Annotated in this window: 63 protein-coding genes, 2 tRNA genes and 2 pseudogenes (1 of these 67 only partly in view); 31 read left to right on the top strand and 36 right to left on the bottom strand. The window is 65.9% G+C overall.

Annotation, left to right across the window (positions count from 1 at the left end; all coding sequences use genetic code 11):
• The 3 genes from NZL82_RS17940 to NZL82_RS17930 all read right to left on the bottom strand — a co-directional run.
• Positions 1 to 574, bottom strand: partial view of an ABC transporter ATP-binding protein gene (locus NZL82_RS17940; protein ID WP_261271108.1) — the 5' portion only. The gene continues 113 nt to the left of window position 1, outside the view; the window shows 574 of its 687 coding nt (coding positions 1-574); it begins with the start codon at positions 572 to 574; the stop codon falls past the left edge of the window.
• A 58-nt stretch (positions 575 to 632) separates the two neighbouring features.
• Positions 633 to 1,616, bottom strand: a complete 984-nt coding sequence (locus NZL82_RS17935; RefSeq protein WP_261271107.1) for an alpha/beta hydrolase fold domain-containing protein — start codon at positions 1,614 to 1,616, stop codon at positions 633 to 635.
• Positions 1,617 to 2,104: 488 nt separating this feature from the next.
• Entirely contained in the window at positions 2,105 to 2,827 is a 723-nt protein-coding gene (locus NZL82_RS17930) for an SDR family NAD(P)-dependent oxidoreductase (protein WP_261271106.1), read from the bottom strand.
• Between the two features lie 90 nt (positions 2,828 to 2,917).
• Here NZL82_RS17930 and NZL82_RS17925 point away from each other — a divergent pair, with 90 nt between their 5' ends.
• Positions 2,918 to 3,292, top strand: a complete 375-nt coding sequence (locus NZL82_RS17925; RefSeq protein ID WP_261271105.1) for a helix-turn-helix domain-containing protein — start codon at positions 2,918 to 2,920, stop codon at positions 3,290 to 3,292.
• A 49-nt stretch (positions 3,293 to 3,341) separates the two neighbouring features.
• On the opposite strand, the gene NZL82_RS17920 is transcribed toward NZL82_RS17925, so the two are convergent.
• From NZL82_RS17920 to NZL82_RS17900, 5 genes are all read right to left on the bottom strand, one after another.
• Positions 3,342 to 6,302: a TonB family protein gene (locus tag NZL82_RS17920; RefSeq protein ID WP_261271104.1), complete on the bottom strand. Its 2,961-nt coding sequence runs from the start codon at positions 6,300 to 6,302 to the stop codon at positions 3,342 to 3,344.
• The gene (locus NZL82_RS17915; RefSeq protein WP_261271103.1) at positions 6,299 to 7,051 is read right to left on the bottom strand and encodes a PP2C family serine/threonine-protein phosphatase; all 753 of its coding nucleotides are present in this window, start codon (positions 7,049 to 7,051) and stop codon (positions 6,299 to 6,301) included. The genes NZL82_RS17920 and NZL82_RS17915 overlap by 4 nt, the downstream gene beginning before the upstream one ends.
• A 2-nt stretch (positions 7,052 to 7,053) precedes the next feature.
• Entirely contained in the window at positions 7,054 to 7,731 is a 678-nt protein-coding gene (locus NZL82_RS17910; protein ID WP_261271102.1) for a VWA domain-containing protein, read from the bottom strand.
• Between the two features lie 175 nt (positions 7,732 to 7,906).
• Positions 7,907 to 8,029, bottom strand: a complete 123-nt coding sequence (locus NZL82_RS17905) for a hypothetical protein (protein ID WP_261271101.1) — start codon at positions 8,027 to 8,029, stop codon at positions 7,907 to 7,909.
• A 408-nt stretch (positions 8,030 to 8,437) separates the two neighbouring features.
• Positions 8,438 to 8,719, bottom strand: coding sequence for a DUF427 domain-containing protein (locus NZL82_RS17900; RefSeq protein WP_261271100.1), 282 nt, complete (start codon positions 8,717 to 8,719; stop codon positions 8,438 to 8,440).
• A gap of 100 nt (positions 8,720 to 8,819) precedes the next feature.
• On the opposite strand from NZL82_RS17900, the gene NZL82_RS17895 reads away from it, so the two are divergent.
• A complete protein-coding gene (locus NZL82_RS17895) occupies positions 8,820 to 9,020 on the top strand; it encodes a hypothetical protein (protein ID WP_261271099.1) in 201 nt (66 codons plus the stop codon).
• Positions 9,021 to 9,076: 56 nt separating this feature from the next.
• On the opposite strand, the gene NZL82_RS17890 is transcribed toward NZL82_RS17895, so the two are convergent.
• Entirely contained in the window at positions 9,077 to 10,012 is a 936-nt protein-coding gene (locus NZL82_RS17890; protein WP_261271098.1) for a LysR substrate-binding domain-containing protein, read from the bottom strand.
• A gap of 113 nt (positions 10,013 to 10,125) precedes the next feature.
• Here NZL82_RS17890 and NZL82_RS17885 point away from each other — a divergent pair, with 113 nt between their 5' ends.
• The 7 genes from NZL82_RS17885 (at position 10,126) to NZL82_RS17855 (ending at position 14,142) form a co-directional block, all read left to right on the top strand.
• Entirely contained in the window at positions 10,126 to 10,920 is a 795-nt protein-coding gene (locus NZL82_RS17885; RefSeq protein WP_261271097.1) for a type 1 glutamine amidotransferase domain-containing protein, read from the top strand.
• A gap of 71 nt (positions 10,921 to 10,991) precedes the next feature.
• Complete coding sequence (locus NZL82_RS17880; protein ID WP_261271096.1) at positions 10,992 to 11,288, top strand: putative quinol monooxygenase; 297 nt, start codon at positions 10,992 to 10,994, stop codon at positions 11,286 to 11,288.
• 10 nt (positions 11,289 to 11,298) lie between these two features.
• The gene (locus tag NZL82_RS17875; RefSeq protein ID WP_261271095.1) at positions 11,299 to 11,439 is read left to right on the top strand and encodes a hypothetical protein; all 141 of its coding nucleotides are present in this window, start codon (positions 11,299 to 11,301) and stop codon (positions 11,437 to 11,439) included.
• 53 nt (positions 11,440 to 11,492) lie between these two features.
• On the top strand, positions 11,493 to 12,233 hold the full coding sequence (locus tag NZL82_RS17870) for an SDR family oxidoreductase (protein ID WP_261271094.1): 741 nt from the start codon (positions 11,493 to 11,495) through the stop codon (positions 12,231 to 12,233).
• Between the two features lie 95 nt (positions 12,234 to 12,328).
• Positions 12,329 to 13,039, top strand: coding sequence for a hypothetical protein (locus tag NZL82_RS17865; protein WP_261271093.1), 711 nt, complete (start codon positions 12,329 to 12,331; stop codon positions 13,037 to 13,039).
• 307 nt (positions 13,040 to 13,346) lie between these two features.
• Positions 13,347 to 13,805, top strand: coding sequence for a hypothetical protein (locus tag NZL82_RS17860; protein WP_261271092.1), 459 nt, complete (start codon positions 13,347 to 13,349; stop codon positions 13,803 to 13,805).
• On the top strand, positions 13,798 to 14,142 hold the full coding sequence (locus NZL82_RS17855; protein ID WP_261271091.1) for an HNH endonuclease: 345 nt from the start codon (positions 13,798 to 13,800) through the stop codon (positions 14,140 to 14,142). Before NZL82_RS17860 ends, NZL82_RS17855 begins: the two co-directional genes overlap by 8 nt.
• 578 nt (positions 14,143 to 14,720) lie before the next feature.
• Here the strand turns inward: NZL82_RS17855 and NZL82_RS17850 are convergent.
• The 12 genes from NZL82_RS17850 to NZL82_RS17795 all read right to left on the bottom strand — a co-directional run bounded on the left by NZL82_RS17850 (position 14,721) and on the right by NZL82_RS17795 (position 23,801).
• Positions 14,721 to 14,796 (bottom strand) — tRNA-Phe (locus tag NZL82_RS17850).
• A 31-nt stretch (positions 14,797 to 14,827) separates the two neighbouring features.
• Positions 14,828 to 14,995, bottom strand: a complete 168-nt coding sequence (locus NZL82_RS17845) for a DNA gyrase inhibitor YacG (RefSeq protein WP_261271090.1) — start codon at positions 14,993 to 14,995, stop codon at positions 14,828 to 14,830.
• Positions 14,992 to 15,945 carry a ribonuclease gene (locus NZL82_RS17840; RefSeq protein WP_261271089.1) on the bottom strand — a complete coding sequence of 318 codons (954 nt, stop codon included), beginning with the start codon at positions 15,943 to 15,945 and terminating at the stop codon, positions 14,992 to 14,994. Before NZL82_RS17840 ends, NZL82_RS17845 begins: the two co-directional genes overlap by 4 nt.
• Positions 15,938 to 16,507 carry a nucleoside triphosphate pyrophosphatase gene (locus NZL82_RS17835; protein WP_261271119.1) on the bottom strand — a complete coding sequence of 190 codons (570 nt, stop codon included), beginning with the start codon at positions 16,505 to 16,507 and terminating at the stop codon, positions 15,938 to 15,940. Before NZL82_RS17835 ends, NZL82_RS17840 begins: the two co-directional genes overlap by 8 nt.
• Positions 16,508 to 16,521: 14 nt before the next feature.
• Positions 16,522 to 16,740 (bottom strand): translation initiation factor IF-1, encoded by a 219-nt coding sequence (gene infA / locus NZL82_RS17830; RefSeq protein ID WP_007403889.1) that lies wholly within the window; start codon positions 16,738 to 16,740, stop codon positions 16,522 to 16,524.
• Positions 16,741 to 16,915: 175 nt separating this feature from the next.
• Entirely contained in the window at positions 16,916 to 18,889 is a 1,974-nt protein-coding gene (locus NZL82_RS17825) for a S9 family peptidase (protein ID WP_261271088.1), read from the bottom strand.
• A 78-nt stretch (positions 18,890 to 18,967) separates the two neighbouring features.
• Positions 18,968 to 19,873 carry a thiamine-phosphate kinase gene (gene thiL, locus NZL82_RS17820; protein ID WP_261271087.1) on the bottom strand — a complete coding sequence of 302 codons (906 nt, stop codon included), beginning with the start codon at positions 19,871 to 19,873 and terminating at the stop codon, positions 18,968 to 18,970.
• A gap of 28 nt (positions 19,874 to 19,901) precedes the next feature.
• Positions 19,902 to 20,357 (bottom strand): transcription antitermination factor NusB, encoded by a 456-nt coding sequence (gene nusB / locus NZL82_RS17815; RefSeq protein WP_261271086.1) that lies wholly within the window; start codon positions 20,355 to 20,357, stop codon positions 19,902 to 19,904.
• A 175-nt stretch (positions 20,358 to 20,532) separates the two neighbouring features.
• A complete protein-coding gene (gene aac(6'), locus NZL82_RS17810; RefSeq protein ID WP_405051390.1) occupies positions 20,533 to 20,946 on the bottom strand; it encodes an aminoglycoside 6'-N-acetyltransferase in 414 nt (137 codons plus the stop codon).
• A complete protein-coding gene (hisD, locus tag NZL82_RS17805; RefSeq protein WP_261271084.1) occupies positions 20,946 to 22,241 on the bottom strand; it encodes a histidinol dehydrogenase in 1,296 nt (431 codons plus the stop codon). Before hisD ends, aac(6') begins: the two co-directional genes overlap by 1 nt.
• Entirely contained in the window at positions 22,238 to 22,900 is a 663-nt protein-coding gene (gene hisG, locus NZL82_RS17800; protein WP_261271083.1) for an ATP phosphoribosyltransferase, read from the bottom strand. Before hisG ends, hisD begins: the two co-directional genes overlap by 4 nt.
• 181 nt (positions 22,901 to 23,081) lie before the next feature.
• A complete protein-coding gene (locus tag NZL82_RS17795; RefSeq protein ID WP_261271082.1) occupies positions 23,082 to 23,801 on the bottom strand; it encodes a murein L,D-transpeptidase catalytic domain family protein in 720 nt (239 codons plus the stop codon).
• 198 nt (positions 23,802 to 23,999) lie between these two features.
• Between NZL82_RS17795 and NZL82_RS17790 the strand changes: the two genes are divergently transcribed.
• The gene (locus NZL82_RS17790; protein WP_261271081.1) at positions 24,000 to 24,605 is read left to right on the top strand and encodes a L,D-transpeptidase family protein; all 606 of its coding nucleotides are present in this window, start codon (positions 24,000 to 24,002) and stop codon (positions 24,603 to 24,605) included.
• A 47-nt stretch (positions 24,606 to 24,652) separates the two neighbouring features.
• Here NZL82_RS17790 and NZL82_RS17785 read toward each other — a convergent pair whose 3' ends face one another.
• Entirely contained in the window at positions 24,653 to 25,309 is a 657-nt protein-coding gene (locus tag NZL82_RS17785; protein WP_261271118.1) for an HAD family phosphatase, read from the bottom strand.
• 12 nt (positions 25,310 to 25,321) lie between these two features.
• The gene (gene ykgO, locus NZL82_RS17780) at positions 25,322 to 25,447 is read right to left on the bottom strand and encodes a type B 50S ribosomal protein L36 (protein WP_003046794.1); all 126 of its coding nucleotides are present in this window, start codon (positions 25,445 to 25,447) and stop codon (positions 25,322 to 25,324) included.
• Between the two features lie 208 nt (positions 25,448 to 25,655).
• On the opposite strand from ykgO, the gene NZL82_RS17775 reads away from it, so the two are divergent.
• Positions 25,656 to 26,276 (top strand): DUF4136 domain-containing protein, encoded by a 621-nt coding sequence (locus NZL82_RS17775; protein ID WP_261271080.1) that lies wholly within the window; start codon positions 25,656 to 25,658, stop codon positions 26,274 to 26,276.
• Between the two features lie 4 nt (positions 26,277 to 26,280).
• Positions 26,281 to 27,387, top strand: coding sequence for a M14-type cytosolic carboxypeptidase (locus tag NZL82_RS17770; RefSeq protein WP_261271079.1), 1,107 nt, complete (start codon positions 26,281 to 26,283; stop codon positions 27,385 to 27,387).
• An 88-nt stretch (positions 27,388 to 27,475) separates the two neighbouring features.
• On the opposite strand, the gene pgmG is transcribed toward NZL82_RS17770, so the two are convergent.
• Genes pgmG through NZL82_RS17755 form a run of 3 tightly spaced genes read right to left on the bottom strand, consistent with a single transcriptional unit; the run spans position 27,476 to position 29,973 of the window.
• A complete protein-coding gene (gene pgmG / locus NZL82_RS17765; protein WP_261271078.1) occupies positions 27,476 to 28,849 on the bottom strand; it encodes a phosphoglucomutase/phosphomannomutase PgmG in 1,374 nt (457 codons plus the stop codon).
• Positions 28,842 to 29,111, bottom strand: a complete 270-nt coding sequence (locus tag NZL82_RS17760) for a DnaJ domain-containing protein (RefSeq protein WP_261271077.1) — start codon at positions 29,109 to 29,111, stop codon at positions 28,842 to 28,844. The genes pgmG and NZL82_RS17760 overlap by 8 nt, the downstream gene beginning before the upstream one ends.
• A gap of 28 nt (positions 29,112 to 29,139) precedes the next feature.
• Entirely contained in the window at positions 29,140 to 29,973 is an 834-nt protein-coding gene (locus NZL82_RS17755) for a division plane positioning ATPase MipZ (RefSeq protein ID WP_261271076.1), read from the bottom strand.
• Between the two features lie 75 nt (positions 29,974 to 30,048).
• On the opposite strand from NZL82_RS17755, the gene panC reads away from it, so the two are divergent.
• From panC to NZL82_RS17740, 3 genes are all read left to right on the top strand, one after another.
• Complete coding sequence (gene panC, locus NZL82_RS17750; RefSeq protein ID WP_261271075.1) at positions 30,049 to 30,891, top strand: pantoate--beta-alanine ligase; 843 nt, start codon at positions 30,049 to 30,051, stop codon at positions 30,889 to 30,891.
• Between the two features lie 75 nt (positions 30,892 to 30,966).
• Positions 30,967 to 31,272, top strand: a complete 306-nt coding sequence (locus NZL82_RS17745) for a hypothetical protein (RefSeq protein WP_261271074.1) — start codon at positions 30,967 to 30,969, stop codon at positions 31,270 to 31,272.
• A 54-nt stretch (positions 31,273 to 31,326) separates the two neighbouring features.
• On the top strand, positions 31,327 to 31,575 hold the full coding sequence (locus NZL82_RS17740) for a hypothetical protein (RefSeq protein WP_261271073.1): 249 nt from the start codon (positions 31,327 to 31,329) through the stop codon (positions 31,573 to 31,575).
• Between the two features lie 127 nt (positions 31,576 to 31,702).
• On the opposite strand, the gene topA is transcribed toward NZL82_RS17740, so the two are convergent.
• Positions 31,703 to 34,294: a type I DNA topoisomerase gene (gene topA / locus NZL82_RS17735; RefSeq protein ID WP_261271072.1), complete on the bottom strand. Its 2,592-nt coding sequence runs from the start codon at positions 34,292 to 34,294 to the stop codon at positions 31,703 to 31,705.
• Between the two features lie 141 nt (positions 34,295 to 34,435).
• On the opposite strand from topA, the gene NZL82_RS17730 reads away from it, so the two are divergent.
• Positions 34,436 to 34,957 carry a hypothetical protein gene (locus NZL82_RS17730; RefSeq protein ID WP_261271071.1) on the top strand — a complete coding sequence of 174 codons (522 nt, stop codon included), beginning with the start codon at positions 34,436 to 34,438 and terminating at the stop codon, positions 34,955 to 34,957.
• A gap of 6 nt (positions 34,958 to 34,963) precedes the next feature.
• Here the strand turns inward: NZL82_RS17730 and NZL82_RS17725 are convergent, their stop codons facing one another.
• From NZL82_RS17725 to plsY, 3 genes are read right to left on the bottom strand one after another with little or no spacing between them, the layout of a single operon-like run.
• Positions 34,964 to 35,491, bottom strand: a complete 528-nt coding sequence (locus tag NZL82_RS17725; protein ID WP_261271070.1) for a GNAT family N-acetyltransferase — start codon at positions 35,489 to 35,491, stop codon at positions 34,964 to 34,966.
• On the bottom strand, positions 35,488 to 36,567 hold the full coding sequence (gene dprA / locus NZL82_RS17720; RefSeq protein WP_261271069.1) for a DNA-processing protein DprA: 1,080 nt from the start codon (positions 36,565 to 36,567) through the stop codon (positions 35,488 to 35,490). The genes NZL82_RS17725 and dprA overlap by 4 nt, the downstream gene beginning before the upstream one ends.
• Complete coding sequence (gene plsY / locus NZL82_RS17715; RefSeq protein WP_261271068.1) at positions 36,560 to 37,165, bottom strand: glycerol-3-phosphate 1-O-acyltransferase PlsY; 606 nt, start codon at positions 37,163 to 37,165, stop codon at positions 36,560 to 36,562. Before plsY ends, dprA begins: the two co-directional genes overlap by 8 nt.
• A gap of 102 nt (positions 37,166 to 37,267) precedes the next feature.
• On the opposite strand from plsY, the gene murI reads away from it, so the two are divergent.
• Both murI and hemA read left to right on the top strand, forming a co-directional pair.
• Positions 37,268 to 38,065, top strand: a complete 798-nt coding sequence (gene murI / locus NZL82_RS17710; RefSeq protein ID WP_261271067.1) for a glutamate racemase — start codon at positions 37,268 to 37,270, stop codon at positions 38,063 to 38,065.
• Positions 38,066 to 38,252: 187 nt separating this feature from the next.
• A complete protein-coding gene (gene hemA, locus NZL82_RS17705; protein WP_405051389.1) occupies positions 38,253 to 39,494 on the top strand; it encodes a 5-aminolevulinate synthase in 1,242 nt (413 codons plus the stop codon).
• Positions 39,495 to 39,741: 247 nt separating this feature from the next.
• On the opposite strand, the gene NZL82_RS17700 is transcribed toward hemA, so the two are convergent.
• Complete coding sequence (locus tag NZL82_RS17700; RefSeq protein WP_261271066.1) at positions 39,742 to 40,179, bottom strand: hypothetical protein; 438 nt, start codon at positions 40,177 to 40,179, stop codon at positions 39,742 to 39,744.
• 129 nt (positions 40,180 to 40,308) lie between these two features.
• Here NZL82_RS17700 and rpiB point away from each other — a divergent pair, with 129 nt between their 5' ends.
• The 5 genes and pseudogenes from rpiB (at position 40,309) to NZL82_RS17670 (ending at position 43,962) form a co-directional block, all read left to right on the top strand.
• Entirely contained in the window at positions 40,309 to 40,752 is a 444-nt protein-coding gene (rpiB, locus tag NZL82_RS17695) for a ribose 5-phosphate isomerase B (protein WP_261271065.1), read from the top strand.
• 19 nt (positions 40,753 to 40,771) lie between these two features.
• Entirely contained in the window at positions 40,772 to 42,070 is a 1,299-nt protein-coding gene (gene glyA, locus NZL82_RS17690; RefSeq protein ID WP_261271064.1) for a serine hydroxymethyltransferase, read from the top strand.
• A gap of 12 nt (positions 42,071 to 42,082) precedes the next feature.
• A complete protein-coding gene (locus tag NZL82_RS17685) occupies positions 42,083 to 42,274 on the top strand; it encodes a hypothetical protein (RefSeq protein ID WP_261271063.1) in 192 nt (63 codons plus the stop codon).
• A complete protein-coding gene (nrdR, locus tag NZL82_RS17680; protein WP_261271062.1) occupies positions 42,275 to 42,742 on the top strand; it encodes a transcriptional regulator NrdR in 468 nt (155 codons plus the stop codon). It begins immediately after the preceding gene.
• A 171-nt stretch (positions 42,743 to 42,913) separates the two neighbouring features.
• A pseudogene (locus NZL82_RS17670) lies at positions 42,914 to 43,962 on the top strand (TrmH family RNA methyltransferase).
• Positions 43,963 to 44,088: 126 nt separating this feature from the next.
• Here NZL82_RS17670 and NZL82_RS17665 read toward each other — a convergent pair.
• Complete coding sequence (locus tag NZL82_RS17665; RefSeq protein WP_261271059.1) at positions 44,089 to 44,397, bottom strand: chorismate mutase; 309 nt, start codon at positions 44,395 to 44,397, stop codon at positions 44,089 to 44,091.
• Positions 44,398 to 44,503: 106 nt separating this feature from the next.
• Between NZL82_RS17665 and NZL82_RS17660 the strand changes: the two genes are divergently transcribed.
• Together NZL82_RS17660 and rpsD are read left to right on the top strand one after the other, a co-directional pair.
• A complete protein-coding gene (locus tag NZL82_RS17660) occupies positions 44,504 to 44,734 on the top strand; it encodes a hypothetical protein (RefSeq protein ID WP_261271058.1) in 231 nt (76 codons plus the stop codon).
• A gap of 158 nt (positions 44,735 to 44,892) precedes the next feature.
• Positions 44,893 to 45,507: a 30S ribosomal protein S4 gene (gene rpsD / locus NZL82_RS17655; RefSeq protein ID WP_261271057.1), complete on the top strand. Its 615-nt coding sequence runs from the start codon at positions 44,893 to 44,895 to the stop codon at positions 45,505 to 45,507.
• 64 nt (positions 45,508 to 45,571) lie between these two features.
• Here the strand turns inward: rpsD and NZL82_RS17650 are convergent, their stop codons facing one another.
• On the bottom strand, positions 45,572 to 45,973 hold the full coding sequence (locus tag NZL82_RS17650) for a hypothetical protein (protein WP_261271056.1): 402 nt from the start codon (positions 45,971 to 45,973) through the stop codon (positions 45,572 to 45,574).
• 55 nt (positions 45,974 to 46,028) lie between these two features.
• Positions 46,029 to 46,859 (bottom strand): hypothetical protein, encoded by an 831-nt coding sequence (locus NZL82_RS17645; RefSeq protein ID WP_261271055.1) that lies wholly within the window; start codon positions 46,857 to 46,859, stop codon positions 46,029 to 46,031.
• Between the two features lie 118 nt (positions 46,860 to 46,977).
• On the opposite strand from NZL82_RS17645, the gene NZL82_RS17640 reads away from it, so the two are divergent.
• The 4 genes from NZL82_RS17640 (at position 46,978) to aguB (ending at position 51,702) form a co-directional block, all read left to right on the top strand.
• Positions 46,978 to 48,615, top strand: a complete 1,638-nt coding sequence (locus NZL82_RS17640; protein ID WP_405051388.1) for a M28 family metallopeptidase — start codon at positions 46,978 to 46,980, stop codon at positions 48,613 to 48,615.
• A gap of 11 nt (positions 48,616 to 48,626) precedes the next feature.
• Positions 48,627 to 49,613 (top strand): agmatine deiminase family protein, encoded by a 987-nt coding sequence (locus tag NZL82_RS17635; RefSeq protein ID WP_261271054.1) that lies wholly within the window; start codon positions 48,627 to 48,629, stop codon positions 49,611 to 49,613.
• A gap of 201 nt (positions 49,614 to 49,814) precedes the next feature.
• Entirely contained in the window at positions 49,815 to 50,834 is a 1,020-nt protein-coding gene (locus NZL82_RS17630) for a hypothetical protein (protein ID WP_261271053.1), read from the top strand.
• A 19-nt stretch (positions 50,835 to 50,853) separates the two neighbouring features.
• Positions 50,854 to 51,702 (top strand): N-carbamoylputrescine amidase, encoded by an 849-nt coding sequence (aguB, locus tag NZL82_RS17625; protein WP_261271052.1) that lies wholly within the window; start codon positions 50,854 to 50,856, stop codon positions 51,700 to 51,702.
• A gap of 88 nt (positions 51,703 to 51,790) precedes the next feature.
• On the opposite strand, the gene NZL82_RS17620 is transcribed toward aguB, so the two are convergent.
• Positions 51,791 to 52,465 carry a uracil-DNA glycosylase gene (locus NZL82_RS17620; protein ID WP_261271115.1) on the bottom strand — a complete coding sequence of 225 codons (675 nt, stop codon included), beginning with the start codon at positions 52,463 to 52,465 and terminating at the stop codon, positions 51,791 to 51,793.
• A 22-nt stretch (positions 52,466 to 52,487) separates the two neighbouring features.
• Here NZL82_RS17620 and folK point away from each other — a divergent pair, with 22 nt between their 5' ends.
• Positions 52,488 to 52,964: a 2-amino-4-hydroxy-6-hydroxymethyldihydropteridine diphosphokinase gene (gene folK, locus NZL82_RS17615; RefSeq protein WP_261271051.1), complete on the top strand. Its 477-nt coding sequence runs from the start codon at positions 52,488 to 52,490 to the stop codon at positions 52,962 to 52,964.
• Between the two features lie 20 nt (positions 52,965 to 52,984).
• Positions 52,985 to 53,060 (top strand) — tRNA-Lys (locus tag NZL82_RS17610).
• 136 nt (positions 53,061 to 53,196) lie between these two features.
• Here the strand turns inward: NZL82_RS17610 and NZL82_RS17605 are convergent.
• Positions 53,197 to 53,304 (bottom strand): annotated as a pseudogene (locus tag NZL82_RS17605) (IS5/IS1182 family transposase); the annotation flags it as partial.

The following is a 53,304-nucleotide window of genomic DNA, read 5'->3' as shown; positions in this document are numbered from 1 at the left end:
CACCGCTCGACCGCACCGCGCGCGCGAACAGGTCGAGGATGCGCGTCGCGCTGTCGGGATCGAGATTGCCGGTCGGCTCGTCGGCGAGGATCACCGCCGGCCGGTGGACCAGCGCCCGCGCGATCGCCACCCGCTGCAACTCGCCGCCGGACAGATCGCGGGCATAGTCGCGGCCGCGGTTCGCAAGGCCAACCTCAGCCAGCATATCGCCGGCACGCGCACGCGCCGCTGCGGCGTCGGGCGAGATCAGCGCGAGCGGCAGCGCGACGTTCTGTTCGAGCGTCAGATACGGCAGGATGTGGAAGGCCTGGAAGACGAAGCCGATCCGCTCACGGCGCAGGCGCGTCCGCGGCGCCTCGCCGAGCCCGGCAAGCGCCATGCCTTCGATCCGGACCTCGCCCGCATCGGCATCGTCGAGCCCGGCGAAGATATTGAGCAACGTCGATTTGCCCACGCCCGAGTCGCCGGTGATCGCGACGAGCTCGCCCGGCGCGACCGCCATCGACAGGTCATGGAATAGGCGGCGGTCGCGCCCCACCGTCTTCGTCAGCCCCCGTGTCTCGATCGCGTGCATCTCCATAGAACTGCCCGGCGAGACCTTCGGTCCAGACGGTTCGTGCTCCGTTGAGAGATTATCGGAGGCGTGCGCCAACGAACCGGGCCACTTCACCCGAGGCTTCCCGATCCTCGGGCGCCCCGCCGAACCCGCCGTGTGGCATCGCCTCGAAGACGTGAAGCTCGGCCGGGACATGCGCGCCTAGGAGTCGGCGGTGCATGCGTACCGTGTTCGACAGGAACAGGTCACGCGTGCCGGTCAGCAGGATTGTCGGTGGGAAGCCGGCGAGGTCCCCGAAGAGCGGGGAGAGATTGGGGTGGGCTAGATCGGCGCCGCCGGCATAGAGCCTGTTGTTGGCCATCAGGGAGCCCGGCAGCATGACGTCGACGCCGGCATTGACGGCGAAGCTGTCGCCGCTCTCCGTCAGGTCGACCTCGGGTGACAGCAGAACCAGACCCGCAGGCATCGGCAGGCCCTCGTCCCTGGCGCGCAGCAGCATCGCTGCGGCGAGATTTCCGCCCGCCGAGCGTCCCCCGATGACGAGGCGATGTGCGGGGTATCGGTCGAGCGCCGCTCGATAGACCGCGAGGCAGTCGTCGAGCGCTGCCGGATAAGGATGCTTGGGGGGTAGGCGATAGTCGATGCTCCAGACCGTCATGCCGAGCTGATCGGCTTGGACGCGCGCTCCATGGCGACAGGCGTCACCGCCTCCGAAGACGAGCGCGCCACCGTGCAATTCGAGGTAGATCGCGTCCGGCACGGCCATCGCCGCCGGCGTGCCGACGTGGACCACCGCGTCTTCGAACCGCGTCGTTCCGACGGTCGCCTTCGGCTCGTCGGTCGCGCCGGCCAGCATGCGCGCGTAATTGGCGTCCACCGCCGCTTTGACGTTCTCCCACGCCTCGACGTCTTCGTGGGACGGCATGACGAACAGCGAGTTGATCGGCACGCCGTCCTGCCCGATCAGACGCTCGAGCGCTGCGCGGGCCTCGATGCTGATCGAGGAGGGTGACGGTATTGTCTTGGCTTCTACCCGGAGCAGGCGCTCGGTCGTATTCATCTCCACTCCGATCCCTCTTTGCGATACGTGCGGCTCGACGATAGCCCCCGACGGATCTGTGCTTCGATACGTGCCCGCCGGTCTTATGTTCGGCCGCGTATGGTTGTTGCAACCTGGAAGCGAGGGAGTGACAACAGTAGCATCCGCGTCGCCAGGGCGGGATGTCACCCATGACATATACGACGATCCACAAGGTGATACGCCGCATTCTTGTGCCCTTTCGGAACCATCGAGCCTCTTGGCGATGTAAGGCATGCGACGTGCGGAGGCTGATCCGTTCAATTGGATCGGACCGTGGGTGCGATTTGGTGGGCGGCATCGCCTCACCGGGAATAACCCATCAACTGCTCGCGAAGCAGATCAGCTCGCAGGCTTAGGAGACATTTTCCGCGCGAAAGTACGAACCAGAGGCCGTCCTCATCTTGGTATTTGTCATGCTGTCGCGTCTTATTGGCTGATAACGCCCGGCCATCCGAACGTCCTGATCGTCAAACCTGCCGCATGCCCCCGTCGACGCAGAGCTCGGCGCCCGTGATGAAGCTGGCCTCGTCGCTGAGCAGGAACAGGGCGGCGGCCGCGACCTCGTCGGCTCGGGCCATGCGGCCGAGCGGGATGGGGGCGATCAGCATCTCGCGCATCTCCTCCGAGACCGCAGCCATCATGTCGGTGTCGGTAGGCCCCGGCGCCACGACGTTGACGCGGATGCGACGCGGCGCGAGTTCGGCCGCCCAGCTGCGCGCATAGGACCGCAGCGCCGCCTTGGTCGCGCCGTAGGTGCTGAACGGCGTCACGCCCATGACGTCGGCGATAGAGCCGACCAGCAGGACGGACGCGCCGTCGCCGAGCGCAGGCAGGGCGGCCTGGATGCCAAAGAGTGCGGCGCGCACGTTGACCGCGAAGTGCCGGTCGAAATGCTCAGCCGTCTCCTGCGCGATCGTCGCCGGTTCCGACAGGCCTGCGTTCAGCACCAGGGCGTCGATCCGCCCATGCTGCCGCCGGACTTCGCCGATCACGCGCTCGAGGTCGGCCTGAGAGGCGGCATCGGCCACGATGCCATGCGCCGACGATCCGATGCCATGGGCTGCGACGGCGACCTCGCCCTCGCGACGACCGGTGAGGACGACGCTTGCGCCTTCCTCCGCCAGCGCCCGGGCGGTCGCGAGACCGATTCCCTTTGCGCCGCCCACCACCAGTGCGACCTTGCCTGCCATTCTCTGCATCGTCCGTCCTTCCATTCGAGACGGTGATCCAGATATACGAAGCATATCTGCTATCAAGAACGCACCCGGAGTAGCGTAGATATGGTGAAGGATACCGACCTGGAGGCTTTGTCGTGCAAGGCAATGATGGACGTACCCCGAATCCGCCCGGTCCTCGACAAGATCGCGGACAAGTGGACGATCATGATCCTGACCGTGCTGTGCCCGCAGCCGGCCCGCTTCAACGAGATCAAGCGACGCCTCGATGGCATCACCCACAAGTCGCTCGCCGATGCATTGAAGCACCTGGAGCGTCACGGCCTGGTGACCCGCACGGTCATCCCGACCACGCCGATCGGCGTCGTCTACACGATCACGCCACTCGGCCATTCGTTACGCGTGCCGTTCGAGGCGCTCTGTACGTGGGCCCTCGAGCATGAGCAGGCCTTCAGCGAGTCTACCGTAGCCCAGACTTGAGCCGGGCCTCACTTGACCGTCTCCACTGACCTAACGCGACGTCGGGTGATCATTCCCTCGGCAGTTGCCAGGTCAGCGACTGCGTGGCGACCCCATCCACGGTTCTGCCGTTCGCATCCCGAGCCGGCGCGAACCGGGCCCTCCGAATCATCAGGCGGCACGTGGCGGCGTCGAGCGTCCGGTATCCGCTCGACACGACGACCTCGCAGTCATTGGCGGAGCCCGACCTGTCGATGTGCATCCGCACCGATACGCGACCGGCTTCGGCGTTGCGGATCGAGGAAGCGGGATAGTCATCCGCGGATACCAGAGACGACATGCTGCCGAGAAGGGCCGGCGGGGTCTCCCTCGGAATGGAAGTCGGTGCAGCCGCCTCAACGGATGGCGCTTCCTGAAGTGTCTGCTCGGGCGCCTTCTCGCGTCTGACGGCTGTCTTCAATTCGAGGAGCCGGCTCCGATAGAGGTTCGACAGGCATGCTCGGGGTGCGCGCTTGGTTTCGCAGGCGGCTCTGCCTGCCAGCCATTCGCGCTGTGCATTCTCGAAGGCTGCTCTATCGGGGGGCGGGGCGGCGGAGACGGCGCGTCGGTATGCGGCATCGACGTCGCGATCCTGCCGTCTTAGCGCCGCATCGTCGCACAGCGCGCGTGAAGGCCAGGCCCCGTCGGCGCAGGCCTTCTGGCTCGTCTTCGCCGCCACCACCGGTTTGAGCAGGCTGGCCGCCACGTAGCCGAGCTTGCCCTGGGCGCGTACGAAGGCGAGCCACTCTCGACCGTCCGCGGACTTGGTCGTGCCGACGGCCGCCACGATCGCATTGGCCCGCAACCTTCCAGTCACCTCGGCCTTGTCGGACGGCTCCGCACGTACGTTGACGGTCCGTACGCCTCGGCCTGGTGCGACCCTGAACGAGCGGGGCGGGTCGAAACGGTCCAGAGCGGCCTCGGATTTCGTGGACGCAGCGGTCGTCGGCGAGGTCCAGTCGAAGGCCGGAAGGGCGTTCAGGCCGAGAGACGTACCGACGCCTGCGAGACAGACGAGGATCAAACCCTTGAGGCCGAGCCGGGCGGGCCTCTCGCGCAAGGCCACGTTGACGAGTTCGTCGTCCCTCCATGCCTGTCTCAAGTCGGTGACCGCCTGAGCGAGCGTCGGATCGATCGCCTGCTGACAGGCGAATGCCTTCCTGGCGGCGACGTCCAGTTCCTTCGGGCCTTGGGCGAGTCTGACCTTCAGCCGATCCTCGGCCCTTTTGTAGTCCTGCTTGATCCTATCCTTTTCCGCAGCATCCGTGGCGTTGGGATTCACGTCGAACCTGAAGCTTGCCACGACCTGCTGGCGCCAGGCCTCGAGCGATCTTGCTTTAGCTTGGCCGATGCCGTTGACGGCAAGGACATTCCTGGCGTTGACCTGGAGGGCGTTCCTTATGCCTGCATTCGAAAGCGCCGTCTTCAGATTGTCGCGGATCCCCTTGATCGACGCGTCACGGATGCGATGCCGCTCCAGATGGGCGCGAAGTTGTGTCTCCCGCCTTCGGGAATCATATCCCGCGAGCTCGGCGCGCAGCCGCTCCGGTGCCGACTGCAGTTCCTGAACCGCTGTGGTCAGCGAGGCTCGCAGGTTGTGTGCATCACGGCCGCTGCTTCTATTTCGCCATTCGTCGAGGCGGATGTTCCACTGCTTGTCGGCGTCCGCGCGGCGCTTCCTGAACGTCTTACCGACGCCGAGCGGTACAGCGAAGCGGAAGGCGTTGTAGAACCCGAGGAGCATCCATCCCACGGAGAAGAGCGGGGCACCGAAATAGCCGCAGATCGCGACGACCATCAGAGCGCAGTTGCGGGTCCATTGAATCCGCATCGCTCGAGCCGCGCCCTGCGCCTCCTTCGATGCGGCGGGGTTCACGTCCGGCAGTCTCGGATCGGGCGGTGTCACGGGAGGCAGCGGGACGGCCTTGATCGCATCCCAAACGGCTCGAAGATCGAAACCGCCTGCCGACGAATTGATGCCTGAAGGTTTGGTGGATCCGGACGACGGGAAGAGGACGACGCCCACCGCACTCTCTATCCGGCACCAAGGACATTCCGGTGCGCTGCGCGAATGGTGGTGTTGGGGGTCGGATGGGCAGCGACGCAGATCGCCCGCGAGCATCTCCAGGAGAGCGACCCAGTGCGCTGCGGTCGGCCGCTGCGCTCCGGGATCGAAGGCGGCCTCGAACGCTGCACGCAGCGGAGGAGGGAAGTCGCCGAGAGCGACCGTGCCGGGGGGCGGACGCATCCCGACGGCGCGCTTCGTCGAATAGGCGAAGCGGTGCTCCTCGATAGCCTTCTCCAAGGGCATCTCCCCGTGCTCGTAGGCGCCCGCGAACGGGTGGCGCCCCAAGCACAGCAGCTGGAAGACGATGACCGCCAATCCGAATGCATCGTGGTTCGCAGAGCGTCTGATACCAGTGAGGCTGCGGCCCTGCAGTTCCGGAGGCGTGTATTCCGGTACGCCGACTGCGCAGAGGAATTCGCTTACACCGTCTGTGATCTGGAAGCTGTCGGCATCGATGAGCGCCACCATCGCCGCCGTCGATACGAGGATGCCGGAATGGTTGATGTCGCCGATCACGCAGTTGCGCAGATGCACCTCGGCCACGGCACGGGCGACGTTCAGCGCCGCATGCACGAGGAAGGCGTAGGTCACTCCCGGAAAGTTCGCCTTGCGATCGGCCGGCCCGTAGAGGTGGTGGATCGGCTGATGGCCATGGACGAGCCGCATGAGGAAGCCGACCAGCCGGCCTTTCCCGTCCTCGACCACGGCGCTTGGAAAAGAGACGAGCTTCGATTTCTCGGCCAGACCCGACCGAACCATCGCCATGACCTTGCCGGCCCGGTCGCCAGGATCCGGGCTGGTATAGAACTTCAGGGCGACGTTCTTCCTGCCGTCGATGGCGTAGACCTCGCCCTCTCCGCCCTTGCCGATGCGCCTTCCCAGCTGGATTCGCCGGCCATTATGAAAGAGCGCAGGTACCGTCACCGGCGGACGGCCAGGATCAGCGTCTTGTCGTCGTCGGTGCGTTCGCAGACGGCAGGGCTGTCAAGATAGGCGGCGAGCGCAAACCCCAGGTCGCGGTCTGGACCAGACGTCGCCTTGCCATCCAGGGGTCTGATCATTCCCCGGAAGAAGGGTTGGAACGCCTCCTCCCTGCCCAGGTCGAGCGCGAGCCGTTCGATGCCGTCGGTGAATACGGCGAGCGCGTCGACCGCCGCATCGTGCCTGGAGATTCTCATGCGAGGTCCGGAATCGTCGGTGACGAAGAAGGTGGTGGAGGCGTATTCCCCCTGTTCCGGCCAGCTCACGGCCTTCCACTCGCCGTCGACGCGCGCAACGGCGGCGCCGTCTCCGACGTGCGCCACGACCGTCTGATCGCCGTCGGAGGCGATCATCACCATCGTGGCGGCGAAGTCGCGTGGCGACAGGGCTCGCTGGGCGGCCGCGAGCGCGATGCGGTCGCGCGCGTCGTCCACCCACTGCCAGATCCGCTCATCGTCCGGCATGCCGGCCCCGGTCCTGAAATGATCGCGGAGCGCTCCGGCAAGGGTCCGGCAGACGAGGGATGCTCCTTCTCCCCCATGGCTCGCGCTTCCCGCGCCGTCGGACACGATCGCGACGAGGACGCCGCCGTCGTTCGCCGAGAAGCAGGAGAGGGCATCCTGCTTGCGCGTTTCGGTCTTGGCGTGCGAGACGCCCCGGCAGGAGGCGCCCGCCCAGCTCCAGGCAGGCACCCTCAGCCCGCCACCGCCCAGCCGTCCGGTGCCGTGGGATTGGCGAGCGGCACCGGCTCGCCCGGATTGGACTTCGAGACGGAACTCAGCGAGGCCGACAGCCAGGCGAACAGCTCGCGGAAGGCGAGGCCCTTGAGCTTCAGAGGCGCACGCACGCCGATGTTCTGGAGGACCGACATGTCGGCATCCTCGACGCCGACCGAGTAGAACATGAATTCCTTGGCCGCCTCGCCGCGGTGGACGGCATCGGTGGCCGCCGTCACGGAGTCCGTCGGACCGCCGTCAGTGATCAGGAAGACCCACGGTCGGTAGTAGGCGACCCCGTTCGTCCTGTACTCCGACTTGCGCGCCCGCAGCAGTGCGATCCCGCGTTCGATCGCCTCGCCCATCGGCGTCATGCCCTCGGGTGTGAGCTCGGGCGGATAGAAGCTCGTGACCGACGTGAATTCGGACACGACGCGTACGGGGCCGAAGGTCACGACGGCGATCTCGACCCTCTTGGACGCCAGGGAGTCGGAGAGCAGTTCCTGCTTGAATGCCGACAGTCCCGCATTCAGTTCGGCGATGCGCGCGCCCGACATGGACATGGACGTGTCCAGAAGAAGAAGGCAGGCGCAACGCGGTTCGGGATTTTCCGCGAACTCCGCGGCTCCGAATGGTGTCTGTCCGAAATCCGTCAACTTCTACCCCTCCCGAAGCGGCCCGAACGGCCGATTGGTTCTTCGAAGAACTCGTGAACCAAGGCACGTACATTGCCTGAAGCCCGTGTGCAGTCCAGCATGGACATGGTGATACGGTGAAGAAACATGCTTAATATCAGAACGTTCTCGATTGCGAGCCCGAGTTCCTCTGAAGCTACGGGGATGACGCCAGGCTGGATTGCGGTGTCACCCGTTCTCCGAAGCACAGCGTGCGCAGATACTGGATCTGCTTCCGGCGGAACCGCTCCCACGCCTCGCCCGACGACTTCCCGCTCATGTATCCCTGCGGAAACGTGCTCCGCGCGTATCTCGGTTCAAAGGACCGTCGGCTACCGCTCGTGCCGCCGCAACCATTCCTTCAGCCGGGCTTCGCCCCGAGGCGACCGAGATACCCTTGTCTGGCCGGTCCATTCATCCGGGACGTCGGCGCGCTCCGCCTCCTCAGGCTCGTTCTTCGATGTGGCGCGGTGCTGATCGCCACGAAGCGGAAAGGCATTGGCTTGGCGGTCATTCGGGAACTCGTCGGCCGGTCCGGCCCACTGCAGCCGGGGTACCCCCTCCGGAAGACCATGGTCCCGATCGCAACGACTTCGATTTGGAGCAAACCGCGGCCGAGACAGGCGCCTCGACGAGCGCGAAGGTCGCGGTCCTCGGTCGACCGGCATCGTGATCGACCACGCCAGCGTCAGGTGACGGTCACGCCCTTCCAGAATGCGATGCGGTCCCGGATCTTCTCCGCTTCGGGCTTGGGATCGGAATAGTACCAGGCGGCATCGGGATTGTCGGCCCCATCGACATGGAGGCCGTAGTATCGTGCCGTGCCCTTCCATGGGCAGAACGACGTGGTTTCGCTCGGCCGCAGGACCGCCTGATCAACGGCCTCGACCGGGAAATAGTGATTACCCTCGACGATCACGGTATCGTCGCTCTTCGCGATGACCGATCCGTTCCAGCGAGCCTCGACCATTTGACGTCTCCAATGCAGGCGTGCGTCGGATCGTACCGATCCGCTCTCGAGCGCGACAACGATTGGGACACCGCTTTTTCCCGGATCTTGGTAACGGGGCATGATGCTGAAGACGAGAATGAGACGATTGGCCGCCGAGCAGCGACGTACGATGGAACGCCTCGCTGCCGTCGAAGCGGCCGTGACGGCGCTGGGGAACGAGGACCTGCTGGATCTCGCGGACATCTTCGCCAGCGGTGAGCCGACGCCGATCCGTGACATGGCGGAAGCCGAAATGCGGAGGCGGAAGATCAGCCTCTAAGAGAGCGCATCCCGAAGGGCGATGGACATCGACGCTGCCGGTTCGAAAGGCGTCCGTCAGGCCGGCGGCGCCATGGCGGTCGCCCCCGTCTTCCCCTTGAGGTCGGTGATGACCTCGCCGATCAGTGCCCTCAGCCAGCGATGCGCCGGGTCGTGCCGATAGCGGACGTGCCACGCCATCTCGACCGGGAAGCTGCCGAGGTCGACCGGGGCCGGCAGAATCCTCAGACGGGGGTCGTGCATCAGCCGCCTGCAGATGAGCGAGGGCAGGGTGGCGCAGTAGTCGGTCACCGCCACCATCTCGGCGACCGCGAAGAAGTTGGTCACGGAGATCGCGACCTCGCGCTTCAGCTGCTGCTGCGCCAGCGCCTGGAACAGTCCGGCACGCATCCGGCCCGGCGGCACGATGTTGACGTGCTTCATCGTCTCGAACTGCTCGCGCGTCATGGAATCGCCGACGTCCGGATGGTCGGCGCGGACCGCGCAGGCGAGCCCTTCGTCCATCAGGTGCTGGACGACGAGGTTGTCGGGCGGGTCGACGATGCGGCCCAGCACGAGCGCGGTCGTGCCGGACACGACGCCCGTCTCGACGAGATCGTTGCCGTAGGGCGTCAGGCGGAGCTTGATGCCGGGCGCGACCTTCTGCAGTCGCGCCACGACCGCGGGCACGAGGACGAACTCGACGTAGCCGTTCGGCGCGATGGTGAAGAGCCGTTCGGCCTGGGCGGGGTCGAATGCCTGCTGGCCTAGGACCGCGTCGTCGAGCTGCGCGAGCGCCTCGGCGATGAGCGGCGCGAGTTCGAGCGCGATCGGCGTCGGCTGGATTCCATAGCGCTCGCGGACAAACAGCTGGTCCTGAAGCATCAGTCGGAGACGCGACAGGGCGTTGGACAGGGCGGGCTGCGTCATGCCCATGCGCTCGGCGGCGCGGGTGACGCTGCGCTCCTCCATCAAGGCGACGAAGATCGGCAGCAGGTTCAGGTCGTAACGCATTCAGACATACTGTCAGCCGTATATCTGAAATCAAGAAGATAAACTTCTCGAATATGTCGGCAAAGCCCATCTTCCACCCATCGGCGACGGACGCCGCGAACATGGAGGTTCAGATGAGCAAGGGTCAGGTTCTGGTTCTCGGGTCGAATGCGACGCAGATCGAGCTGCGTGGCGGCGGTACCGCGACGATCGGTCAGTATCTCAACGAGACGGCGGTCCCCTCGCTGGCTCTGCTCGACGCGGGCTACGAAATCGTCCTCGCGACGCCGGACGGCACCAAGCCTCACATCGACGCGGTCTCCGATTCGGTGGACCACTTCGGCGGCGACGAGGCGGCCTACGACCGTGCCAGGGAGTTCTTCGCCAACCACCCGGCGATGAGCGACGTCCGCACCCTGCGCTCGGTCGTCGAGGGCGGCCTGGACGGCTTCGTCGGCGTCTTCGTACCGGGCGGTCACGCGCCCGTCGTCGATCTTATGCAGGACCGTGACGCGGGCACGATCCTCCGTCACTTCCACGCGGCGGCCAAGCCGACCGCGCTCCTCTGCCACGGACCGGTGGTCGTCGCCGCCGCGCTCGACGATGCTCCGGCCTTCCGCAAGGCGCTGATCGAAGGCGATGACGCCGGCGCGGCCGATCTGGCGCGCGACTGGATCTATGCGGGCTACCGCATGACCGTCTTCTCCGCGAACGAGGAGAAGATCGCCGAGGAGCATCTGCTGAAGGGCGAGCTCCACTTCGACATGGAGAAGGCGCTGCGGTCGGCCGGTGGCGACGTCTCGGTCACGGGCACGAACTTCGCCTCGAACGTCGTCGTGGATCGGGAGCTGATCACGGGTCAGAACCCGGCGTCGGACCGGGCCTTGGCAGACGCTCTGATCGAAGCCCTCGATCGCGCTGCGGCGTGAGTACCAGGATGACCGGCGGGGCGCTCAGGATGCGCCCCGCACCCAACCAACCCGACACAAGGAACGATGCCATGACCGCCAGCGTGAAGATCGTCGCCGTGCTTACCGCCCGTGCCGACTCCGTCGACCGCCTGCGCGCCCTGCTCGACGGCATGCTGGAGCCGAGCCGCGCCGAGCCGGGCAACCTGCGCTACGATCTCTGGCAGGACCAGAGCGACCCGAACCGCTTCGTACTCGACGAGCTGTACACGGACGCGGACGCGGTCGCCGCCCACCGCGCGACGCCGCACTTCCAGAACTATCTCTCGCGGATCGGCGATCTGGCCGAGCGCGTCGCGTTCGTCCTCGACCCCGTCTCCGCGACCTGACGGTGCGGGCATGGGTAAGCTGAAGGACTGGGTGGGTTCGGCACTGCTGGCCCAGACGTTCTACACCGAGGAGCTGCGGATGATCGGCCTGATGGCGCCTGCGCTCCGCATGAGCCTGATGGGCCTCATGCATCCACGTGGGCACGGCTGAGGCGGTGCCACGATCCGGCACGAGCCGGAATCTAAATCGAAGGGAATACAGTCATGATCAAGGGTATCGAAGACAAGGTCGTCCTCATCACCGGCGGCAGCACCGGCATCGGCGCCGAGACCGCGCGTCTTCTCGCCGAACGCGGTGCGAAGGTCGCCATCGCAGCGCGGCGCAAGGACAGGCTCGACGAGGTCGTCGCGCAGGTCGCCGCGAACGGCGGAACGGCACGCGCCTATGCGCTCGACGTCACCGACAAGGCTGCGGTCCAGGCCGTCGTCGCCGCGATCGTAGCCGACTTCGGCCGTCTCGACGTGCTGATCAACAACGCCGGTCTGATGCCGATCCGTCCGATGGCCGAGGTCAACACCGACGAGTGGGACCAGATGATCGACGTCAATCTGAAGGGCACGCTCTACGGTATCGCCGCGGCTCTTCCTGGCTTCCTGGAGCAGGGCAGCGGCCACATCATCAACCTGAGCTCGGTCGCGGGCATCAAGGTCTTCGCACCGGGCGGCACGGTCTATTCCGGCACCAAGTTCGCCGTCAGCGCGATCAGCGAGGGTCTTCGCCAGGAGGTGGGCGAGAAGATCCGCGTCACGTCGATCGAGCCCGGAGCCGTCGAGAGCGACCTGAAGTTCACGACGTCGGGTACGGCTGCCGAGACGGTCCTCGACTTCTACAAGCAGGCGATTCCGGCGGCGTCGGTTGCGCGCGCCATCGCGTTCGCCGTCGAGCAGCCCGACGACGTCGACATCAACGCGATCGTCATTCGACCGACCGCACAGCAGTTCTAACCACGGGGGGGCGGGGCCGAGCGTGCCCCGCCTCCGTCGCGTCCGCCATCGAGGAATCGGATGTGATTCGGCGTCGGGAATGCGAACGTGCGCCAATGGACGAGAACGAGATAGACACCGCAGAGGACGTCGCGCGGACTGCCCAGGCGACGCTACGGCGCTCGCGTCTGGAATGGATCGCACTGTTCCTCTCCTGGACGCTCGCGAAGGCGACATGGCGCAAGAAGGGGCTGCGAGGTGCCGAACGGACTGCCGTCATCGTCACACTGAACCGGTGGAATCTGGGAACTTCCGTGGTGCTGACCGGCGTGGTCATCGCGTGGAGCCGGAACGATCTGAGCGCGATGCAGTGGAACGCGCAGAACGACGATCCCATCTTCCTGGCTCTCACCTCCGTGCTCGCCAGCTATTGCATGTCGAGGGTGATCGAGGTGCTCTTCGCCTTCTGCCGCGATGCGTTCGCGAAGCTGGCGGATGAAGAGCCCGAGAGTGATCTGGATGGACGTCGACGAATCGGCCTCGCGCTCACCAGCTATCTCGAACTGATCCTGAATTTCGGTTTGTTGATGACGCTCGTCCCATACACGGGTTGGCAGACCGGGGCCGCGTCACCCGCTCTCGTGACCGACGTCCTCTTCTATAGCGCGTCCACGATCACGACGAGCGGTGGGGGCGGATTCGTGCCGGGCGGCATGATGGTGCAGGGGCTGACGTTGCTTGAGATCGCGTGCGGTCTCATCCTGCTTGTCGTCTGCTTTGCGGTCTACGCGGGAAACCCGCGAGCCCGGCCCACGAACGTTCCCTGATCTCGGAATCCGCTTCAGTCCGATGGGCTCGGGTCGACTGGCCTGCTGAGGCTGGACCTTGCTTTCCCCTGTCGAATGCCGGCTTGATGCTCCGATCGGCGCTTCGACCGAGTGCAGACCTCGAGCGCATCGGGAGGCTGCGGGGAGGCTTGCCGCCAAATCGGATGTTGTTCTCCGAGCGCGATTAGGGAGTTGTTGAGAAACAACTTTCTAGTTCTCCCTTTCATCAAATGGGAGGCAGGCACTGCGCATCAACGACGTGACATCGACCTGAAAGCAGGAGAGAACCCGGGAAGGTCTGTACATCGTGCGATCCACGGTGAGTGGTTACGAGGACCGGGTACGGATTGGAGCGGGTGGCAACAAGGGAGGCACGCTCGGCCTGCTGAGCCGCCTTCGTTCCCACGTGAAGCCTTGGAGGAAGGAGGCCGACTGCGAGACGCACAAGCTGCAGCCGTTTGAGGTCGTTCACGCCTGGTCGCTCGCCGACTGGACTCAGGAGCAGATCAACGACGCGGAATGGTGTCTGTGGCGCGCGTTCCTACTCCGATATCCGAAGCATCGTGGGACATCGAAGGACAAGTCCATCTTCATCGTCCCAACGGATCAGACCCTGGCGGACGTCGTCCAGCTTGTCGAAGCGAATTTGAAGGAGCTGGCGAAGGTGCACGCCGCGCCTGCGCCCGTCGTCGACATACCCTTCCAGGCCACCGCCGTGCGCCGCCGCCTCAAGGTGACCGTGCTGGAGGATGCTCGTCATGTCTAAGCCGAAGTACCGATCAAACGTTGACAATCAGATGTCGGAGTTCCGGACGAACCGCAGGAAGCACCGCGAATTGGCATCACCTTGCGTCCGCTGTCTCGAAGAGGGCCATGACGTCGATCATACCAACATCGATCATCGCGATCCCAATGGCGGAAACGGTTGGAGCAATCTCGATCCGCTGTGTCATGATCACAAGATCCTGAAGGATGACCTGGAGCAGGCTAGGAAGGTGCCCTTCCGTAAGAACGGGCGACCCAGCAATTCGAACCGCCGGCTGCAGGAGCACCTCATGATCGGATACGTAGCGCCACCCAGACTGGTCAGGGCGGCGACCTGAAAGATGCCGTATCGCTGGACCAACATCCGGACGGTCGAGCCGTCCAGCCGCCTGATCGAACACCTGGACACGAAGCTTTATGCCGTCACTGATGCTGACGGTTACCCCTCAAGCTTCATTGTGACGGCTAAGCGGGGCAGCGCTACATCAACGCTGGAGCGCTGCTGGACGACCTATCAAAAGCAACGTGGTAGTTCGACAACCGCGGCTATGACGATTGGTTCGGGGACGTTTTCCAGGCTGAAGGCATAAAGTCCTTCATCCCGGACGGTAATCACACAACCAGACGATCACACACGAGAAGCACCGCTTCCGGCTCAGGGGCCGAACCGAAATCACCTTCGCCAGCTTTTAGGATCGGCGACGGATTGCAACCGCTAGGACCGCTGCCCAACGTCCTGCTTTTCCGCTGTCACCCTCGGTAGCGCCGCCATCTTCGAGATGCGATAGGCAGGCTTTAACCCAAATAGTCGCCGCCCCGGAGCTATGCCGAAATCGAGGAGATAGTGATCTTAGTGGGTTTACAGACACGTTAGCGGGCCATGCCGACGCTTCTAACGGGTCTGATTACAGGAAAATGGTGCCCAAGGGCGGGATCGAACCACCGACACTGCGATTTTCAGTCGCATGCTCTACCAACTGAGCTACTTGGGCCCACACCGCGATTGCGATTGGAGGCGTGCCTTTAGGGGTGGTTTTCGCCCATGTCCAGCCCTTCTTCGTCACTTTCCTTGACGGGAATGCGATAACCTTCGCCCAGCCATTGTAACAGGTCGCGATCCTTGCACCCGCGCGAGCAGAAAGGAGCATGGTCGGCGGCGCTGGGTTTGTCGCAGATGGGGCAGGTGGTCATGACGCTCGTTCCAGTTTCAGCGGGCGACCGGTGCGGCGCGCGATGTCGTCGCGCCAGTCGGGATTCGCCATCAATCGATCATATAGGGAGCCGGAGAGCCGGTGCACGGGAACCGGGCCCGGCGGCTCGCGCTCCCATTGCCGCAGCAGCGCACGGGCGCGCGCGCCGATCGGATCGATGCCTAGCCGCTCGGGAATCGAGGCACGCGGGCGGGGCCGCACGATCTGGAGAAAGCCGAAACCGTTGACCGCCGTGCGTTCGAAGGGAAGGGGCAGGGCGTCGTCCAGTGCCTCCGCCACCGCCTGACGCGGGGCCTTGCCCTCCAGCGTCGGGAAGTCGATGCCGATCGACCCGCCGATGCCGTGGCGCAGGATCGCCTCCGCCACCGCCCGCGCCGCCGCAATCGACAATGGTTCGTGCGGCGGAGAGCCATCGACGTCGAACAGCGTCATCGCCGGGGTCGGCGTCATCCGCAGTACGCCGGGGCCGAAGCCGATCTCCCCCGTCACCGCTTCGTCGAGCAGTTCGGACCAGCCCGCTGCCTCCAGATCATCCGGCTGATGCGCACGAAGTTCGCGGACCGGCACGCCCGACGCCAAAATCCGCGCGTGGAGGTCGGGGCCCGGCGCTGGTGTCGCGTCTTCGGGAGCGATCACTGCCTTGGGCAGCTTCGAGCGGCCACGTTCGGGGATCGCCTCGCGGGTGACCAAGACGGTCAGGCTGGCGCCCTGCGTCATCCCCTTCGGTACCGGCGCGAGCAGCACCTCGCCACCCTGCGCCAGCGTCACCCGCCCCTGACGACCGGGAAGCAGTTCCACCAGCCGTCCTTGCGCCACCGTGCCGACGGTCAGCGTGCCGGTCAGCTCGATCGCGGCCTGGACGATGCGGCCATCCTCGACCAGCGCGGCGCGCGCTTCGCCGATCCCGGCCTCATAGAGCCATTCAGACAAGCGGCAGTCCGGCGGCTTTCAACAGGGCGCGGGTTTCGAACAGCGGCAGGCCGATCACCCCCGAATGGCTGCCCTGCAGAAAGCGCACGAACGCCTCGGCACGGCCCTGGATGGCATAGCCCCCGGCTTTGCCCAGTCCTTCGCCACACGCGATATAGGCGTCGATCTCGTCCTCGGAGAGCGGCTTGAACGCGACGATGGTGTCGGCCAGCCGGGTACGGACCTTTCCGCCCGCGTCGATCACGCACACCGCCGACAGCGCATGATGGCGTCGCCCGGACAGCAGGCGCAGCAGCTTGCGCTGCACGTCCGGCGTATCGGCGGGGGGCAGGATGCGGCGGCCGACCGCGATGGTGGTGTCGCCTGCGACGACGATCTCACCTTCGGCACGGGTGACCGCCTGCGCCTTTTCCACCGCCAGGCGCAGTGCATAGACGCGGGGAAGCTCGGCGGCGCGGGGCGCTTCGTCGATATCGGGCGAGGCGGTGCGCTCGGGCACGACTCCCAGTCGCGCCAGCAGATCGCGGCGGCGCGGCGAGGAGGATGCAAGGACGAGCGGCATGAGAGGCCGGTCGCTCACTTGAAGCGGTAGGTGATCCGGCCCTTGGTCAGGTCATACGGCGTCAGCTCGACGAGCACTTCGTCGCCGACCAGCACGCGGATGCGGTTCTTGCGCATCTTGCCCGCCGTGTGCCCCAGGATCTCGTGATCATTCTCGAGCTGGACGCGGAACATCGCATTGGGGAGCAGTTCCACCACGCGGCCGCGCATCTCGAGCAGTTCTTCCTTGGCCAAAAAATACCTCGGTTCGTCGTGTTATAGGGTATGTCGAAGAGGCGCCGCCATAGCCGCAAAGGCTCGAAAAGGAAAGGCGCGGTCGTTCGACCCCGGATATGGGGTCGGAACGGGGTTCGGACAAGATGACTGACCCTGTGATTCCTCCCCCTTTCAGGGGAGGAATGAGGGGCTTCTACGCCGGGTTATGCTCGGCGAGGAACGCCGCCATTGCCTTGAGGAATTCCAGCCGATCCTCCGAGCGAGTGAAATGGTGGTCCGCCAGCGGCTGCTCGATATAATTCACCGGCTTGCCCGCGGCCTTCAGCGCCGAGACCATCATCCGCGACTGGTTGACCGGCACGCGCTTGTCCTCCTTGCCGTGCACGATCAGTAACGGGATGGTCATGTCGGCCGCGCCGAAGCGGGGCGAGACGGCACGGTAATCGGGGGCCTGTTTGTGCAGCCAGTCGGCGCGCGTCTTGCTGAACAGGAAACGCGAGTCGTAACGCTTCATCGCCTGGAGATCGGACACGCCCGCATAGGATACCGCGCACCGGTACAGCGCCCCGTCGCGCTGCGCCGCGCGCATCGCCGCATAGCCGCCATAGGAGGCGCCGACCATGCACACCCGCTTGGGGTCCGCGATCCCCTGCTTGGCGAGCCAGGTCACCGCGTCGTTCAGGTCGTCCTGCATCTTCAGGCCCCATTCGCCCTGGCCCTTCAGCGCGAAGGCGGTGCCATAGCCGGAGGAGCCGCGATAATTGGGTTGGATCACCGCATAGCCGAGCTCGGCAAGATACTGGCTCCACCAGTCCCAGCTTTCCGAATCGCGCGCGAACGGTCCGCCATGCGGCAGCACGATCAGCGGCAGATTCTTGTCCCCCCGCCCGCGTGGCAGGGTCAGGATCGCCTCGATCTGCGTGCCGTCGCGCGCGGGATAGCGCAACGTGCGCACCGCGGACAGCCGCTGGCCCTTCAACTGCGGGTTGTTCCAGGCCAGGAACTGCATGTTCCCGTAATCCGTGTCCCAATAATATAGTGCGCCCGGCGTCGTCGGTCCGCTGACATCGATCAGGAAGCGGGTCCGGGCGCGGTTCCACGACACGATCTCCGCCCGGCGCGGCGCCACCGCCTTGTCGAGCTGCGCCTGCAATTCCTTGACGCGCGGGTCGGTCCAGGCATCGTGATAATATTGGTCGGTGTAGCGGATCGCCGAAAGATCGTCGCCCGTCTCGTTCCCGATGATCCCGTCTATGTCGTAACCCGAAACGGTGCTGAGCTTGCGGCCCAGCTTCAGGTCGGGCAGCGAGACTTCGTACAGCGCATCATAGCCATCGCTGTCATCGATCGCGAGGGCGGTGCCGTCCGCCCGGAAGATGCTGGGCACCAGTACCGATTCGTCCTTGCGGCCATCGGCGCGCGCGATGGTGCGGAAGGATTCGGCGTTGGACTGACGATAGAGAAGGCTCTTCTGTCGGGTCGAATCAGAATAGCGGACGCCCATGCGCAACTGGCCCTGGCCATCGGCATACCAGTCCCACACATCCGTTTGCCCGGCGGCGATCCGCTTGACCTTGCCGGTCGAGACATCGGCTTCGAAGACCGAGGGATAGACATCGTCCATCGAATAGATGCCGGTCTGCTTGGCGAACAGGATGCGCGGGCTGCCGTCCCTGGCGGCCCATAGTACCTCGTCGGCGCGGAAGCCCGATCGTTCCCAGTCGATCCGATTGGTCTTGGTCATGTCGGCCCGGATGCCGAGCATCCGGGTGATATAATATTCCTCTCCCTCGATCACCTGCTTCGCGCCCAGCCCGACGAGCAGCCACTCGTCATTGACCCAGCGCCACCAGTTGACATCGACCTTCTCGTTGATCGGGACGATCGCAGGCTTGCTCTGTCCTTTGACCAGGGGGACGACCATCAGATATTGCTGGCCGTTCAGCGCGCGCTTGCCCGCGATCCGGGTGCCGTCGGGCGACAGCGAGGGCTTTTCCATTTCGGGCAGCGCGGCAAAGGCCTCCACCGGTAGCGGGCCCGACTTGACCGGAGCAGCGGGCGCGGAGGTCGCTGCGGGCTTCGCCGGTTCCTGCGTCACGCCCGTCAGCGCCATCAGGGCAAACGCCGCCACCGACGCACCCAGCATCCTCGTCACACCAATCTTCATCATTCCCCCTTGGCCGGATCGTCTCCCCAGGATCCGGTCGGCCCAGAATATCACGGCCACGCGTGGGCGGAAGGGGGTTCAGCGATCGGGTTTATGCTCGAAGCCCAGGCGTAGGGGCAGGGCGACGGGGCCCCCTGCGTCGTAAAGCGACAGACCTTGGCCTGGGGCAAAGGCGCCGATCCGCGTCGCGGCGACCGGCGGGGTCGCATCGGCGGGCAGCGCGAACAGCAATTCATAATCGTCGCCGGCCGTCGCCGCAGCCAGTCGCGCCGCGCGATCCTCGCCGCCATGGACGCGCGCCTCCGACGACAGCGGCACGGCATCCAGGTCGATCGACACCGCCAATCCGCTCGCCAGCGCCATCCGCGCGGCATCGATCAGCAGCCCGTCGGACACGTCCATCATCGCATGGACCAGCGGCCCCAGCGCACGCCCCTCGGTCAGGCGGGGCAGCGGGCGGCGATAGGCGTCGCGGAGCGCGATCGGGCCATAGCCGCCCCGCGCGATCGCCAGGCCCAGCCCGGCATCGCCGATCGTGCCGGTGACCCACAGGGCATCGCCGGGCCTTGCTCCGTCGCGCGCCGGGGCGGGGGCGTCGCGTCCGAACGCGGTCAGGGTCAGGACCCGGCATCCGCGCAGCGACACCGTATCGCCGCCGATCAGCCGGACGTGAAAGCGATTCATGACCGCGCCCAGCCCGTCCAGAAAGGCCCGATCCCAGGCGGCGTCGCCCAACGGATAGTTGAGCATCACCCCCTCGACCAATGCCCCCTTGGCCGCCAGATCGGACAGGTTGGTCGCGACCAGTTTCCACGCGACATCGGCGGGCGGGTCATGGGGCAGGAAATGCACGCCTTCGACCAGCGTGTCGGTGGTGACGACCAGTGGCGCGGCATCGAGCACGGCACCGTCATCCACCAACCCGCGCGCGCCGGGGTGCAACGGCATCCGGCGAAGCGCGGCGATGAAGTCCGCCTCGTTCATCGCGGGATGCCCGTGGCGGCTCCCGAGATCAGGCCCGCGCGACCTTGGCGATCGCGTCGAGCAGGCCGTTGACGAAGCCCGATTCGCGCTTCTCGTAAAAAGCGTGGGCGACATCGACATATTCGCTGATCACCGCGCCGACCGGCACGTCATGACGCGCGAGCAGTTCGTAAGTGCCGGCGCGCAGGATCGCCTTCATCGGCTTGTCCAGCCGGTTCAGCGTCCAGCCCTTGGCCAGCTTGTCCTCGATCATCCGGTCGATCTCGCCCAGACGGGCATGGACGCCCTTGACGATGTCGTCGAAGAAATCGGTATCGGCATCGGCATATTCGACGTCTTCGATCGTCGCGCCGATCCGGTGATTGTGGAATTCGTGCAGCAGCGCGGCGAGCGGCGTCTGTTCCATGTCATGCTGGTAAAGCGCCTGAACGGCGGCAAGGCGCGCGGCGGCGCGCGCCTGGGTACGGGCAGGAGGACGAGTCATGGCGGGCCTTTACCGGGCTGTCGCCAATTCGTCACGTATTTTGGGAGAGACTGGGTGGGACGTGGTGCGGGGCGTGGCCTTCGACTTCGCTCAGGCGGAACGGGGTTTGGAATCCAGCCCCGTTTCCCACTCTCCGTTCCGCCTGAGCGAAGTCGAAGGCCAAGGGCCGAAACCCTCACAATTCCCGACGAAAATACACCACCCGCTCGGTCTCGACGAACCCCAGTGCGCGATGCATCGCATGCGAGTCGGTATTGGCCAGTTCGGCGTCTGACGCAAACTCGGCACAGCCCTGCGCCCGGCCCCAATCCGCCACCGCCGCGACCAGCGCCCCGGCCACCCCTTGGCGGCGATGGCCTGGATCGACATACAGCCCTTCGAGAAACAGTACCGGCGAGCCGTCGCATCCATTGACGTAATCATGCCGCACCGCCGCCTCGGCAAAGCCGATCACCCGGCCGTCCGCCAGCGCAACGAAATTCCCGTCACCCACGGGCAAATCCGCCGGATCGCCCGCCTCCTTGCCCCAAAGCGCCGCCCGCAACGCCAGCCATCCTTCCCGATGCCCCGGCGTGGCGGGCGCGACGATCACCGGTTCAACCGCAGCCGCAGCGCCACCGACTTGGCATGCGCCGGAAGCCCCTCGGCATGGGCGAGCGCGACCGTCGCGGGGCCGAGCTCGGCCAGCGCGGTCTCGGTCAGGCCTAGGAAGCTGGTCCGCTTCATGAAGTCGAGCACCGACAGTCCGCTGGCGAAGCGCGCGCGGCGCCCCGTGGGCAGGACATGGTTCGGCCCGGCGACATAATCGCCGATCGCTTCCGGGGTATGGCGGCCGAGGAACACCGAGCCCGCATGGCGCAGCCGGTCGAACAGGGGCTGCGGATCGTCCACCGCCAGTTCGAGATGCTCGGGCGCGAGCCGGTCGACCAGCGGCATCGCGGCCTCCAGCGAGTCGACCACGATGATCGCGCCATTCGCATCCCAGGCGGTGCGCGCGACGCTGGCGGTCGCCAGTTCGGGGATCTGCCGGTCGACGGCTTCGGCCACGCGGGTCGCAAAGTCGGCATCGTCGGTGAACAGAATCGACTGGGTGACGGTGTCGTGCTCGGCCTGGCTCAACAGGTCGGCGGCGATCCAGTCGGGGTCGTTCTTCCCGTCCGCGACCACGACGATCTCGGAGGGGCCCGCGACCATGTCGATGCCGACCATGCCGTACACCTGGCGCTTGGCCTCCGCGACCCAGGCATTGCCGGGGCCGGTGACGACATCGACCCGCTGGATGCGGCCCGCGCCATAAGCCAGCGCGCCTACGGCCTGCGCGCCCCCGACCCGCCATACCTCGTCCACGCCCGCCAGATGCGCGGCGGCGAGGACGAGATGGTTGATCTCGCCCTTGGGGGTCGGCGTGACCATCACCAGCCGCTCGACGCCTGCCACCTTGGCGGGGATCGCGTTCATCAGCAGCGAGGAGGGATAGGCGGCGCGGCCGCCGGGGACGTAGATTCCGGCCGCATCGACCGCCGTCCAGCGCGCGCCCAGCCGCACGCCCTGCGCATCGACATAGTCGGTGTCGGTCGGCTTCTGCTTTTCGTGATAGGCCCGGATGCGCGCGGCGGCGAGGTCTAGCGCGGCGCGGAGTTCGGGCTCCAGCGCGTCATAGGCGGCGCGACAGTCGGCCGGTTCGATCCGCCAGCCGGTTTCGGCCAGGTCATGGCCGTCAAACTGCCTGGTGAAGGCCTCCACCGCCGCCTCGCCATCGTCGCGGACCGCGCGCAGGATCACCTGCACGTCGCGCGCGACATCGGCATCGCTCTCACGCCGGGCGTCGACCAGTTCGTCGAACGCGGCGGCAAAGCCCGATTCTTGCGTATCCAGCCGGATCATGCCGCTTCCCTCTCGGCCACCGCGCGGCGGAACGCCTCGACCAGCGGCACCACGGCGCTGCGCGTCTTCATCGCGGCGCGGTTGACGACCAGCCGCGAGGTGACCTCCTCGATCACCTCCACCTCGACCAGCCCGTTTTCCTTCAGCGTGCGGCCCGACGACACCAGGTCGACGATGCGCGGCGCCAGGCCCAGCGTCGGGGCCAGCTCCATCGCGCCGTTCAGCTTGACGCACTCGGCCTGCACGCCCCTCGCGGCGAAGTGACGGCTGGTGATATGCGGATATTTGGTCGCGACGCGGACATGGCTCCATCCGCGCGGATCGTCGCCCTCCGCCATCGCGACGGGCTCTGCGACCGAGATGCGGCAATGGCCGATCTTCAGGTCGACGGGCGCGTATAGCTCGGAATAGCCGAATTCGGACAGCACGTCCGACCCGACAATGCCCAGCTGTGCCGCGCCATGCGCGACGAAGGTGGCGACGTCGAAGGCGCGCACGCGGATCAGCTCGATGCCGGGGACATCGGTCGCGAAGCGCAGCGCGCGGCTGTCCTTGTCGGTGAAGGCCGGTTCGGGCCGGATGCCGGCGGCGGCGAGCAGCGGCAGCGCCTCGGCCAGGATGCGTCCCTTGGGGACGGCGATGATGAGCGGCTGGACCATGAGGATCGGGGGCTTAACCCCCGCCACCGGGGATCGCAATTCTTATCCTCCCCAGAAAGGGGAGGGGGACCACCGCGCAGCGGTGGTGGAGGGGGCATGCCGCAAGGGACGTACTGCGTGGCAATCCCCCTCCGTCAGGGCTTCGCCCTGCCACCTCCCCGCGCCGGGGAGGATTTGGGATTTACACCTTCGCCGCGTAGATCATCCGGCCGGGGCCCAGGTTCGCGAACACCCGATCGAGGTCGTTTTCGCCGACCGCGAAGCAGCCTTGGCTACGCCCCAGCATGCCGTGCGTCTTGATCATGTCGCGATTGGCGTACCAGGCCGAGTGCACCACGATCGCGCGACCCAGCGCATTGTCGTTGGTCGGGTCGAGCCCGACCAGACGCTGCGACCGGCCATGCTTGCCGACATAATAATCGTCGGTCAGGAAGGCGCCCTCGCTGCTGGCGTTCGAGTTGAACGCGTTGGAGAAGCGCTGGAGATAGCCGCTATGCGACGGGTCCGAGCCGCTGCCGTGCGAGACGAGGAGCGACTGGCTCTTGCCGCTGACCAGATCGACCAGATGCAGACGGGGCTCGGACGAGCCGACCGCGAAATCGACGATCGCCATCCGGTCGCGCTGGCGGACCCGCGACCCATGCTGTTGCAGCGAGGCCATCGCCGCCCGCAGCAAGGCGGGGCGGACGACCCGCGACGAGGCGAGGATCGGTTCTGCCGGGATCGGCGAGGGCAGAGTCGGATGATGGGGAAGCGGTGGCTGACGCGTCGGGCGCAAATCGCCGGCGGTCAGACGTTCCCGGGCATTGGCCGCCCCCGGTACCGCGAGCGCTCCAGCCAGAACCAGAGCGTTCTTCAACAGCGCGCGCCGACCCGGCGCAGCGTCCAGATTATCGAGCATCGTGATCCTTCAAACCCCAGAAATCCCGCGACTCCGATGTAGCAGACAAGGGGCGATTTTTCTGCCCGTCCCGGCTCGGTTGATCGCTTGGTTCCATCGACTCGGCGGAAAGTTCCGTCCCACTGCAAAAAATATTGATCGGCACAAATTGTCTATTGACGGGTTTAACAAATTGTGAACTCGCCAAGGAAAAGGGATATGAAGGCTTTCGCTTTTGCCGCCCTGTTGGGTGCCACGACGCTGGGTTTCGCGGCGCCCGCCATCGCGGCCGATGACGGTCCGGCAACGGCCACGGTGGCGCAGGCCGCCGCCGCGCTGGCCCCCAACCGCTTCGTCTGGGCCGACCCGCAGATGACCGCGGTCGATCCGGTCGCACAGCCGGTGACGGTGGTGATCAGCCTGCCGATGCAGCGTGCCTATGTCTATCGCGGCGACGCGATGATCGCGGCCGCCTCCGTGTCGACCGGCAAGGATGGGAAGGACACGCCCACCGGCATCTTCCCGATCCTGCAGAAGCGCGAGATGCATCGCAGCAACCTGTACAACGACGCGCCGATGCCGTTCATGCAGCGGCTGACCTGGGATGGCGTCGCGCTCCACGCGGGCAATAATCCGGGCTTTCCGGATTCGCATGGCTGCATCCGTCTGCCCACCGCCTTCGCCAAGAAGCTGTTTTCGATCACCTCGGTCGGCACGACGGTGATCGTGACGGATGAAATGGTCGGAGATCATTTCGATCCGGCGCTGCTGGCGACCGAGACCTCGCAGGCGAACCAGACGCAATTGGCGTCGCTGGATCGGTAAGGCGGAGTCTTCGACGTCGGTGTTCGGCGTCGGGATTGGCGCGTGTGTTAAGCGACCAAGCCCAAGTCCCGCAATCGCGGCCGCAGGCTCGCCACATCGGTGAAGTGCAGCGCATGGATGCTCATGGCGGCCGCTGCGTCGATATTGGCCAGATTGTCGTCGATGAAAACCGCCTGCGCAGGCTCGAGCCCGAAACGGGCGAGCGCGAGGCGGTAGATGGCGGGATCGGGCTTCACCAGCTTCTCGGTTCCCGACACCACCACGTCGCGGAAACGGTCGAACAGCGCCGCTTCCCGCGCGCGAAAAGGCGGCCAGAACTCGTGGCTGAAATTGGTGATCGCAAAGAGCGGCACGCCCGCCGAGTCGAGCTCGGCGACCAGTTCGTGCATTCCCGGAATCGGATCGCCGATGCTGTCGTTGAAGCGCGGGCCCCAGGCGGCGATCAGGTCGCGATGCTGCGGATGCAGCGCGATCAGCTCCGCCGACGTGTCGGCGAAGTCGCGGCCGGCATCATGCTGGAAATGCCATTCGGTGGTGACGACGTCGCGCACAAACGCATCGAGCGCCCGATCGTCTGCGATCAGGCGCCGATACAGGATCCGGGGATCCCAGTCGTACAGGACACGGCCGACATCGAAGATGACGGCAGTCGGCCGATTGGAACGGGCCGCGGACACGCCGCCGACCTCGTCCTGTTCGATCAGCCCCAAGAGCGATTAGCCCTGGCGCGCCTTGAAACGACGGTTGGTCTTGTTGATGACATAGGTGCGGCCGCGACGGCGGATCACGCGGTTGTCCCGGTGACGATCCTTGAGCGACTTCAGGGAATTGCGGATCTTCATGATCGATTCGCTTCTTTTGAACTGGAGGGTGATCTGGAAAGCGTCGCCGCCTAGTGGCAAAGGCTGCGCAAGTCAAGGTTGGCCGGGTCGGCGGATGACATCCATCTGTTCTTCGGCATCACGATCCACGCGGGCTCTTCCGCCGCAGGATCAACCCCCATATGTCATGCGTTGCCCATCCGTAACATCCTCCAAGGTGCTGTTGTCCATGAAAGCCCGTTCGCTCCTGATCCTCGCGGCCGCCGCCGGAACGCTGGCCGCCTGTTCCACCACGGGCGGGCGGCTGCCCCCGACCGAGGTGATTCGCTATCATCTGGGTGAGCCGATCGCGCGCGGAACGGTCCGGGTCGAACCGCTGTCCAGCACCGGGCCCGCCAGCATCGAGTTCAAGACCTATGCCGCGGCGGTGGAGACCGCGCTGCTGCGCAACGGCTATTCGTTGCCGCAGGGCGATGCGCAGCCCGACTTCATCGCCACCGTCGCCTTTACCCGTGCCAACCGGCTGGGCCCGCCGCGCCCGTCGCCCTTCTCGATCGGCCTGGGCGGGGGCGGCTTTTCGGGCGGTCGCGGCGGTGGCGGCGTCGGCCTGGGCGGGGGCCTGAGCTTCCCCATCGGCAAGAGCCGCCCGCAAGAGATCATCGGCACCGAACTCTCGGTCCAGATCAAGCGTCGCGTGGACCAGTCGCCGATCTGGGAGGGCAGCGCGCGCAACATCGCGCCGGTCGAGGCGCTGGCCCGCGTCGATGCGCAGGTTCAGGCCGCCAAGCTGGCCGATGCGCTGTTCACCAAATTCCCCGGCGAGTCGGGCCGCACGGTCGAGGTGAAGTAAGAGCATGACGCTGACCATCAACGCGGCGTTCGACGGCGGCAATATCCGCGTCGTGCGTGTCGAGGGCGACCGGGTCGATCTGGAGATCGTGGCCGACACCGACTCGGACTTCTATCAGTGGTTCTATTTCCGCGTCGGCGGGGCGAAGGGGCGCGATCTGACCTTTCGCATCCTGAACGGCGCGGGTTCCGCTTTTCCGCAAGGTTGGCCCGGCTATCACGTCCGCGCTTCCACCGATCGACAGGATTGGCGGATGACGCCGACCGCCTACGCCGATGGTGTGATCGAGTGGCAATGGCGCGGTGACAGCGACCTGGTCTGGTTCGCCTATTTCGAGCCCTATACGATGGAGCGTCACCATGATCTGGTCGCGCGGATCGCGGCCAGGGGCGTGCATCACGAAGAACTGGGCCAGACGCTTGACGGTCAGGCGATCGACTATTTCCGGATCGGTTCGGGGCCGAGGCAGGTCTGGCTCTATGCCCGGCAGCATCCGGGCGAGTCGATGGCCGAATGGTGGATGGAGGGCGCGCTCGACTGGCTGACCAGCTCGGCCGCCGGGCCGCTGCTGGCCAAGGGGACCGTCCATGTCGTCCCCAACATGAATCCGGACGGCACGCGTCGCGGGCATTTGCGCACCAATGCGGTGGGCGTGAACCTCAACCGCGAATGGCACGCGCCCACCCCCGAACGCAGCCCCGAAGTGCTGTGCGTGCGCAACCGGATGGACCAGACGGGCGTCGATTTCGCGATCGACGTGCATGGCGACGAGGCGATTCCGGCCAACTTCATCGCCGGGTTTGAGGGCATTCCGAGCTGGACCGAAGAGCATGGCGCCAAATTCTACGAATATGGCCGTCGCCTGGCCGGGCACACGCCCGATTTCCAGACCCAGATGGGCTATGAAAAGGCGAGCGCGGGCAATGCCAATCTCGCCATGTCGACCAATCAGGTCGCCGAGCGCTTCGGCGCGGTGTCGGTGACGCTGGAAATGCCGTTCAAGGACCATGATCCCAACCCGGATGCGCTGCATGGCTGGTCGGGCGAACGGTCCGCGAAGCTGGGCGTGTCGTGCCTGGAGGTTCTGTCGGAGATGATCGGGGAAATCTGATCCGGCTGTCGGGGGAGGCCTTGGGATAGGGCTTCCCTTGGCCTTCGACTATGCTCAGCCTGAACGAGGTCGAAGGGCACGCCCGACACTATCGCCGCACGCCCTCCGCCGTCAGATAGCGGTCCAGCTCGGCCAGCACCCGCTCCAGCCCCGCCGCATCGGCCGACTCGGCGCGCACCGTCAGCGCGGCCTGCGTGTTGGAGGCGCGGAGCAGCCACCAGCCATCCGCTGTCCGCACCCGGACGCCATCGGTGTCGTTGACCGTGGCCCCTTCACGCCGCAGCGCCGCCTCCACCCGGTCGACGATGGCGAACTTTTCCGATTCGGGCACGACGATTCGCGTTTCGGGAATGTCGACCATGGCGGGCATCGCCCCGCGCAGCTCGGTCATCGAGCGGCCCGCCAGATGCACCGCGCGGATCAGGCGGATCGCGGCGTAATGGGCATCGTCGAACCCGTACCATTCGCCCGCGAAGAACATATGGCCCGACATCTCGCCGCCCAGCGGCGCGCCGGTTTCGACCATCTTGGTCTTCATCAGGCTGTGGCCGGTCTTCCACATCACCGCCTGCCCGCCCAGCCGCTCGACATGATCGAACAGCGCCTGGCTGGCCTTCACATCCGCGACGATCGGCGCACCGGGATGTTCGGCGAGCATAGGGGCCGCCAGCAGCATCAATATCTGGTCGCCCCAGATCACCCGCCCCTGTCCATCGACCGCGCCGATCCGGTCACCATCGCCATCGAAAGCGAATCCGAAATCGAGCTTCCTGTCCGCGACCAGTCGCTTGAGCGCGTCCAGATTGCGCTCGACCGTCGGATCGGGGTGATGATGCGGGAAATGACCGTCCACATCGGTGAACAGCGTGTGATGCTCACCCGGCAGGCGCTGGACCAGCTTCTCGATCACGGGGCCCGCCGCGCCGCTGCCGCAGTCCCAGCCGATGCGGTAGCTGCCCCCGGCATAGCCCGCCATCAGCCGGTCGACATAGGCATCCAGAATGTCGTGGGATTCGACCCGGCCCGCCCCTTGCGTCCAGTCGCGCGCGGCGGCCATCCGCGCCAGATCCTGCACATCCTCGCCGAAAAAGGGGCGGTGGTGCAGCACCATCTTGAAGCCATTGTCGTCGCGGGGATTATGGCTGCCCGTTACCTGTACGGCACCGTCCACTTCCAGGGTCGCCTCGGCGAAATAGACCATCGGCGTGGGGCCCAGGCCCAGGCGGACGACGTCGACGCCGCTGTCGGTCAGCCCCTCGACCAGCGCCGCCTCCAGCGCGGGGGAACTCAGCCGCCCGTCGCGGCCGACCGCGACCCGCGTGCCACCCGCCCGCCGCACCCGCGTGGCGAAGCCCCGCCCGACGGCATAGGCGGCCGCTTCGTCGAGCGTTTCGGGAACCGTGCCGCGCACATCATATTCGCGGCATGCGCTGGGGTGGATCGCGGCGGGGCGCTCAGCCATGGCGGCGCTCCAGCAACAGGTCGCGCGCGGCATTCACCCGCCGCGTCAGATCCGCCGAGCCGCCGCGATCGGGATGAACCTGTGCCACCAGCCGCCTATGCGCCTGCCGGATCGCCTCCGCATCGGCATGCGGCGGCAGGTCCAGGATCGCCAGCGCCTCCGCCTCGTCACGGGGCAGGCGGGGCTTGGGGGCGGGCCTGGTCGGGCGGGGCATATAGCGCCACACCAGCCAGATCACCGCCAGGGCGATCAGCCATTTCACGGCAAACGGGCTCCCGGCGCGGATGGGCTCATGCGGCGGTCGGGGTCTTCTTGCCGTCGCCGCCGGGCTTGGCGGCGTCTTCCGCCCAGGCCTCGGGCAGTTGCAGCGCGGCCATCATCTCGCGCAGTTCCTGTCGCGCGGCGACATGGCCCAGCCCCATCGCACCGAATTCCTTGGCGTCGATCATGGTCAGACCGTTGGGGAACATCTCGCGATAGATGACGCGTTCGCCCAGCCCCGGAATGACCCGGAAGCCCACCCGGCGCGACAGGTCGGTCAGCGCATCCGACACGCGGCGCATGTTGCGCGCCTCGATATGCTGAAGCCGGTTGCGCAGCACGACCCAGTCGATGGTGGTGCCGTCCGCGCGCGCGCGCTGCTTGCGCGCATCCCAGATCAGTTCGGAATAGAAGCTGGGGCGGGTGACCTGGAAGCTTTCGGGATCGACCTGGCCGATCAGGTCGAAGTCGACGAAGCTGTCGTTCATCGGCGTGACCAGCGTGTTGGACAGCGCCGCCGCGGTACGCGCGAAATGATCGTCGCGGCCGGGCGTGTCGACGATCAGGAAGTCGGCATCCTGCGATAGGCGGAACCAGAGTTCTTCGAACCCGTCCTCGGTCTGGCTGCTATGGGTGGCGTGGACCGGCATGGGCAAGGCATGGCCGGTGCGACGAATCGTCTCCGCCCGATTGTCGAGATACCGCCCCACGGTACGCTGCCTATGATCCAGATCAAGACATGCGACGCGTGCGCCCTTTGCCGCCAGCGCAATGGCGACATGGACGGCCGTCGTCGATTTGCCCGTTCCGCCCTTTTCATTGGCAAATACGATCACATGGGTTGAAGATAGCCGTTCCGGCAACTCGTCGCTTCCTTATTGATCCCCGTTGCCACCCTTCATAGAAGCCCCGGGCGTGGGGAACGAGGGGTAAAATCAGTGCAAGTTATTCGGGATCGCGAAGCCCTGGCTGCGGCGCTCGCCACGATGCGGGTCGAGGGCGCGCGCGTGGCGCTGGTGCCCACTATGGGTGCGCTCCATGCCGGCCATATCGCCTTGATCGAGGCAGCGAAACGCCCCGGTACCAAGGTCGTCGCGTCCATCTTCGTGAATCCCAAGCAGTTCGGCGCGGGCGAGGATCTGGGCCGCTATCCTCGGCGCGAAGCCTCCGACCTGCGGATGCTGACCGAGGCGGGATGCGATCTGGTGTGGATGCCGGGTGTCGAGGCCATGTATCCGGAGGGACATGCGACCAATATCCGTGTCGCGGGCGTCAGCGAAGGATTTGACGGCGAGTCGCGGCCCGGTCACTTCGACGGCGTCGCCACCGTCGTCGCCAAGCTGTTCAACCAGGTGGGCCCTGACGCGGCCTATTTCGGCGAGAAGGATTTTCAGCAACTGGCGGTGATCCGCCGGATGGTCCTCGATCTCGATTTCCCGATCGAGGTGGTGGGCGTGCCGACCCAGCGCGACGATGACGGCCTCGCCCTGTCGTCGCGCAACATCTATCTGGACGAGGAACAGCGGGCCAAGGCCGTGGCGCTGCCCCGCGCACTGGGCGTTGCTGCACGGGCGATCGGGCGGGGCGAGGATGTCGCGACGGTCCTTGCCGACGCACGGGCCATGCTGACCGCCGCCGGCTTCGAGGTGGACTATGTCGCATTGGCGGATGCGGAGACCCTGAACCCCGATCCCGCCGCCGATCGCCCCCGTCGCCTGCTGGCCGCGGCGCGCATGGGATCGGCCAGACTGATCGACAATATCGCTATATCGGATGGTTAACGAGTTAACGAATTTGTGACCGTTTTGGTCATAGATCTATCCTCGGACACAGGATGTCCGGAAACGGGGTAGGACATGGCCAATAGCAGCAAGTCCGCGCTTTTCCTGATGGAGAGCCGGTATGCCGATCAGGTCGCAACCGATGATGGCGCGACCTTGTACGATCTGGGGGTCGCCTATTCGACGGGGTCGGGCGGCACGCGAATCGACCTGATCGAGGCGCATAAGTGGTTCAACCTAGCGGCGGTCGCAGGCTTTTTGCCCGGGCAGATCGCGCGGGCCGAAGTCGCCGAAGACATGACCGCCCGCGAAATCGCCGAGGCGCAGCGTCAGGCGCGGACCTTCCTCCAGGGCGGAATGCAGCAGATGCGCGCGGCTTGAGGTCCTGACACCCCGCTGATAGATTGCCTAGATCGTTTTCGATTTCGGGGGGCGATGGCAGACAAGAGTGACGGCCAAGTGACCCTCAGTCTTGGGCGCGTCGCTGTTCATGTCGGGGTCGCGATATTGGTCTGCGTGTCGGTCACGATCATGCTGGAGCGATACGGCCATTTACCGCACTGGATGGTGGTCAATAACGCAAGAGGCAGGTCGTTCGTCTGGCTGATCGGGCTGTCGCTCGGTCTTCTCGCACGGCGAATGCTAAATAAGGTGTTCCCGGTGCAGGGGAAAGGCGGAGCGTAGAGGCCGTCATGTCCGCGACATGAGGGATTCGGAATCGCAGGCGCGGTAACGGCTCCGTCATCGGCCGACGGGAATGATCGACGAGGCGTAATTCCCGCCGACCATTTCCGACGTCATGCAATCGCGATCAGTCCGCGACCTTTTTCGCAGCCGTCTTTTTGGGCGCGGCCTTTTTGGCCGGGGCCTTCTTCTCCGTCGCGGATTTGGCCGCCGTCTTGGCAGGCGCCTTCTTGGCCGCGGCCTTCTTCGCGGGTTTCTTGCGGGCCGGAGCCGCCGCCGCCCGCGCATCGATCAACTGCGCGGCTTCTTCCAGCGTCAGCTGGTCCTTGTCGACCGTCTTGGGGATGGTCGCGTTGGTCTCCCCGTCCGTGACGTAAGCGCCATAGCGCCCCTCCATCAGCTTGATCTCCGCCTCCGTGCGCGGATGCTTGCCCAGCACCTTCAGCGGTTCGCGAGAGGCCGTGCCGCGTGCGGCGCGCCCGCCGCCCGCCGCCGCTTCGGCCAGCTTGACCACGGCGGCGTTCATGCCCGTCTCGAACACTTCGGCGGTCGAGGTCAGTCGGGCATATTTGCCGCTATGCGCCAGATACGGCCCATAGCGCCCGATCGACGCGGTGATCGGCTCGCCCGTCTCGGGATGGTTGCCGATGGTGCGCGGCAGGCTGAGCAGCTTGAGCGCCCATTCCAGGTCGAGATCGACATCCTTGGGGATGGAGGCGCGCTTGGCGTCCTTGCCCTCGCCCAGCTGGATATAGGGGCCGAAACGCCCCGATTTGCGCTCGACCGGCAGCCCGGTCTCGGGATCCTGGCCCAGCGTTTCCGGCCCTGAATCCTCGCCCGCACCCTCGCCCCCTTGAGCGAAGCGGCGGGTATATTTGCACTCCGGATAGTTGGAGCAGGCGATGAACGCGCCGAACCGGCCGCCGCGCAGCGCCAGCTTGCCTTCGCCGCAATTCGGGCACAGGCGCGGGTCCGAGCCATCGGCTTTTTCAGGGAAGAGATAGGGCGCCAGGAACTGGTCCAGCTCGGCGGTGATCGCCGAGGGTTGCTGCTCCATGACCTCGGACGTGCGCGGCTTGAAGTCGCGCCAGAAGGCGTCGAGCACCGCCTGCCACTGGGCACGGCCGCCGGACACGTCGTCCAGCTCCTCTTCCAGTTCGGCGGTATAGTCATAGCCGACATATTTCTCGAAGAAGCGCTCGAGGAACGCCGTCACCAGCCGCCCGCTCTCCTCGGCGAAGAAGCGATTCTTCTCGACGCGGACATAGGCGCGGTCCTTCAACGTCTTGATGATCGACGCATAGGTGGACGGACGCCCGATGCCGAGTTCCTCCATCCGCTTGACCAGCGACGCCTCGGAGAAGCGCGGCGGCGGCTGGGTGAAGTGCTGCTCGGCCTTCACTTCCTTCTTCGCGGGCGCATCGCCCTCGCGCAGGCGGGGGAGGCGGCGGGCTTCCTCGTCCTGGCTGTCGTCCTGGCCTTCCTCATAGAGCGCCAGATAGCCGGGGAAGAGCACGACCTGGCCAGTCGCGCGCAGGACATGGCGGCCGGTGCCGTCGGCCATGTCGATGGTGGTCCGCTCCATCCGCGCCGAGGCCATTTGCGACGCCAGCGCGCGCTTCCAGATCAGGTCGTAGAGGCGGCCATGATCGCCCGAACCCGCACGATCGCGCGAGAAGTCGGTCGGGCGGATCGCCTCGTGCGCTTCCTGGGCGTTCTTCGCCTTGGACTGATACATGCGCGGCTTGTCGGGGACATAGGAGGCGTCATAGCGATCGGCCACGGCTTTCCGCGCCGCCGAGATGGCCGACCCGTCCATCTGGACGCCATCGGTACGCATGTACGTGATCGCACCGTCCTCATAGAGCTGCTGCGCGATCCGCATGGTGTGATCGGCCGAGAAGCCCAGCTTGCGCGCGGCCTCCTGTTGCAGCGTGGAGGTGGTGAAGGGCGGCGGCGGATTGCGCGTCGCGGGCTTGGTCTCGACCGACTGGACCTGGAAACGGCCCGCCTCGACATCCGCCTTGGCGCGGGTGGCATCGCCCTCATTGCCGATCGACAGGCGGTCGAGCTTCTTGCCCTCCCACTGGACCAGCCGCGCGACGAAGGGCGTGCCGTCCTGCTCCATATCGGCCGTCACCGACCAATATTCCTGGGGCTTGAACGCCTCGATCTCGCGCTCCCGCCCGACGATCAGGCGCAGCGCCACCGACTGGACGCGCCCCGCCGACTTGGCGCCGGGCAGCTTGCGCCACAGCACCGGCGACAAGGTGAAGCCGACCAGATAGTCGAGCGCCCGGCGCGCGCGATATGCGTCGATCAGGTCGGTATCCAGCTCGCGCGGATTCTGCATCGCGTGCAGGATGGCGGGCTTGGTGATCGCGTTGAACGTCACCCGCTCGACCTTGTCGGGCAGCGCCTTGCGGTTCTTCAGCACCTCCTGCACATGCCAGGAAATCGCCTCGCCCTCGCGATCAGGGTCGGTGGCCAGGATCAGGCGGTCGGCCTTCTTGGCCTCGTCGGCGATCGCCTTGAGCTGGCGCGCCTTGTCCGCGTAATTCTCCCACTCCATCGTGAAATTCTGGTCGGGATCGACCGAGCCGTCCTTGGGCGGCAGGTCGCGGACGTGGCCATAGCTCGCCAGGACGCGATAGTCCGAACCCAAATATTTCTCGATGGTCTTCGCCTTGGCGGGCGATTCGACGATGACAAGCTGCATGAGTGGTAAAGAACGTCCCTTACGTGTGTACGCGAGGATGGGGAGGGGGCGGGGGGTCGTCAAGCCGCATGGCTTGTGCTGTCTTGTCGGCGTAACGATCGAAGCGCACTCGTGATCTGCGGATGGCAAGGAGGGGGGATTATGATTCTTGCTCTGTTGATGGGTCTGGCCGATGCCGTCCGCGTGGCCGAACATATCGCGCCGCCCGCCGAGCCGGGTTTCGTCCTCGGCTTTGCCGGGCAGGGGGGCGCACCGATCCGCGAATATGTGCCGCGCGGCGAGACCGTCCAACGCTGGACCCGAATGGTGACGATCCTTCAACTCGGCTGGAAGCCAGGCATGGGGCCGCGCCGCTATGCCATGGTCTGGGCCCAGTTGATGCAGCGCGCCTGTCCCGGTGCGACGGTCGGCGAAATGCGCGATACGCCGCTGGCCGGGCATGAGTCGGTGACGTTACGCATCGACTGCCCGCGCAACCCGCAGACCGGCCTGGCCGAACTGGTCGTCGGCCGTTACGTCACCGGAAGCGAACAGCTTCACAACATCCAGGCCGCAATTCGGGGACCCGCGACGCCACAGGCGATCGGCCGGGTCGAGGCGCTGGTCGCCGGGGCGACGCTCTGCGCCACCGGGGACAGCCGGACGGTTTGTAGCGCGGGCTGATCGACGTCAGGGACCGGTGCGGACCAGACGGGAAACCCTATGGTCCCGATATTCCGGCTCGTCGTGCGGGCGATAGCCCAGCCGGTTCGCCAATCGGATCGATTCCAGATTAGCGGGCGAAATGATGCACTGGGTCGCGGTGGGGGCGTGTGTTTCCCCCATCCACCGGTGCGTGGCGGTGGCAGCTTCGTACGCATAGCCCTTGCCATGCGCGGCGCTGGTGAAGACCCAGGCCGCCTCGGGCAGCGGCACCGCCAGACTGGGCGTCACCTCTCGGCGATATTCCATGAAGCCCGTTTCGCCCAGATAGCGGCCGCTCGACCGGTCCAGTACCGCGAACAGCCCATACCCGAATGCCGACCAATGGCCGATATAGCGCAGTAGCCGCATCCAGGCTTCCTCGCCCGTCATGGGTTGACCGGCATGACGAACCACGACGGGATCGGCCACCATCGCGGCATAGGAGTCGAAATCCGCAACCTCATAGGGCCGCAAGATCAAACGCTCGGTGTGGAGCAGGCGCAGATCCTTCATGCCAAAGCCACCCGCCCCCCGGCATGTCGTTCCAGCCGTCCGGCCAGTTCCAGTTCCAAGAGGATCGTCTGGACGATGGCGGGCGGGCGGCCGCTTTGGCGGATGATTTCGTCCACGCTGACCGCCACCGGGCCGAGCAGGTCGGTGACGCGGGCGCGGTCGGCGCTGTTCGCCTCTTGTGGGGGCGGGGGCGCATAGGGGTGGTCGGGCGCGCGGACCATACGCGGATCGATCGGCCGAATCTGCTCCAATATGTCGCCGGCCGACTGGATCAGCGTCGCGCCTTCGCGAATCAGCATGTTGCAGCCTTGCGCTCGGGGGTCGGCGGGGTGGCCGGGCACCGCCATCACCTCGCGTCCCGCTTCCCCCGCCAGTCGCGCGGTGATGAGCGAGCCGGAACGTGGCGCGGCTTCCACCACCACGGTTCCCTGTGCCAGCCCGGCGATGATCCGGTTGCGCGAGGGGAAGTGGCGCGCCAATGGCTGGGTCCCCGGCGGCTGCTCGGCGATCAGCAGGCCGCGTGTCGCCACCTCTTCCTGCAACCGGGCATTTTCGGGCGGGAACGCGATGTCGATCCCGCAGGCGATGACGCCGATCGTGCCGCCGTCGAGCGCACCGATATGCGCCGCCGTGTCGATCCCGCGCGCCAGTCCTGAGGTGACCGGCACCCGATGGCTCGCCAGATCCTGCGCCAGCCCGCGTGCGAAGCGGCACGACGCGGCCGAGGCATTGCGCGCACCGACCAGCGCCACGCCGCCGCGATGCGCCAGCCTGATGTCTCCGCGCACGATCAGCGCGGGTGGCGCGGTGTCGCATTCGGCCAGCAGCGGTGGATAGTCCGCCTCGCCCAGCATCACATGGCGCGCGCCCAGCCGGGCCACGGCCTCCATCTCGCGCGCGATCAGGGCGGGATCGGCGGCGCGCGGGGCGTCGCCGCCGCCGCGTCGGGCCAGCATCGGCACCGCCTCCAGCGCGGCCCCCGCCTCGCCGAACCGCGCCATCAACTGTCGCCAGGTGACCGGGCCGATGCCATGCGTCCGCAGCAGCCGAAGCTGCGCGAACCGGGCGTCAGTCACGCTTCTTGCCGATGCGGGGCTCGGTCCCCGCCAGCAGCCGTTCGATGTTGGAGCCGTGTTTCCACACCACGATCAGCGCCAGCGCGATCAGCAGCAGGACGAGATCGAACCGCCCCATGATGGCGGCGGCCAGCGGGGCGCTGATCGCTGCCGCCATTCCCGCCACCGCCGAAATGCGGATGGTGGCGAGCAGCCCCAGCCACACGACCGCATAGACCAGGCCGAGCGGCCAATGGAGCGCGACGACCACGCCCATCAGCGTGGCGACACCCTTTCCGCCGCGAAACTTCAACCAGATAGGATAGCAGTGGCCGACAAATGCGGCCGCCGCCGCCAGCGCCTCTTCGCCGGGCATCCAGTGGCGGACCAGCAGGACGGCAGCCACCCCCTTCAGCAGGTCGAGAATCAGAGTCGCGGCGGCCAGCCCCTTGCGCCCCGTACGCAGGACGTTGGTCGCGCCGATATTGCCCGACCCGATGCTCCGCAGATCACCCGCACCGGCCAGGCGCGTCAGGATGATGCCGAACGGAATCGACCCCAGCAGATAGCCGATCAGCAAGGCCAGAGTGGGCGGCCCCCAGATGATTTCGGTCGGCAATAGTCTTCCCCTGTGCTCCAGGACAGACATAGAACATCGGCTCCGGCCTGTCCAATCCGGGGCATGCTGGTTTCGCATCCGCAAACCCCCTAAGAGGCAGGAATGAGCGATTTGCGCCCGATCCTGTTCTTTGATTCCGGCGTCGGCGGGTTGTCGATCGCGGGGCCCGCGCGCGCCGCCTTGCCGACCGCGCCTTTCGTCTATGTCGCGGACAGTGCCGGCTACCCTTATGGCGAAAAGACCGAGGCCGAGATTGCGGGCCGCGTACCCGCCCTGCTGGGGCGGCTGGCGGAGCGGTATCGGCCACGCCTGATCGTGATCGCGTGCAACACCGCCTCGACCATCGCGCTGCCCGCCGTGCGCGCGGCGCTGGACCTGCCGGTCGTCGGCACGGTGCCTGCGATCAAGCCCGCCGCCGCGATGAGCCAGACCCGCACCATCGGCGTGCTCGGCACCCGTGCGACGGTGCGTCAGGCCTATGTGGACGATCTGGCGGCGCGGTTCGCGGGGGATTGCCGGGTGATCCGGCATGGCTCGGCCGAACTGGTCGAACTGGCCGAGGCGAAGCTGCGCGGCGAGGCGCTGGCCTCCGATTCCTTCGCGGCGGTGCTGGCCGGTCTGTTCGGGCAGGAAGGCGGCGAGGCGATCGACGTGATCGTCAATGCCTGCACCCATTTCCCGCTGGTCGAGGCGGAACTGGCGGCGGCCGCGCCTCACGCGGTGCGCTTCGTCGATGGCGGACCGGGGATCGCGCGTCGGATCGCGTATCTCACGGACGGGCAGGACTGGCCCGCCGATCCGGGGGAGGGCGTCGCGGTGTTCACCCGTCTGGGCGACCGCGAACGCGCGCTGGCCCCGGGCCTGGCGGCACGCGGTTTCACGACGATCGAGGCGCTCTGACCTTCGCTCGACCGGAATGATGATGGGGCAGGGGCGATGGGGCAGGGGCGGAGTGGCGCGCGGGCCTTGCGAAACACCCGCATCAGGAACACTTCCGGCGTTGGGACAATATGTCCACCATGATCGATCACAGTAAGCGCGGTTATCGACTCGATTCATCCGCCATATCGTCGTACGTTCCCAACCCATGAGCATCGACGGTACGGACGCGCGCGTGGATTATTCCCGCGTCTTCACCCAGGCGATCGACCGCCTGCACGCCGAGGGACGTTACCGCGTCTTCATCGACATTTTGCGCAACAAGGGCATGTTCCCCAATGCGCGCTGCTTCGCCGGTCATAACGGACCCAAGCCGATCACGGTCTGGTGCTCCAATGACTATCTGGCGATGGGACAGCATCCGAAGGTCATCGCCGCGATGGAGGAAGCGCTCCATGACGTCGGTGCGGGCTCGGGCGGTACGCGCAATATCGGCGGCAACACGCATTATCATGTCGATCTGGAAGGCGAGCTGGCCGACCTGCATGGCAAGGAAGCGGCGCTCCTCTTCACCAGTGGCTATGTCTCCAACGAGGCGACGCTGGCGACGCTGGCGAAGATCCTGCCCGGCTGCGTGATCTTCTCGGACGAACTCAACCATGCCTCGATGATCGCGGGGATTCGCAATTCGGGATGCGAGAAGCAGGTCTTCCGCCACAACGACCTCGCGCATCTTGAGGAACTGCTGGCAGCAGCGGACCCGAGCCTGCCCAAGCTGATTGCCTTCGAAAGCGTCTATTCGATGGAGGGCGATGTTGCCCCGATCGCGGCGATCTGCGACTTGGCGGACAAGTATAATGCGCTGACCTATCTCGACGAGGTCCATGCGGTCGGCATGTACGGCGCACGCGGCGGCGGCATTTCGGAGCGCGATGGCGTCGCCCATCGGCTGACCGTGATCGAGGGGACGCTGGGCAAGGCGTTCGGCGTGATGGGCGGCTATATCGCGGCTGATCGGATGATCGTCGACGTGATCCGCTCCTATGCCCCTGGCTTCATCTTCACCACCTCGCTGTCGCCGGTGCTGGTCGCGGGCGTGCTGGCAAGCGTGCGCCACCTGAAGCAAAGCTCGGTCGAGCGCGAAGGACAGCAGGCCGCCGCCGCCAAGCTGAAGGCGATGATGCGCGACGCCGGGCTGCCCGTCATGCTGGGCGAGACGCATATCGTGCCGGTCATGGTCGGCGATCCGGTCAAGGCGAAGAAGATCAGCGACATCCTGCTCGCCGAGTATGGCGTCTACGTCCAGCCGATCAATTACCCGACCGTCCCGCGCGGCACCGAACGGCTGCGCTTCACCCCCGGCCCCGCGCATGACGAGGCGATGATGGCGGAACTTGTCTCGGCGCTGGTCGAAATCTGGGAGCGGCTCGACCTCAAGATGGCGGCGTAAGGCCTCTCCGTAATTCCATGTTCTCCGGCGAAGGCCGGGGCCCAGTTGCGGCAAAGGCAATGGAACGCAGAGCGGTGCGTGGGAGGCATGCGCCAAGGCATCGCTTTGGCCTCTTACGCTTGACCAGTCCGCTTCAAGGTCGTGGCAACTGGGCCCCGGCCTTCGCCGGGGAACAGGGGGTGATAGGGCTTTCGGACGTCGCAATTTCGCGGGGAGGCCAGTCCGTGATCGCTGGCCCGGCGGCGCCTTATTTCCGGCAGTAACCCTCGCCCGTCTTCACCGTCAGGCACTCCGTTTTTCCCGCCAGATATTTCAGCCCGGTCGCATCGCCATTTGTCGGGCGTAGCGTCTCGCGCACGCCGTTGCGCTCGAACACGATCGTGTCGCCCACCGCATCGCCCTTGAACTCGCCCTTGTGGTCGAGGTCCCATTGCATCTCCAGCCGGTAGCGGCCGGGTGTCGCGGCATGCTTCACGTTCAGCACCATGCCCTCCACCCCGATCCAGCGGCCGACATAGTCCGGGGCCTTGGCCTTGGGCATGCCGGTGAAGGTGGCGCCATCGCCGGCCGGGCCTGCCGTGGCCGGGGCACTCGGCCCACCGATCGAGGCGGCGGCGCTGTTGTTCACCACCTCAGGCGTTTCGCGCGAGCAGGCGGCAAGGGGCAGAAGGGCGGCGAGGATCATGATTGGCTTCATCTCGCGCAAAACCGGCCGGGACGGACACATGTTCCCTCTCCAAGGGGTAGCCATCCGCCCCGCGCGCGCGTAAAGGCGCACCCATTCCATTCCCACCCCGTCAGGAGCGCCCGTCCCATGCGCATCGCGATCGCATCCGATCATGCCGCCGTCTCGTTGAAGGCCGTGCTGGCGGACTGGCTGCGTGGCGAGGGGCATGAGGTGATCGACCTGGGCACCGACGGCACGGCCAGCGTCGATTATCCCGATTTCGGCCATGCGGTGGCCGAGGCCCTGGCCGATGGTCGCGCCGAGCGCGGCGTGGCGCTGTGCGGCTCCGGCATCGGCATTTCGATCGCCGCCAACCGCCATCCCGCCTGCCGCTGCGCGCTTGTCTCCGAGCCGCTGTCCGCCGCGCTCGCCCGCCAGCATAACGACGCCAACGCCATCGCCATGGGCGCGCGCGTCATCGGCGAGGAAATGGCCAAGGCCTGCCTGACCGCCTTTCTGTCCACCCCGTTCGAGGGCGGACGTCATCAGCGCCGCGTCGACATGCTGTCCGCAGCCCCCGCCCAGAATTGAACGCCCAAGGATATCCGCAATGAGCACGCTTAACGACGTCCAGCCCGCCGGCTTCTTCACCCGCACCTTGGCCGATGCCGACCCCGCCGTCTTCGCCGGTGTGTCGCACGAGCTGGAGCGCGAGCAGACCCAGATCGAGTTGATCGCCAGCGAGAACATCGTCTCCAAGGCGGTGATGGAAGCGCAAGGCTCGGTCTTTACGAACAAGTACGCCGAGGGCTATCCGGGCAAGCGCTATTATCAGGGCTGCGCCCCGTCGGACGAGGTCGAGCAGCTGGCGATCGACCGCGCCAAGCAGATTTTCGGCTGCGACTTCGTCAACGTGCAGCCGCATTCGGGCGCGCAGGCGAACGGCGCGGTGATGCTGGCGCTGGCCAAGCCCGGCGACACGATCATGGGCCTGTCGCTGGATGCCGGTGGCCATCTGACGCACGGTGCCAAGGCGGCGCTGTCGGGCAAGTGGTTCAACGCGGTCCAATATGGCGTCGACCCCGAGACGCATCTGATCGACTATGATGAGGTCGCCCGCATCGCGCGCGAGTGCCAGCCCAAGATCATCATCGCGGGCGGATCGGCCTATCCCCGCGTCATCGACTTCGCCAAGTTCCGCGCCATCGCGGACGAGGTCGGCGCGTATTTCATGGTCGACATGGCGCACTTTGCGGGCATCGTCGCGGGCGGTCTGCATCCGACCCCGTTCGGCCATGCGCATGTCGTGACCACCACCACGCACAAGACGCTGCGCGGTCCGCGTGGCGGCATGATCATGACGAATGACGAGGCGATCGCGAAGAAGATCAACTCGGCGGTCTTCCCCGGCCTTCAGGGCGGCCCGCTGATGCACGTCATCGCCGCCAAGGCGGTCGCGTTCGGTGAGGCGCTGCAGCCCGAGTTCAAGACCTATATCGCGGCGGTCGTCGAGAACGCCCGCACGCTGGCGGCGACGCTGAAGGCGCGCGGCGCGAACCTGGTCGCGGGCGGCACCGACACGCATCTGGCGCTGGTCGACCTGACCCCGCTGGGCATCACCGGCCGCGACGCCGACGAGGCGCTGGAGCGCGCGGGCATCACCTGCAACAAGAACGGCATCCCCAACGATCCGCTGCCCCCGATGAAAACCAGCGGCATCCGCGTCGGCTCGCCCGCGGGCACCACGCGCGGTTTCGGCCCGGCGGAGTTCGAGCAGATCGGCCATATGGTCGCCGATGTGCTCGACGGTCTGAAGGCCAAGGGCGAACATGGGGACCCCGAGGTCGAGGCGAACGTTCGTGCCCGTGTGCGTGAGCTTTGCGCACGCTTTCCGATCTATCAGGGATAAGGACATAAACGCATGGCCAAGTTCGACCAGAAATTTTCCGAGGTGCAGAACGACATCAAGTCGACGCCGGGCCTAGGCAAGAGCATGGCGAAATGGGGCGCGCTCGGCGCCGTGGTCGCGATCCCGGTGCCGTTCGTCGGTCCGGTCCTCGGCGCGGCGGCGGGTGCCGGTTATGCCTATTTCAAGGCAAAGAAGAAGGCCTGAATGCGCTGCCCCTTTTGTGGCCATGAAGACAGTCAGGTAAAGGACAGCCGCCCCACCGAAGACGGGGCGGCCATCCGCCGCCGTCGCCAATGCGAAGGCTGCGGCGCGCGCTTCACTACGTTCGAGCGCATCCAGTTGCGCGAGCTGTTCGTGCTGAAGAGCGAGGATCGGCGCGAGCCGTTCGAGCGCGAAAAGCTGCTCCGCTCCATCGCCATCGCCACGCGCAAGCGACCGATCGACCCTGTGCGGGTGGAAAAGCTCGTGTCCGGCATCCAGCGCCAGCTGGAAACCAGCGGTGAGGGCGAGGTGTCGTCCAAGCGGATCGGCGAGATGGTGATGGAAGGGCTGAAGGGCCTGGATTCGGTGGCCTATATCCGCTTCGCCAGCGTGTATCGCGAGTTCGGCGAGGCCAAGGATTTCGAGGCATTTGCCGGGACTGTTGAGGAAGTGGCGCCTCGGGGGGAATAGGATTTGTGGCGAGGGTTCGGGCGTGGGCTTCGAATGCGCTCAGCCTGAACGGCTGTTTGTATTATAGCTCGCCGCTTCATGTCCTTCATCCCCGACCTCCGTTCAGGCTGAGCGAAGTCGAAGCCCAAGGGAAACCCTTGCCCCCAACCCTCAAAGCGATAGCCTCAGGGAATGGCCTTCTACTGCTACATCCTCCGCTGCTCGGACGGCAGCTATTACACCGGCCACACCGACAATCTCGACCACCGCATCGCCCAGCACCAGTGCGGCGAAATCCCCTGCTACACCCAGACCCGTCGCCCGGTCGAATTAGCATGGGTGCAGGACTTCCCCACCCGCCATGAAGCCCTCACCGCCGAACGCCAGATCAAAGGCTGGTCCCGCACCAAGAAGGCCGCCTTGGTCGTATCGGACTGGACGCGCCTGAAAGAAGCCGCGATACCGCGCGCGGAACGTGCCCTTCGACTTCGCTCAGGGCGAACGGAAGAGTGAACGTGAACAAGTCCCAGCCCCCCGTCATCATCCTGGTCCGCCCGCAGCTGGGCGAGAATATCGGCAAGGCCGCGCGTGCCATGCTCAATTTCGGGCTGGTCGAGATGCGCCTCGTCACCCCGCGCGACGGCTGGCCCAATCCGCAGGCGGGGCCCGCCGCCTCGGGCGCGGACAGCGTGCTGGAACAGGCCAAGGTCTTTGAGAGCGTCGCCGAGGCAGTCGCCGACTGTGCGCAGGTCTATGCCACCACCGTGCGCAAGCGCGGCGTCACCAAGCCGGTGGTGACCCCGGAAGAGGCGGCGCGCGAAATCCATGCCGACACGGTGGGCCGGGCGGCCTTCCTTTTCGGGCCCGAGCGATCGGGGCTGGAGACCGACGACGTGGCGATCGCGCGCAAGATCGTCACCGTGCCGATCAACCCCGAATTCGGCAGCCTGAACCTGGCCCAGGCGGTGATCCTGATCGCCTATGAATGGTCGAAGGGCGTCGAACTGGCCCAGCCGCCCGAGGTCGAACTGCCCGAGGTCGCGCCGCAATTCGAGCTGGACGGGATGATCGGCCAGTTGGAGGAGATGCTCGATGGCGCGGGCTATTTCTTCCCGCCCGACCGGACGCCTGCGACCAAGCGGACGCTGCGTACCCTGCTGACCAAGCCCGGCTGGTCGAGCCAGGAAATCCGCACCCTGCGCGGCGTGCTGTCGACACTGGCCCGCCCGCGCGAGCGGTAACGCACTACCTCCGTTCAGGCTGAGCGAAGTCGAAGGCCAAGGGATTGGCTGTGCCCAACAGCGCTTGTGGCGCAGCCTGCGGCGTGGGCTTCGACTACGCTCAGCCTGAACGGAGTTGGGGGCGCCTTACCCCCGCGTCCGATCGAAGGTTGCCAGCTCATAGGCGATCGACCCCTCGACCAGCGTTTCCCACATCTCCGCCACGACCATCTCCGGCACACCTAGCCGCTTTGCCTCGACGCGCGCCTGGTCGATCACCTGGGCCTTGCGACCCTCGTCGCGCACGCGGTCGCGGCTCGGCTTGATCCGCGCGGCGGCGTCCATATAGCCGAAGCGGCGCGCGAGCAGCGCCACGAGTTCGCGGTCGAGCTGGTCGACGCCTGCGCGGACCTCCGCCATGGTCGTGCAATCGGGGCCGGCGAGTATCTGGGTCATGGCCATGGCTCTGCCGGGCGGCGCGCGCGCTGTCCAGCCCGGCTTGCGGTGGGGGAAGGGATGGCGTTAGCATCCCGCCCGGCTGTTCCGATGGGAGAAGAGGACGATGCTGACCACCTTGCTGCTGCTGACCCTGGCGGGACAACAGGCCGAGTCGACACCGCCGGCCCCCAAGCCGAAGGAGAAGAGGATTTGTCGTTCGGAGGCCCCCACCGGATCGCGCCTGGGTGGGCGCAAGGTCTGCCACACGCGTGAGGAATGGGACATGATCGCCGCCGATGCGCGAAAGGATGTGGACGACGCCGCGAGCCGGCTAAGCACCGTGCAGGGCAGCTGAGCGCCGCCTCGCTTGACTCCGGCGCGCCCGTCCGTTAGGCGCGCCCCTTCGCAATTGCCCCCGCATCCCGGTGAAGCGGTGGGCCTGCGCTCGTCCCACAAAGACTGGCATGGTGCGATACCGGGACCAACGTCGTTCGTAGTTGCTAAGGAATATACATGTCGAAGCGTCAGAGCGCGAAGTACAAGCTCGACCGCCGTATGGGCGAGAACATCTGGGGTCGTCCCAAGAGCCCGGTCAACAAGCGTGAATACGGCCCCGGCCAGCATGGTCAGCGTCGCAAGGGCAAGATGTCGGACTTCGGTCTGCAGCTGCGCGCCAAGCAGAAGCTGAAGGGCTATTATGGCGACGTGACCGAGAAGCAGTTCAAGGCCTGCTACCAGGAAGCCGCCCGCATGAAGGGCGATACCTCGCAGAACCTGATCGGCCTGCTCGAGCAGCGTCTGGACATGATCGTGTACCGCGCCAAGTTCGCGCCGACGATCTTCGCCGCGCGCCAGCTGGTCAGCCACGGCCACATCCGCGTCAACGGCGTGAAGTGCAACATCGCGTCGCGCCGCTGCTTCGTCGGCGACGAGATCTCGCTGGGCTCGAAGGCGACCGAAATGGCGCTGGTCCTCGAGGCACAGCAGCTCGCCGAGCGTGAAGTGCCCGATTACGTCACCGCCGACGGCAACACCAAGGTCGCCCTGACCCGCGTGCCGACGCTGGACGAGGTGCCCTATCCGGTGAAGATGGAACCGAACCTGGTCGTCGAATTCTATTCGCGCTAAGTTTTCGGGTCTTACCGAATACGAAGAGGCGGTCCTTCGGGGCCGCCTTTTTTCGTTTCGGGTATCAGTAGTTGCTGGCCCCTTTGGGAATTTCGCGCGCGAAGAAGACGCCGAGCGTCGAACTGACGAACCCTTGCAGCGGTCCAAGCCATACATTGGCTTGGTACAAAGCTTCAATCGGTTTCTTGTTCGTAAATGGCTGAAGAAGAATCGACAGGATAAGGGCAGCCAGAAACAAGATGCTTGTCAGCAATGACGGCAGGAATAGCGGGGGGCGTCGTTTCGACACGTGTGCCGACCCCGGTTTCGTCAATTGGGTAACTCCCAAAACGAGCGTCAACGTCGGAAACAGGTTTGGCGAAAGCCATTCCCAGGCTTTCGCTTCATCGCCACTGAATGCACCCAATTGGGTCTGAACGATGAAGAGCAAAATGATTATACCGCCACCGATCAGCCATGTCGTCATCAGTATAGTGCGATAACTTTGCATCGGATCGCTCCTGTTGTCTTCGATTGTTGCATCAATACTGTAGAAGTTGAGCGCCGCGGAGGTGTTGGCTGGCTTCCAGTCGACTGGGTTTGGCCTGTGTCGCGGCCTCACCGCGCCGCCGGACGAACTCGTATATCAGGGCGATGACCTTATGATTGGGCGTGAAGGCCTGGCTTTTCGTTTGGTTGTCGAGCCTGTCGCTCCCATTTTCGAGAATGCGGTCGACATCGTTGAAACCTATCGATGGCCCGTTGCTGGGGGTGATATGATCGCTGACGATGAATGCGATCAATCGATACCGACCGGGTGGCGCACGTAGTAATGCGGTAAGATAGTCCGAGAGCGTGAACGGGTCCGGCAACGACGCTTGTGACTCGATGTCGAACCGCCCGACCTGAGACCATGGACGGCCATCATCGCGCATGCGTTCGATACGCGTGACAAGTGCGAAGCCGCCGGGTGCGGCATAATAGCCGATCTCCGTATAGCCTGACCTTTCCAAAGCGCTGCTTAGTCGATCCGCCGCTTCGCCCAGGGTTTGAATGCGTCCGAACCTCGCCGCCGAAATGGTAGCGCGCGCGGAAGGGGCGGGTGGCGGCCAAGGGAAATTTGGCATCCGTATCATTACAATCGGCTCCGCGGCAGGCGGCGGCGGAGGAGGAGGAGGAGGTGGTGGTGGTACCGAGGCCGACTCCGTTGTAATGTCGCGATCAGTCGAGGCCGATCCACAACTTGTTGCTGCCAATAGCACGAGGGCCATTGCGACAATGCGCATCGTCATCATCATGCCTTTCGACGAGAACGGAACGAGACGCAGACAGGCCGGAATTGGAAGTGGCGCATCGATGCTGACGCTCCGCATCGCATGAACTCAATCGCAAGAAGATCGGATATGGCGACATTTTCGCTTGTGGGCTGTTCGCTTGCGCGTCGTGGGGGGTGCATGTCAGACATGCACGCATCGCATTCGGGAGCTTGTTATGTCGCGTCTTCTTGCCCTGTCACTGATCGCCCTCATGTCCGGCACCGCCCTTGCGCAGGAGCGGCCCGCCATTTCGGTCGATACGCTGAAGACCGTCACGCAGACGCTGTCGTCCGACGAATATGAAGGACGCGCGCCCACCACGCCCGCCGAGGACAAGACGGTCGCCTATATCATCGACCGCTTTCAGAAGGCGGGGCTGAAGCCCGGCAACAAGGGAAGCTGGACCCAGGACGTGCCCATGGTCGAGATCACCGCGACCGACGTCCAGCCCTTTACGGTCAGGGGCAAGGGGCAACCCATGTCGCTGGCCTATCGGACCGATATGGTGGTCGGCACCTATCGCGTCACACCGAAGATCGATGTGGCGAATAGCGAGATGGTCTTTGTCGGCTATGGCATCACCGCGCCCGAAAAGGGCTGGGACGATTATGCCGGGGTCGATGTGCGCGGCAAGACGGTGATCATCCTGGTGAACGACGCCGACTGGCAGACCATGGGGCGCGAGGGGCCGTTCGAGGGGCGGGCGATGACCTGGTATGGTCGATGGCCCTATAAGTTCGAGAATGCCACCAAGCACGGCGCCGCGGCCGCGCTGATCGTGCATCAGACCGAACCGGCCGCCTATCCTTGGGCGGTGGTGCAATCCTCCTGGACCGGGCCGCAGCTCGAACTGGACGAGGCGGGCGATCACATGGACCAGAGCCAGGTGATCGGCTGGCTGCAACAGCCGGTGGCGGAGCGCATCCTGAAGGCGGCGGGCAAGGACCTCGCCACCCTGACCAAGGCGGCGCAGACCAAGGGGTTCAAGGCGGTGCCGCTCGGCCTGACTTTGTCGGGCGGGTTCACCAACACGATCCGGCGCCAGGCGTCGAAGAATGTCGTCGGCCTGCTGCCCGGTACCACCGAGCCGGGGGATTATGTCCTGTATTCCGCGCATTGGGACCATCTGGGACGGTGCGACGCGGTGGATGGCGACGATATCTGCAACGGCGCGCTCGACAATGCGAGCGGCGTGGCGGGACTGGTCGCGCTGGCAGAGGCGCAGGCCAAGGCGGGACCGGCCAAGCGGTCGATCGCGTTCCTGGCGGTGACGGCGGAGGAAAGCGGGCTGCTCGGCTCGGGCTATTATGCGCAGCACCCGGTCTTTCCGCTCGCTCGCACGGTGGGCGGGGTCAATATGGACGGGCTGAACGTCACCGGCCGGTCCAAGGATTTCGTGCTGATCGGCAAGGGCAAGTCCGAGATCGAGGACATCGCCAAGGGGCTGGTCGGCGCGCAGGGCCGCTATATCGGCGAGGAAGCCAATCCGGAACGGGGCAGCTATTACCGGTCCGACCATTTCTCCTTCGCCAAGCTGGGCGTGCCGATGCTCGATGGCGGGTCGGGACAGGACAAGGTGATGGGCGGCGTCGCGGCGGGCAAGGCGGCGGCGGAGGACTATGTCGCCCACCGCTATCACAAGCCCGCCGACGAATATGATCCCAACTGGGATTGGTCGGGCGCGGTCGAGGATTTGACGGTCTATTATCAATTGGGCAGGACGCTGGCGGACCGGCCGGGCCTGTGGCCCAACTGGTATCCCACCGCCGAATTTCGCAGCATCCGCGATCAAAGCAGGAAGAACGCCCAGTGACCACGTCATCGGTGACCACGCCATCCGCGACGACGCCTCCGCCACCCGAATGGGCCCGGCATGAGGCCGTATGGATCGGCTTTCCCAGCCATCCCGAGCTGTGGGAAGACGATCTGGAACCCGCGCGCGAGGAGGTTCTGGCCTTTGCCCGCGCCGTCCATGCCGGGGGCCGGGGCGAACGGGTGATCCTGGTCGCCGCCGATGGCGAGGCCGCCGATGCCGCCCGCGACATGGCGGGTGATCTCGCCGATGTGGTAGTGCAGCCTTTCGGTGACATCTGGTTGCGCGATACCGGACCGATCGTCACGGGCGATGGTTCGGCCCGGCTGTTCCGGTTCAATGGCTGGGGCGGGAAATATGACCTGCCGGGCGACGACACGGTCGGCGCGCGGCTGGCCGAGGATCGCGGCATCGCCGCCACGCCCTGCGACTGGGTGCTGGAGGGCGGTGCGATCGACGGCGACGGCACCGGCCTGGTCGTCACCACGCGCCAGTGCCTGCTGAACCCCAATCGCAATCCCGAACTGACCGAGGAAGCGATCACCGAACGGCTGGCGCAGGATCTGGGGCTGACCCGCGTGGTGTGGCTGGGCGACGGACTGCTCAACGATCACACCGATGGCCATGTCGACAATCTGGCGCGCTTCGTCGGGCCGAACCGGATCGCCTTGCCGGAAGCGGCGGAGAATGATCCCAATTGGCAGGTCTATGCCGCCGCCAAGCGCACAGCCGAGGCGGCGGGGCTGGAGGTCGTGACCATCCCCTCGCCGGGTCGGGTGCTGCGCGACGAGGAGATCGTGCCCGCCAGCTATATGAACTTCTATATCGGCAATGCGGCGGTCGTCGTGCCGCTCTATGGCAGCGAGAACGACGCGGCGGGCGTCGCGGCGATCCAGGCGATCTTCCCCGACCGCGAAGTGGTGGGCCTGCGCGCCGATGCGATCCTGACCGGCGGCGGCAGCTTCCACTGCATTTCGCAGCAGATACCGGCGCTCTGACGCGCCGAGCCTGTCGGAAGACGAAGGGCCTGCGCTTCCATAGGGAGCGTAGGCCCTTTTCGTGATGGTCGGTAGGGACGGGATCGGCCTTTCCCCGTAACTTGCCCTGCGTTCAGGTGGAATGGAGGAGGGGGCGCCGAACCGCGTGACGCCGATCATAGGGTGGGATAGGATCGCCCCGCATCTACAGGGGGACGCGCCATGATGATCGCCCGGTCGACCGACACAGGTGGATTTACGCTTTCCGGGTTGGTGCCGCCCATCGTCATCGCCGGGGCGGCGGCGCTGCTCCGCTTGCCCCTCGCTTCGGCGCATCCGCATGTGGCGGCATTGCTGTTCCTGTGGATCGCGTCGGATGCGATGATGCTGGGCCTGATCGCGCGCGACCGTCGCCCCGGCTGGCGGGCAGGGATTGCGGCGATGGCGGCGGCGGGGATAGCGGTGCTCAGCCTGTCGCCCGCGCCGATTCGGGCGGCGCTGATCGCCATGCCCTGGGCGTTGGCGGTACCGGTCGTGGCGATCGCCCTGCATGGCGGATGGGGAATGTGGCGCGCCGCCGAGCGGGTCCGGCACTGGCGACGCAGCGATGCGGATCGCTGGATCGACCTGCTCGCCGAAATGCTGCCGCGTCCGCTTGCCCGCCTCGCGGTCGCGGGGGCGGCATTGCTCCATCTGGCGCTGTTCCGCTGGAAGGCCGCGCCCGACATTCCGCCGGGCGCGATCGGCTTTGGTTATCACCGGCAGCTTCAACCGATGATGATCGCGCTGCTGCTGTTGTCCTGTGTCGAGATCGGCGTCACCCATTTGCTGATCGCGCATTGGAACCGGACGCTGGCGCTGATCCTGTTCGTGGTCAGCGACGTATCGCTTCTCTATCTGATCGGGCTCATCAAGTCGCTGCGGCTGGCCCCCATTTTGTTGACCGATACCGGGGTGCGGATACGCGCCGGTATCCTGGTCGACCATATGATCCCCTATGCCGCCATCACCGCCGTACAGGCGAACCCCGACGGCGCGACGGTGCGGGCGCCGGACAGTTGGAACATCGCGCTGCTGGCCTGGCCCAATCTGCTCCTCCGGCTGGACCCACCTTTGCCGCCCCGGTCGCGCTGGCGGCGCGATCCGGTGCGGGCCGTGGCGCTACGGCTCGATGAGCCAGGCCCCTTCCTCGACAAATTGCATGCGCGTCTGGCCACTCGGTGCGTGACGGAGGAAATTTGAGCCATTAAAGGGCGTGGCCATGACCCAGATCACCGTCGCCGCGCTGCAACTGGCCTTCACCGCCGATATCGACCGCAACATCGCCGAGGTGTCGCGCCTCGTCCGAGAGGCGGCATCACAGGGTGCGCAGGTGATCCTGCCGCCCGAATTGTTCGAGGGCGAGTATTTCTGCCGCGTCGAGGATGAAGGGCTGTTTGCGAACGCCAAGCCGACCGCCGAGCACAAGGCGGTGCTGGCGATGCAGGAACTGGCGGCCGAGCTGAAGGTCCATATCCCCACCAGCTTCTTCGAGGCGGATGGGCCGCATCATTACAACTCGCTGGCGATGATCAATCCGGACGGCAAGGTCGCGGGCGTGTATCGCAAGAGCCATATCCCGGACGGTCCGGGATATGAGGAGAAATTCTATTTCCGCCCCGGCAATACCGGGTTCAAGGTGTGGGACGGTCCCGCGACGACGCTGGGCGTCGGCATCTGCTGGGACCAATGGTATCCCGAGACGGCGCGCACGATGATGCTGATGGGCGCGCAGGTCCTGTTCTACCCGACCGCGATCGGCAGCGAGCCGCATGACGACAGCCTCGATACCGCGCGGCTGTGGCGGCGCGCGATGGTTGGTCATGCAGTGTCCAACGTCGTGCCGATCGTCGCCGCCAACCGGATCGGCTGCGAACATGGCCAGACCTTCTACGGCACCAGCTTCATCTGCGACGAACGCGGCGACATCCTGGCCGAACTCGGCCGCGAGGAAGAGGGCGTGATCGTCGCCACCCTCGACCTCGACCGGGTAAAGCGCCACCGCGCCGCCTTCGGCTTCTTCCGCGACCGGCGGCCGGAGCTGTACGGACGGCTGGTGCAGGATATTTGAGGTCGTCGTCCCAGCGAAGGCTGGGACCCCTCTCGGCCGGGCTTTGTTCGTCAGAGGCCCCAGCCTTCGCTGAGGCGACGATCGGGATTCAGCCCCGCAACGCCACCGCGCGGGCGAAGACGGCCTCGAACATATCGGGTGTCAGTCTTCCGGTATTCTGGTTGTAGCGCGAGCAGTGATAGCTATCGAGCACCACCGGCCCGCCGCCCGGCATCCGGTGCTCGGCGAGATGGGCGAATCGAGTCTTGGGCAGCTTGCCGCCCAGCGCCTTGACCACCGACTGGTGCGCGATCTGGCCCAGGGCGATGACCACCTTCAGTCCGCCCAGCGCGGCCAGTTCCTGCTCCAGAAACGGGCGGCAGGTCCGGATTTCGTCGGGCGTCGGCTTGTTCTCGGGCGGCAGGCATTTGACCGCGTTCAGGATGACCGCACCCGTCAGTGTCAGGCCGTCATCGACCCGCGCCTCGAAATTCCCCTCGGCGAGCCCGAATTTGGCGAGCGTGCCATAGAGAAGCGGCCCCGCGCCATCGCCGGTAAAGGGACGACCCGTCCGATGCGCGCCATGCTTGCCGGGGGCGAGGCCGACCACCGCCAGCCAGGGATCGGCATCGCCGAAGGGTGGGACCGGCGCATTCCACCAACCGGGATATTCGGCGGCGACCGCGGCGCGAACCGCGGCGAGGCGTGGGCAGAGCGGGCAGTCGCGCGGCGGCTGGACGGGGATCAACGGCGCGGGAATGGTGGGAAAGGATGCATCGGGCATCGCGCTGCGGTAGTCGGGGGGCATGACGACGACAAGCTATGCCATTGCGCTGGGTTCCAACCGTCCCGGGCGGCACGGAGGCCCGCGCGCCGAAATTCGTGCGGCGCTGGCGGCGCTCGACGGCGTCTATGCGGTGTCGCCGATCATCACCACCGCGCCGGTCGGTCCGTCGATCCGCGCCTTCGCCAATGCCGCCGCACTGGTGCGCAGCACGCTGACCCCACCCGAGATGCTGGCGTCGCTGAAGAGGATCGAACGAGCTTTTGGGCGACGGCGCGGCCAGCGCTGGGGCGCGCGGGTGATCGATCTCGACATCATCCTGTGGTCGGGCGGGCATTGGCGCTCGGCGGGATTGACCGTACCGCACGGCGCTTATGCCATCCGCACCTTCGTCCTGCACCCGTTGGCTGCGATCGCGGGGGACTGGCGGGACCCGCGCGATGGTCGGCGCGTGCGTCATGTGCGACATGGTGTTGACCGCAGGCGTCCACGCCCCTAGGTCGCTTCCACCCCGATGGAGGGTCCGTAGCTCAGTTGGTAGAGCAAGCGACTTTTAATCGAGAGGTCCCGGGTTCGAGTCCCGGCGGACCCACCACGGGGTTGTTTCAGGCGCTGCGGCGCGATAACACTGTCACAACGACGCTTTAAGTGACACGCACGATACCGAGCTCGCGGAACCCCGGCGAACGAGTGACCGCTTGTCCTGCTGCTTTAGGGTCAGGACTCGTTGATCACAGCCAGAAGATGACGGTGGCAGCGAGGGTGATGGCGGAAAAGAAGGCGGTAGGGCAGCGATCGTATCGGGTTGCGACGCGGCGCCAGTCCTTGAGGCGACCGAA

It is taken from the genome of Sphingomonas sp. LC-1, assembly GCF_025371035.1.
Taxonomy (GTDB): Bacteria; Pseudomonadota; Alphaproteobacteria; order Sphingomonadales; family Sphingomonadaceae; genus Sphingomonas; species Sphingomonas sanguinis_E.
The sequence above is the reverse complement of the archived record's forward strand: the minus strand, read 5'-3'. Positions and strand labels throughout refer to the sequence as shown.

What these genes read in the sequence shown, in the direction of transcription:
- NZL82_RS17935 (WP_261271107.1), bottom strand. Translation starts at nt 1,616, where the DNA reads ATGAATACGACCGAGCGCCTGCTCCGGGTAGAAGCCAAGACAATACCG.
- NZL82_RS17930 (WP_261271106.1), bottom strand. Translation starts at nt 2,827, where the DNA reads ATGGCAGGCAAGGTCGCACTGGTGGTGGGCGGCGCAAAGGGAATCGGT.
- NZL82_RS17925 (WP_261271105.1), top strand. Translation starts at nt 2,918, where the DNA reads ATGGTGAAGGATACCGACCTGGAGGCTTTGTCGTGCAAGGCAATGATG.
- NZL82_RS17905 (WP_261271101.1), bottom strand. Translation starts at nt 8,029, where the DNA reads ATGAGCGGGAAGTCGTCGGGCGAGGCGTGGGAGCGGTTCCGCCGGAAG.
- NZL82_RS17900 (WP_261271100.1), bottom strand. Translation starts at nt 8,719, where the DNA reads ATGGTCGAGGCTCGCTGGAACGGATCGGTCATCGCGAAGAGCGACGAT.
- NZL82_RS17895 (WP_261271099.1), top strand. Translation starts at nt 8,820, where the DNA reads ATGATGCTGAAGACGAGAATGAGACGATTGGCCGCCGAGCAGCGACGT.
- NZL82_RS17890 (WP_261271098.1), bottom strand. Translation starts at nt 10,012, where the DNA reads ATGCGTTACGACCTGAACCTGCTGCCGATCTTCGTCGCCTTGATGGAG.
- NZL82_RS17885 (WP_261271097.1), top strand. Translation starts at nt 10,126, where the DNA reads ATGAGCAAGGGTCAGGTTCTGGTTCTCGGGTCGAATGCGACGCAGATC.
- NZL82_RS17880 (WP_261271096.1), top strand. Translation starts at nt 10,992, where the DNA reads ATGACCGCCAGCGTGAAGATCGTCGCCGTGCTTACCGCCCGTGCCGAC.
- NZL82_RS17875 (WP_261271095.1), top strand. Translation starts at nt 11,299, where the DNA reads ATGGGTAAGCTGAAGGACTGGGTGGGTTCGGCACTGCTGGCCCAGACG.
- NZL82_RS17870 (WP_261271094.1), top strand. Translation starts at nt 11,493, where the DNA reads ATGATCAAGGGTATCGAAGACAAGGTCGTCCTCATCACCGGCGGCAGC.
- NZL82_RS17865 (WP_261271093.1), top strand. Translation starts at nt 12,329, where the DNA reads ATGGACGAGAACGAGATAGACACCGCAGAGGACGTCGCGCGGACTGCC.
- NZL82_RS17855 (WP_261271091.1), top strand. Translation starts at nt 13,798, where the DNA reads ATGTCTAAGCCGAAGTACCGATCAAACGTTGACAATCAGATGTCGGAG.
- NZL82_RS17845 (WP_261271090.1), bottom strand. Translation starts at nt 14,995, where the DNA reads ATGACCACCTGCCCCATCTGCGACAAACCCAGCGCCGCCGACCATGCT.
- NZL82_RS17835 (WP_261271119.1), bottom strand. Translation starts at nt 16,507, where the DNA reads ATGCCGCTCGTCCTTGCATCCTCCTCGCCGCGCCGCCGCGATCTGCTG.
- NZL82_RS17825 (WP_261271088.1), bottom strand. Translation starts at nt 18,889, where the DNA reads ATGAAGATTGGTGTGACGAGGATGCTGGGTGCGTCGGTGGCGGCGTTT.
- thiL (WP_261271087.1), bottom strand. Translation starts at nt 19,873, where the DNA reads ATGAACGAGGCGGACTTCATCGCCGCGCTTCGCCGGATGCCGTTGCAC.
- nusB (WP_261271086.1), bottom strand. Translation starts at nt 20,357, where the DNA reads ATGACTCGTCCTCCTGCCCGTACCCAGGCGCGCGCCGCCGCGCGCCTT.
- hisD (WP_261271084.1), bottom strand. Translation starts at nt 22,241, where the DNA reads ATGATCCGGCTGGATACGCAAGAATCGGGCTTTGCCGCCGCGTTCGAC.
- hisG (WP_261271083.1), bottom strand. Translation starts at nt 22,900, where the DNA reads ATGGTCCAGCCGCTCATCATCGCCGTCCCCAAGGGACGCATCCTGGCC.
- NZL82_RS17795 (WP_261271082.1), bottom strand. Translation starts at nt 23,801, where the DNA reads ATGCTCGATAATCTGGACGCTGCGCCGGGTCGGCGCGCGCTGTTGAAG.
- NZL82_RS17790 (WP_261271081.1), top strand. Translation starts at nt 24,000, where the DNA reads ATGAAGGCTTTCGCTTTTGCCGCCCTGTTGGGTGCCACGACGCTGGGT.
- ykgO (WP_003046794.1), bottom strand. Translation starts at nt 25,447, where the DNA reads ATGAAGATCCGCAATTCCCTGAAGTCGCTCAAGGATCGTCACCGGGAC.
- NZL82_RS17775 (WP_261271080.1), top strand. Translation starts at nt 25,656, where the DNA reads ATGAAAGCCCGTTCGCTCCTGATCCTCGCGGCCGCCGCCGGAACGCTG.
- NZL82_RS17770 (WP_261271079.1), top strand. Translation starts at nt 26,281, where the DNA reads ATGACGCTGACCATCAACGCGGCGTTCGACGGCGGCAATATCCGCGTC.
- pgmG (WP_261271078.1), bottom strand. Translation starts at nt 28,849, where the DNA reads ATGGCTGAGCGCCCCGCCGCGATCCACCCCAGCGCATGCCGCGAATAT.
- NZL82_RS17745 (WP_261271074.1), top strand. Translation starts at nt 30,967, where the DNA reads ATGGCCAATAGCAGCAAGTCCGCGCTTTTCCTGATGGAGAGCCGGTAT.
- NZL82_RS17740 (WP_261271073.1), top strand. Translation starts at nt 31,327, where the DNA reads ATGGCAGACAAGAGTGACGGCCAAGTGACCCTCAGTCTTGGGCGCGTC.
- topA (WP_261271072.1), bottom strand. Translation starts at nt 34,294, where the DNA reads ATGCAGCTTGTCATCGTCGAATCGCCCGCCAAGGCGAAGACCATCGAG.
- NZL82_RS17730 (WP_261271071.1), top strand. Translation starts at nt 34,436, where the DNA reads ATGATTCTTGCTCTGTTGATGGGTCTGGCCGATGCCGTCCGCGTGGCC.
- NZL82_RS17725 (WP_261271070.1), bottom strand. Translation starts at nt 35,491, where the DNA reads ATGAAGGATCTGCGCCTGCTCCACACCGAGCGTTTGATCTTGCGGCCC.
- murI (WP_261271067.1), top strand. Translation starts at nt 37,268, where the DNA reads ATGAGCGATTTGCGCCCGATCCTGTTCTTTGATTCCGGCGTCGGCGGG.
- hemA (WP_405051389.1), top strand. Translation starts at nt 38,253, where the DNA reads ATGAGCATCGACGGTACGGACGCGCGCGTGGATTATTCCCGCGTCTTC.
- NZL82_RS17700 (WP_261271066.1), bottom strand. Translation starts at nt 40,179, where the DNA reads ATGATCCTCGCCGCCCTTCTGCCCCTTGCCGCCTGCTCGCGCGAAACG.
- rpiB (WP_261271065.1), top strand. Translation starts at nt 40,309, where the DNA reads ATGCGCATCGCGATCGCATCCGATCATGCCGCCGTCTCGTTGAAGGCC.
- glyA (WP_261271064.1), top strand. Translation starts at nt 40,772, where the DNA reads ATGAGCACGCTTAACGACGTCCAGCCCGCCGGCTTCTTCACCCGCACC.
- NZL82_RS17685 (WP_261271063.1), top strand. Translation starts at nt 42,083, where the DNA reads ATGGCCAAGTTCGACCAGAAATTTTCCGAGGTGCAGAACGACATCAAG.
- nrdR (WP_261271062.1), top strand. Translation starts at nt 42,275, where the DNA reads ATGCGCTGCCCCTTTTGTGGCCATGAAGACAGTCAGGTAAAGGACAGC.
- NZL82_RS17665 (WP_261271059.1), bottom strand. Translation starts at nt 44,397, where the DNA reads ATGACCCAGATACTCGCCGGCCCCGATTGCACGACCATGGCGGAGGTC.
- NZL82_RS17660 (WP_261271058.1), top strand. Translation starts at nt 44,504, where the DNA reads ATGCTGACCACCTTGCTGCTGCTGACCCTGGCGGGACAACAGGCCGAG.
- rpsD (WP_261271057.1), top strand. Translation starts at nt 44,893, where the DNA reads ATGTCGAAGCGTCAGAGCGCGAAGTACAAGCTCGACCGCCGTATGGGC.
- NZL82_RS17650 (WP_261271056.1), bottom strand. Translation starts at nt 45,973, where the DNA reads ATGACGACATGGCTGATCGGTGGCGGTATAATCATTTTGCTCTTCATC.
- NZL82_RS17645 (WP_261271055.1), bottom strand. Translation starts at nt 46,859, where the DNA reads ATGCGGAGCGTCAGCATCGATGCGCCACTTCCAATTCCGGCCTGTCTG.
- NZL82_RS17640 (WP_405051388.1), top strand. Translation starts at nt 46,978, where the DNA reads ATGTCGCGTCTTCTTGCCCTGTCACTGATCGCCCTCATGTCCGGCACC.
- NZL82_RS17630 (WP_261271053.1), top strand. Translation starts at nt 49,815, where the DNA reads ATGATGATCGCCCGGTCGACCGACACAGGTGGATTTACGCTTTCCGGG.
- aguB (WP_261271052.1), top strand. Translation starts at nt 50,854, where the DNA reads ATGACCCAGATCACCGTCGCCGCGCTGCAACTGGCCTTCACCGCCGAT.
- NZL82_RS17620 (WP_261271115.1), bottom strand. Translation starts at nt 52,465, where the DNA reads ATGCCCGATGCATCCTTTCCCACCATTCCCGCGCCGTTGATCCCCGTC.
- folK (WP_261271051.1), top strand. Translation starts at nt 52,488, where the DNA reads ATGACGACGACAAGCTATGCCATTGCGCTGGGTTCCAACCGTCCCGGG.